General features: G+C 73.4%; 55 protein-coding genes, 1 tRNA gene and 1 pseudogene. 31 read left to right on the top strand and 26 right to left on the bottom strand.

The features are described 5' to 3' along the window. Positions 1–702: 702 nt before the first annotated feature. The 4 genes from OG335_RS34260 to OG335_RS34245 all read right to left on the bottom strand — a co-directional run bounded on the left by OG335_RS34260 (position 703) and on the right by OG335_RS34245 (position 3,809). Positions 703–1,122 (bottom strand): PPOX class F420-dependent oxidoreductase, encoded by a 420-nt coding sequence (locus OG335_RS34260; RefSeq protein WP_405015039.1) that lies wholly within the window; start codon positions 1,120–1,122, stop codon positions 703–705. 149 nt (positions 1,123–1,271) lie between these two features. Then, a complete protein-coding gene (locus tag OG335_RS34255) occupies positions 1,272–2,567 on the bottom strand; it encodes an MFS transporter (protein ID WP_405015038.1) in 1,296 nt (431 codons plus the stop codon). After that, positions 2,564–3,103 carry an ArsR/SmtB family transcription factor gene (locus OG335_RS34250; protein WP_405015037.1) on the bottom strand — a complete coding sequence of 180 codons (540 nt, stop codon included), beginning with the start codon at positions 3,101–3,103 and terminating at the stop codon, positions 2,564–2,566. Before OG335_RS34250 ends, OG335_RS34255 begins: the two co-directional genes overlap by 4 nt. 184 nt (positions 3,104–3,287) lie before the next feature. Then, entirely contained in the window at positions 3,288–3,809 is a 522-nt protein-coding gene (locus OG335_RS34245; protein WP_405015036.1) for a DUF2000 family protein, read from the bottom strand. On the opposite strand from OG335_RS34245, the gene OG335_RS34240 reads away from it, so the two are divergent. The 4 genes from OG335_RS34240 (at position 3,808) to OG335_RS34225 (ending at position 7,672) form a co-directional block, all read left to right on the top strand. Then, entirely contained in the window at positions 3,808–4,662 is an 855-nt protein-coding gene (locus OG335_RS34240) for a helix-turn-helix domain-containing protein (RefSeq protein WP_405015035.1), read from the top strand. The two genes, OG335_RS34245 and OG335_RS34240, sit on opposite strands and share 2 nt — an antisense overlap. A gap of 338 nt (positions 4,663–5,000) precedes the next feature. Continuing rightward, positions 5,001–5,234: a hypothetical protein gene (locus OG335_RS34235; RefSeq protein WP_405015034.1), complete on the top strand. Its 234-nt coding sequence runs from the start codon at positions 5,001–5,003 to the stop codon at positions 5,232–5,234. A 319-nt stretch (positions 5,235–5,553) separates the two neighbouring features. Next, positions 5,554–7,191, top strand: coding sequence for a hypothetical protein (locus OG335_RS34230; protein WP_405015033.1), 1,638 nt, complete (start codon positions 5,554–5,556; stop codon positions 7,189–7,191). A gap of 334 nt (positions 7,192–7,525) precedes the next feature. Continuing rightward, complete coding sequence (locus OG335_RS34225) at positions 7,526–7,672, top strand: hypothetical protein (RefSeq protein WP_405015032.1); 147 nt, start codon at positions 7,526–7,528, stop codon at positions 7,670–7,672. Between the two features lie 296 nt (positions 7,673–7,968). Here the strand turns inward: OG335_RS34225 and OG335_RS34220 are convergent, their stop codons facing one another. Both OG335_RS34220 and OG335_RS34215 read right to left on the bottom strand, forming a co-directional pair. After that, the gene (locus tag OG335_RS34220) at positions 7,969–8,409 is read right to left on the bottom strand and encodes a hypothetical protein (RefSeq protein ID WP_405015031.1); all 441 of its coding nucleotides are present in this window, start codon (positions 8,407–8,409) and stop codon (positions 7,969–7,971) included. 542 nt (positions 8,410–8,951) lie between these two features. Next, on the bottom strand, positions 8,952–9,881 hold the full coding sequence (locus OG335_RS34215) for an alpha/beta hydrolase (protein ID WP_405015030.1): 930 nt from the start codon (positions 9,879–9,881) through the stop codon (positions 8,952–8,954). A 107-nt stretch (positions 9,882–9,988) separates the two neighbouring features. Between OG335_RS34215 and OG335_RS34210 the strand changes: the two genes are divergently transcribed. The 3 genes from OG335_RS34210 (at position 9,989) to OG335_RS34200 (ending at position 11,151) form a co-directional block, all read left to right on the top strand. Continuing rightward, the gene (locus OG335_RS34210) at positions 9,989–10,435 is read left to right on the top strand and encodes a MarR family winged helix-turn-helix transcriptional regulator (RefSeq protein ID WP_405015029.1); all 447 of its coding nucleotides are present in this window, start codon (positions 9,989–9,991) and stop codon (positions 10,433–10,435) included. A 138-nt stretch (positions 10,436–10,573) separates the two neighbouring features. Next, a complete protein-coding gene (locus OG335_RS34205; RefSeq protein ID WP_405015028.1) occupies positions 10,574–10,822 on the top strand; it encodes a hypothetical protein in 249 nt (82 codons plus the stop codon). A gap of 8 nt (positions 10,823–10,830) precedes the next feature. Further along, a complete protein-coding gene (locus tag OG335_RS34200; RefSeq protein ID WP_405015027.1) occupies positions 10,831–11,151 on the top strand; it encodes a hypothetical protein in 321 nt (106 codons plus the stop codon). Between the two features lie 63 nt (positions 11,152–11,214). Here OG335_RS34200 and OG335_RS34195 read toward each other — a convergent pair whose 3' ends face one another. After that, entirely contained in the window at positions 11,215–11,805 is a 591-nt protein-coding gene (locus tag OG335_RS34195) for a DinB family protein (protein ID WP_405015026.1), read from the bottom strand. 369 nt (positions 11,806–12,174) lie between these two features. On the opposite strand from OG335_RS34195, the gene OG335_RS34190 reads away from it, so the two are divergent. Both OG335_RS34190 and OG335_RS34185 read left to right on the top strand, forming a co-directional pair. Next, positions 12,175–12,828, top strand: a complete 654-nt coding sequence (locus tag OG335_RS34190; RefSeq protein WP_405015025.1) for a GPP34 family phosphoprotein — start codon at positions 12,175–12,177, stop codon at positions 12,826–12,828. Between the two features lie 268 nt (positions 12,829–13,096). Then, positions 13,097–14,581 carry an RICIN domain-containing protein gene (locus OG335_RS34185; protein WP_405015024.1) on the top strand — a complete coding sequence of 495 codons (1,485 nt, stop codon included), beginning with the start codon at positions 13,097–13,099 and terminating at the stop codon, positions 14,579–14,581. 192 nt (positions 14,582–14,773) lie between these two features. On the opposite strand, the pseudogene OG335_RS34180 reads toward OG335_RS34185, so the two are convergent. From OG335_RS34180 to OG335_RS34170, 3 genes and pseudogenes are all read right to left on the bottom strand, one after another. Continuing rightward, a pseudogene (locus tag OG335_RS34180) lies at positions 14,774–14,884 on the bottom strand (GNAT family N-acetyltransferase); the annotation flags it as partial. Positions 14,885–15,007: 123 nt separating this feature from the next. Beyond that, positions 15,008–15,292 carry a GlsB/YeaQ/YmgE family stress response membrane protein gene (locus tag OG335_RS34175; protein WP_405015023.1) on the bottom strand — a complete coding sequence of 95 codons (285 nt, stop codon included), beginning with the start codon at positions 15,290–15,292 and terminating at the stop codon, positions 15,008–15,010. A 204-nt stretch (positions 15,293–15,496) separates the two neighbouring features. Further along, on the bottom strand, positions 15,497–16,297 hold the full coding sequence (locus tag OG335_RS34170; protein WP_405015022.1) for an IclR family transcriptional regulator: 801 nt from the start codon (positions 16,295–16,297) through the stop codon (positions 15,497–15,499). Between the two features lie 354 nt (positions 16,298–16,651). Here OG335_RS34170 and OG335_RS34165 point away from each other — a divergent pair, with 354 nt between their 5' ends. From OG335_RS34165 to OG335_RS34140, 6 genes are all read left to right on the top strand, one after another. Then, positions 16,652–17,647, top strand: a complete 996-nt coding sequence (locus tag OG335_RS34165) for an ABC transporter substrate-binding protein (protein WP_405015021.1) — start codon at positions 16,652–16,654, stop codon at positions 17,645–17,647. A gap of 21 nt (positions 17,648–17,668) precedes the next feature. Further along, the gene (locus tag OG335_RS34160; protein ID WP_405015020.1) at positions 17,669–18,751 is read left to right on the top strand and encodes an NrtA/SsuA/CpmA family ABC transporter substrate-binding protein; all 1,083 of its coding nucleotides are present in this window, start codon (positions 17,669–17,671) and stop codon (positions 18,749–18,751) included. Continuing rightward, positions 18,748–19,626, top strand: coding sequence for an ABC transporter permease (locus OG335_RS34155; protein WP_405015019.1), 879 nt, complete (start codon positions 18,748–18,750; stop codon positions 19,624–19,626). The genes OG335_RS34160 and OG335_RS34155 overlap by 4 nt, the downstream gene beginning before the upstream one ends. After that, positions 19,623–20,348: an ABC transporter ATP-binding protein gene (locus OG335_RS34150; RefSeq protein WP_405015018.1), complete on the top strand. Its 726-nt coding sequence runs from the start codon at positions 19,623–19,625 to the stop codon at positions 20,346–20,348. The genes OG335_RS34155 and OG335_RS34150 overlap by 4 nt, the downstream gene beginning before the upstream one ends. Before the next feature lie 100 nt (positions 20,349–20,448). Further along, positions 20,449–21,348: an ABC transporter substrate-binding protein gene (locus OG335_RS34145; protein WP_405015017.1), complete on the top strand. Its 900-nt coding sequence runs from the start codon at positions 20,449–20,451 to the stop codon at positions 21,346–21,348. A gap of 4 nt (positions 21,349–21,352) precedes the next feature. Next, positions 21,353–22,435 (top strand): LLM class flavin-dependent oxidoreductase, encoded by a 1,083-nt coding sequence (locus OG335_RS34140; protein ID WP_405015016.1) that lies wholly within the window; start codon positions 21,353–21,355, stop codon positions 22,433–22,435. A gap of 20 nt (positions 22,436–22,455) precedes the next feature. On the opposite strand, the gene OG335_RS34135 is transcribed toward OG335_RS34140, so the two are convergent. After that, positions 22,456–23,352, bottom strand: coding sequence for a LysR family transcriptional regulator (locus OG335_RS34135; protein WP_405015015.1), 897 nt, complete (start codon positions 23,350–23,352; stop codon positions 22,456–22,458). 134 nt (positions 23,353–23,486) lie between these two features. Here OG335_RS34135 and OG335_RS34130 point away from each other — a divergent pair, with 134 nt between their 5' ends. After that, entirely contained in the window at positions 23,487–23,960 is a 474-nt protein-coding gene (locus tag OG335_RS34130) for a cupin domain-containing protein (RefSeq protein WP_405015014.1), read from the top strand. Between the two features lie 162 nt (positions 23,961–24,122). Here OG335_RS34130 and OG335_RS34125 read toward each other — a convergent pair whose 3' ends face one another. Beyond that, positions 24,123–24,563 carry a hypothetical protein gene (locus OG335_RS34125; protein WP_405015013.1) on the bottom strand — a complete coding sequence of 147 codons (441 nt, stop codon included), beginning with the start codon at positions 24,561–24,563 and terminating at the stop codon, positions 24,123–24,125. 304 nt (positions 24,564–24,867) lie between these two features. On the opposite strand from OG335_RS34125, the gene OG335_RS34120 reads away from it, so the two are divergent. Next, a complete protein-coding gene (locus OG335_RS34120; RefSeq protein ID WP_405015012.1) occupies positions 24,868–25,230 on the top strand; it encodes a hypothetical protein in 363 nt (120 codons plus the stop codon). Here the strand turns inward: OG335_RS34120 and OG335_RS34115 are convergent. After that, a complete protein-coding gene (locus tag OG335_RS34115) occupies positions 25,179–25,610 on the bottom strand; it encodes a TetR/AcrR family transcriptional regulator (RefSeq protein ID WP_405015011.1) in 432 nt (143 codons plus the stop codon). The two genes, OG335_RS34120 and OG335_RS34115, sit on opposite strands and share 52 nt — an antisense overlap. A gap of 77 nt (positions 25,611–25,687) precedes the next feature. On the opposite strand from OG335_RS34115, the gene OG335_RS34110 reads away from it, so the two are divergent. Both OG335_RS34110 and OG335_RS34105 read left to right on the top strand, forming a co-directional pair. Next, positions 25,688–26,383: an alpha/beta hydrolase gene (locus tag OG335_RS34110; protein WP_405015010.1), complete on the top strand. Its 696-nt coding sequence runs from the start codon at positions 25,688–25,690 to the stop codon at positions 26,381–26,383. 331 nt (positions 26,384–26,714) lie between these two features. After that, positions 26,715–27,449: a hypothetical protein gene (locus tag OG335_RS34105; protein WP_405015009.1), complete on the top strand. Its 735-nt coding sequence runs from the start codon at positions 26,715–26,717 to the stop codon at positions 27,447–27,449. 122 nt (positions 27,450–27,571) lie between these two features. Here OG335_RS34105 and OG335_RS34100 read toward each other — a convergent pair whose 3' ends face one another. Further along, the gene (locus OG335_RS34100; protein WP_405015008.1) at positions 27,572–28,522 is read right to left on the bottom strand and encodes a LysR family transcriptional regulator; all 951 of its coding nucleotides are present in this window, start codon (positions 28,520–28,522) and stop codon (positions 27,572–27,574) included. Between the two features lie 107 nt (positions 28,523–28,629). Between OG335_RS34100 and OG335_RS34095 the strand changes: the two genes are divergently transcribed. Then, positions 28,630–29,523: an NAD(P)H-binding protein gene (locus OG335_RS34095; protein ID WP_405015007.1), complete on the top strand. Its 894-nt coding sequence runs from the start codon at positions 28,630–28,632 to the stop codon at positions 29,521–29,523. A gap of 73 nt (positions 29,524–29,596) precedes the next feature. Then, on the top strand, positions 29,597–29,962 hold the full coding sequence (locus OG335_RS34090; protein WP_405015006.1) for a darcynin family protein: 366 nt from the start codon (positions 29,597–29,599) through the stop codon (positions 29,960–29,962). A gap of 222 nt (positions 29,963–30,184) precedes the next feature. On the opposite strand, the gene OG335_RS34085 is transcribed toward OG335_RS34090, so the two are convergent. The 3 genes from OG335_RS34085 to OG335_RS34075 form a co-directional block, all read right to left on the bottom strand. Continuing rightward, positions 30,185–30,649: a VOC family protein gene (locus OG335_RS34085; RefSeq protein WP_405015005.1), complete on the bottom strand. Its 465-nt coding sequence runs from the start codon at positions 30,647–30,649 to the stop codon at positions 30,185–30,187. A gap of 323 nt (positions 30,650–30,972) precedes the next feature. Continuing rightward, positions 30,973–31,959 (bottom strand): aldo/keto reductase, encoded by a 987-nt coding sequence (locus OG335_RS34080; RefSeq protein ID WP_405015004.1) that lies wholly within the window; start codon positions 31,957–31,959, stop codon positions 30,973–30,975. A 206-nt stretch (positions 31,960–32,165) separates the two neighbouring features. Further along, complete coding sequence (locus OG335_RS34075) at positions 32,166–33,500, bottom strand: cytochrome P450 (protein ID WP_405015003.1); 1,335 nt, start codon at positions 33,498–33,500, stop codon at positions 32,166–32,168. A gap of 317 nt (positions 33,501–33,817) precedes the next feature. Here OG335_RS34075 and OG335_RS34070 point away from each other — a divergent pair, with 317 nt between their 5' ends. Next, positions 33,818–34,483, top strand: a complete 666-nt coding sequence (locus tag OG335_RS34070) for a DUF4097 family beta strand repeat-containing protein (RefSeq protein ID WP_405015002.1) — start codon at positions 33,818–33,820, stop codon at positions 34,481–34,483. A gap of 338 nt (positions 34,484–34,821) precedes the next feature. Here the strand turns inward: OG335_RS34070 and OG335_RS34065 are convergent, their stop codons facing one another. Beyond that, positions 34,822–36,345, bottom strand: coding sequence for a hypothetical protein (locus OG335_RS34065; RefSeq protein WP_405015001.1), 1,524 nt, complete (start codon positions 36,343–36,345; stop codon positions 34,822–34,824). Between the two features lie 363 nt (positions 36,346–36,708). On the opposite strand from OG335_RS34065, the gene OG335_RS34060 reads away from it, so the two are divergent. The 3 genes from OG335_RS34060 to OG335_RS34050 all read left to right on the top strand — a co-directional run bounded on the left by OG335_RS34060 (position 36,709) and on the right by OG335_RS34050 (position 39,767). After that, positions 36,709–37,392 (top strand): response regulator transcription factor, encoded by a 684-nt coding sequence (locus tag OG335_RS34060; RefSeq protein ID WP_405015000.1) that lies wholly within the window; start codon positions 36,709–36,711, stop codon positions 37,390–37,392. An 11-nt stretch (positions 37,393–37,403) separates the two neighbouring features. Beyond that, positions 37,404–38,492, top strand: coding sequence for a sensor histidine kinase (locus OG335_RS34055; RefSeq protein WP_405014999.1), 1,089 nt, complete (start codon positions 37,404–37,406; stop codon positions 38,490–38,492). Positions 38,493–38,777: 285 nt separating this feature from the next. Next, positions 38,778–39,767, top strand: coding sequence for an endonuclease/exonuclease/phosphatase family protein (locus OG335_RS34050; protein WP_405015620.1), 990 nt, complete (start codon positions 38,778–38,780; stop codon positions 39,765–39,767). Positions 39,768–40,171: 404 nt separating this feature from the next. Here OG335_RS34050 and OG335_RS34045 read toward each other — a convergent pair whose 3' ends face one another. The 3 genes from OG335_RS34045 to OG335_RS34035 all read right to left on the bottom strand — a co-directional run bounded on the left by OG335_RS34045 (position 40,172) and on the right by OG335_RS34035 (position 42,967). Further along, positions 40,172–41,191 carry a helix-turn-helix domain-containing protein gene (locus tag OG335_RS34045; RefSeq protein WP_405014998.1) on the bottom strand — a complete coding sequence of 340 codons (1,020 nt, stop codon included), beginning with the start codon at positions 41,189–41,191 and terminating at the stop codon, positions 40,172–40,174. A 352-nt stretch (positions 41,192–41,543) separates the two neighbouring features. After that, positions 41,544–42,260, bottom strand: a complete 717-nt coding sequence (locus tag OG335_RS34040; RefSeq protein WP_405014997.1) for a hypothetical protein — start codon at positions 42,258–42,260, stop codon at positions 41,544–41,546. Positions 42,261–42,388: 128 nt separating this feature from the next. Continuing rightward, the gene (locus OG335_RS34035; RefSeq protein WP_405014996.1) at positions 42,389–42,967 is read right to left on the bottom strand and encodes a TetR/AcrR family transcriptional regulator; all 579 of its coding nucleotides are present in this window, start codon (positions 42,965–42,967) and stop codon (positions 42,389–42,391) included. A 248-nt stretch (positions 42,968–43,215) separates the two neighbouring features. On the opposite strand from OG335_RS34035, the gene OG335_RS34030 reads away from it, so the two are divergent. Beyond that, positions 43,216–43,866, top strand: a complete 651-nt coding sequence (locus tag OG335_RS34030; protein ID WP_405014995.1) for a nucleotidyltransferase domain-containing protein — start codon at positions 43,216–43,218, stop codon at positions 43,864–43,866. A gap of 119 nt (positions 43,867–43,985) precedes the next feature. Here the strand turns inward: OG335_RS34030 and OG335_RS34025 are convergent. The 3 genes from OG335_RS34025 to OG335_RS34015 form a co-directional block, all read right to left on the bottom strand. After that, a tRNA-Met gene (locus OG335_RS34025) sits at positions 43,986–44,059 on the bottom strand. Between the two features lie 323 nt (positions 44,060–44,382). Next, positions 44,383–45,024 (bottom strand): TetR/AcrR family transcriptional regulator, encoded by a 642-nt coding sequence (locus OG335_RS34020; protein ID WP_405014994.1) that lies wholly within the window; start codon positions 45,022–45,024, stop codon positions 44,383–44,385. A 221-nt stretch (positions 45,025–45,245) separates the two neighbouring features. After that, positions 45,246–46,310, bottom strand: coding sequence for an aminotransferase class V-fold PLP-dependent enzyme (locus tag OG335_RS34015; RefSeq protein WP_405014993.1), 1,065 nt, complete (start codon positions 46,308–46,310; stop codon positions 45,246–45,248). A 461-nt stretch (positions 46,311–46,771) separates the two neighbouring features. Between OG335_RS34015 and OG335_RS34010 the strand changes: the two genes are divergently transcribed. From OG335_RS34010 to OG335_RS33990, 5 genes are all read left to right on the top strand, one after another. Beyond that, complete coding sequence (locus OG335_RS34010) at positions 46,772–47,878, top strand: AI-2E family transporter (RefSeq protein ID WP_405014992.1); 1,107 nt, start codon at positions 46,772–46,774, stop codon at positions 47,876–47,878. A gap of 324 nt (positions 47,879–48,202) precedes the next feature. Further along, a complete protein-coding gene (locus OG335_RS34005) occupies positions 48,203–51,007 on the top strand; it encodes an SCO7613 C-terminal domain-containing membrane protein (protein WP_405014991.1) in 2,805 nt (934 codons plus the stop codon). A 258-nt stretch (positions 51,008–51,265) separates the two neighbouring features. Beyond that, on the top strand, positions 51,266–52,687 hold the full coding sequence (locus OG335_RS34000; protein WP_405014990.1) for an MFS transporter: 1,422 nt from the start codon (positions 51,266–51,268) through the stop codon (positions 52,685–52,687). A 168-nt stretch (positions 52,688–52,855) separates the two neighbouring features. Further along, positions 52,856–53,710 (top strand): SCO6745 family protein, encoded by an 855-nt coding sequence (locus OG335_RS33995; RefSeq protein ID WP_405014989.1) that lies wholly within the window; start codon positions 52,856–52,858, stop codon positions 53,708–53,710. Positions 53,711–53,885: 175 nt separating this feature from the next. Beyond that, positions 53,886–54,035, top strand: coding sequence for a hypothetical protein (locus OG335_RS33990; protein ID WP_405014988.1), 150 nt, complete (start codon positions 53,886–53,888; stop codon positions 54,033–54,035). A 125-nt stretch (positions 54,036–54,160) separates the two neighbouring features. Here OG335_RS33990 and OG335_RS33985 read toward each other — a convergent pair whose 3' ends face one another. Next, positions 54,161–54,658, bottom strand: coding sequence for a DCC1-like thiol-disulfide oxidoreductase family protein (locus tag OG335_RS33985; RefSeq protein WP_405014987.1), 498 nt, complete (start codon positions 54,656–54,658; stop codon positions 54,161–54,163). 75 nt (positions 54,659–54,733) lie between these two features. Next, the gene (locus OG335_RS33980; protein ID WP_405014986.1) at positions 54,734–55,138 is read right to left on the bottom strand and encodes a hypothetical protein; all 405 of its coding nucleotides are present in this window, start codon (positions 55,136–55,138) and stop codon (positions 54,734–54,736) included. Positions 55,139–55,370: the final 232 nt, after the last annotated feature.

Here is a 55,370-nt window from a genome sequence, read left to right as displayed (position 1 = left end):
CTCCCCAGGGCTTGTTCTAGCTGCGCTAGATTCTGATGCGATACTAGACATGCCATTGCTCCTATGTCTAGCGACGCTAGAAGAAGGTGCGGCCGCACAGGACCGCACGGAACAGGAGGGGCCGATCGCCACCGGCCGACCGTCTGCGGGTGGCCCGAGTCGGATCCTCGGTGGCGCGTGTGCCGTGGTGGTGGTGTTGGTGACTGCGACTGCGACCGCGTGCGGGCCGGTCGACGGCAGGGGCCGGGGCGCCACCGCGGCGTCGGATGTGCCGACGACTTCCACGTCTTCGGCCCCGTGCACCAGCGGACGGTCACACCGGGTGGCGGCCGGGTCGCCACCCTCGTCGAGTACCCCGCTACGCGGTTCCCCATCAGGGCACCCGCCGGACCGGGGCCCGGAACTCCGCACCTCATCGGGTGCCGGATGCCGGAAGGCGTACCGAAACGCCGCCGACGGTGCGTCATGCAGCGTCCGGGAGCGCGCCGGTACGGACTGCCGCCGGCGGTAGAACGCGGAACGGAGGACGGGCAGGAGCCTGCGGAACCGCTTCGCGCCGTAGGCGTCGTGGCGGGTCGGCGGGTCGGCGGGTCGGCGACCACTGTGCGGCGGCTCACCGGTTCGTCCTGCCCGCAGCACACTTCGCTGCCCGGCGCGGGATCCCCCGCTCCGGCCCGAGCCCCTTCACCCGGCCCTACGGCCTCACCGGACGATGTCGCGCGCGGTGCTGCCCTTCTCCGCCAGGTTCCAGCTGATGATGCGGTCGGGGTGGACCCGGATGATCTCGTGGGAGAAGAACCCGGGGGCCACCGGCGGGACCTCGACGGTCAGGAGTTCCACGTGCCCGCGGATCTCGACCCCGCGCCCCCAGCCGGGTGCCACGGCATCGGGGTCGTCGGCCGACGTCATGTCGTCGACCAGGAACGAGACATGCGGGACACGGACCACGTTGCGGTATTTCCGGCTGGCGGTCATCTTGGGACCGCCGATGTCGACGGTGCCGTCCTCGTTCAACCGGAACCCGACCGGTCGCACCTGCGGTTCGCCGCCCGGCCCGACGGTGGCCAGCCGGCCGAGCCGCTGTCCGGCGAGGTAGTGGAGCTCCTCGGGGGTGAAAACCATGGCTCTGGTGCTCCGTCTCTGCGGGGACTGTCTACTCCCTGACGACGGTAGAAGCTGAAGCGCGCTTGAAGTCAAGAGAGCCGGGCGCCAGACGCTCCGAGAGCAGAGAAGAGGAGCGCCGAGCGGGGCCCGGCGCCGGCTCGACGACCTCATGGAGCCTGGATGGCACCCTCCCGGGCGGGATCCCGGGATTCGAGGTCGTCCGGCTCACCAACCGGGGCGGCGGCACGCAGCGCCGCCTCGACCCGGCGGTTGCCGGTCATGGCCGCCGTGACGGCGGTCATGGTGAGGAGGAGGCCGGCGGCGGTGTAGAGCGGGGTACGGACGTCGTAGGTCGTCGCCAGCCAGCCGCCGAGGAAGGCACCGAAGGGAGCGGCGCACATGGCGAGCATGCGGGAGGTGGAGGCGACCCGGCCCATCAGGTGGGCGGGGACGATCGCCTGCCGGAGGGAGGGGCCGAGCACCATCGTGGCGCCCATGCCCGCTCCGCAGACGGCGAGCGCGAGGCCGGCGACGTACGGGTTCGGGGCGGCGGCAAGGCCCAGGACGGCGAGGCCCTCGACCGCGGCCGTGCAGGTCAGGGCGGTTCCGGTGCCGAGCCGCCGGCCGAGGAAGGAGGCGATGCCCGCGCCGAGCAGACCGCCGGTGGCCTCCGCCGTGAGGAGAAGACCGAAGCCGAAGGTGCCGATGCCGAGACGGTCGTGCGCGAAGAGGGCGAGTACGGTCTCCACGGCGATGAAGGCGATGTTCCCGACCGCCGGACGCAGCGCCAGTCCGAGCAGCAACCGGTCCTGGAACACGTACGAGGCGCCGGCCCGCGCCTGCCGCAGCAGCGACTCACGGGCCTGCGGTACGGGCCTGGGTACGGCGGGCAGCGACCGTACGAGCAGTGCGGAGAGCGCGAACGACACCGCGTCGGAGAGCAGGGGGACCGCCCGCCCGAGCGTGAGCAGGGCACTGCCCGCAGGCGGCCCCGCGAAGCCGGACGCGGCGGTCTGGGCGCCGCGCAGGCGGGAGTTCGCGCGTTCCAGGAGCACGGGGTCACGGCCGAGCAGATCCGGCAGGTAGGCCGTGGCGGCCGTGTCGAAGAAGAGTCCGCCGAGGCCGAGCAGGAAGGCGACGGCACCGAGCAGCGGAATGCTCAGCACGTCGAGCGCGGCCGCCGCCGCCGGTATCGCGAGCAGCACCGCACGCGCCGCGTCCGCGACCCACATCGTGCGGCGACGGTCCCAGCGGTCCACCAGCGCGCCGCCGAGCACACCGAAGAGCAGCCACGGCAGCGTGCCCGCGGCCGTGACGACGGCGAGGGCCATCGGGTCCCGCGTCAACGTCAGCGCGAGCAGCGGCAGCGCGGCGTGCGTCACCCCGTCACCGAGCGAGGACACCGTCTGCGCGGTCCACAGCCGCCCGAACCCGGCTGGCAACTTCTTCGTTTCCGAGGTCACTTGGCGTCCCCTTCGGTCTGCCGGCGCGATGCGGGGTGGAACAGTGCGAAGACGAGGGACGCGTCCGGCAGCGACGGATCGGACAGCTCCCGGTACTCGTCCGCCAGTGCCTGCAGCCGCGCCGCCAGCTCCGCGAACTGCTCCTCGGTGAGCCGCAGATGCGCCATCCGTACGTGCCGCTCGCCGTCCACCGGCGACGCCTCCAGGTCCGCCACCGCATGCCGCATCAGCACGTCCGGCCCTCCCTCGCCCGGATCCGGCAGCACGATCGCCCGCGCGGCCATCGCGTAGTACCGCTCGGTGACCCCCCGGACCTTCCGCGTTCGCACCACCTTCACCAGGCCGGCCCGTTCGAGCAGCCGTACGTGGTAGCTGGAACTCCCCTTCGCAAGACCCACGCGTTCGGCGATCTGCGTGATCGTCGCGGGCTCGAAGCGGAGCACGGCCATGATCCGGTGGCGCGTGAGACTGGAAACGGCGCGCAACTGCTCGTCAGTGGTGACGTGGAACGCCTCGGGGACGTCGTCGGTGGGCATGCCCCCAATGGTCAACGTTTCTTGACCATTCGTCAAGAGAGTTTCGGGGGCCATCGGGGCAACCGGGCCGCGGACCCCACCGGGTGAGCGGAAGACCGCTCGCGCTTCTCACCGCCCGTGGCCGGCAGACGCGGTCGGCGCGGTCGGCGCGGTGCTCACGGTCACCGCAGCAAGGCCGCACCGCTCAGGGATGCATCCGCGCGCCCTTCAGCACCTTGTCCACCGCGTTGCGCGCCCCGTACACGGCCATCCCCACCAGATCGAGCCGGTCCCCGCCCACCGCTCGTACCGCCGCCCGGTTGTCCCGGTCATGGCCTGTGCCGAACAGGTCCGACGTGAACACGGCACTCGGCAGCGAGCGGGACCGCGCACGACCGTGCGCGGCGGAGAGCGCCTCCTTCGAACCCTGGAAGACCAGTACGGGCTGGCGGAACATCGGCAGGTACACGGTGCCGTCTGCGTCCTGGTACGGCTCGCCGACCACCTCGGGTGACGCCGTACCGAGCCCGCTGACCAGGAAGGCGGTGACGTTCAGCCGCTGCCAGGGCTCGAGGTCGCAACGCAGCAGAACGGCGATCTTGGTGTCGAAGCGGACAGGAGCGTTCTCGTCCACGGTCTCGGTCTCGGTCTCAGTCGCGGTCGCGGTCGCCGCTCCGGCTCCGGCTCCGGTCTCGGCTCCGGTCTCGGCTTCGTTCTCGGTTCTCATGCTTCGAGACTGGCCGGTGCACGCCTTCTCCGTCTTGTACGTTCTTTGCGTGACAGCCCGGCAGGAGATCTCCGCTTGGCGCCCGCCCGTAGCGGGTGTCGTCGAGGTGTTCCACGCCCACTTCACCGAGCACGCGTACCCCATGCACGTCCACGACGCCTGGACCCTGCTGATCGTCGACGACGGCGCGGTCCGCTACGACCTGGACCGTCACCAGCGCGGCACACCGAGCGACACCGTGAGCCTGCTCCCGCCACAGGTCCCCCACAACGGCTCACCTGCCACCCCGCGCGGCTTCCGCAAACGCGTGGTCTACCTCGACATGACGCACCTGGACGAGAGCTTCATCGGGCCGGCGGTGGACGGCCCGGACCTCATCGACCCCGTCCTGCGCGGACACGTCGGACACCTGCACACGGCCCTTTCGAACCGGGGCGACGAATTCGAGGCGGAAAGCCGTCTGGCCCTCATCGCCGAGCGCCTGCGCGAGCGCCTGCGCCCCGGGCCGGCCTCCGGCGGCGCGGCGCCCGACCACAGCATCGCCCAGAGCCTGCGCGACCTCCTCGACGAACGCCTGATCGAGGGCGTCCCCCTGGACGAGGCCGCGTCCCTGGTCCATGCCCACCCCGCCCATCTCGTGCGGGCTTTCAGCGGCACCTTCGGCATCGCTCCGCACCAGTACGTGGTGTCCCGTCGCATCGACCTGGCCCGCCGTCTGCTTCTCGACGGACAGCCCCCGCGCGAGGTCGCGACCGCCGCAGGCTTCTACGACCAGTCCCACCTCACCCGGCACTTCAAGCGGATCGTGGGCACCACTCCGGGCCGGTACACCAGGGCCACCGGCTCCGCATAGACCCGTCGGCCGCGCTTCCTCTCCAGCAGGAGAAGGCCGCTCACGGCCTGCCCGGCGACCACCGGCCGATGACGCGCTGCTGCTGCAATTCACCGGCGCCCTGGTCTCGGATGTCGAAGAGCTTCTGCGCGACGTCGCCGGGCAGCCACTGGCCGACGGCGCGCTCGCGGCCGTCGTCGGTGAAGTGAATGGATTTCCGCGCGGTCCCGCGAGCAGTGCGAGCAAGTGAACCGAGGTTTCACCAAGACCGGGTAGGCATAAGCGTGGTGAGTGATGCGGGAACCGGTCGGATACAGAAACGCGGAATCCCGCGCACTCCTCTTCCTGCTGTCTCCTTCGTGGTGATGTTCGGCGCCAGTTCCTGCAGTTGGGATCAGGAGGAGACCGGACCGGAGCACTTTCCGGGCGCCTTTCCCGGGTCTCACAGTGATGCCGGTTCCGAGCAGGCATTTCGTGGTTTCGGCATCTCCGCGCCCGAGCCGATGACGGACCTCGGGTACTACGCCAAGTCCAAGGATGACGCGTATCCCATGGCTGCGGTGTTCGCAACGAAAACGGGCCGGGGCGGGTGACGGGACCGGGCCCGTCGAGGGGCGGGCTGGAAAGTGCGCGGGGCGAAGGCGGGTAGAGGCCGGCGCGGTGTCCGCGCGTGGAGTACGGAATGGGCGGCCGGGGCGCTCTGCCGAGGATGAAGCCCGGGTTCGCCGCAGTACCGCGAACTCGTCGGCGCCTACCGGCAACGGCCGCGGGAGGAGGCCCCGAACAGGAGCTGTAATGGATCGAGCACCGTAGTTCGCCGCGGTCCCGTCAGCATTCGCTCCTCGTGGTATTCGCCGCTCACCGGCGGGACGGCGTGCGAGAATGCGGACGATCCGTCTGGAGGACCACCCGATGCCTGAATCCCTGTCCGTCGGCCGTGTCCTCGGAGGCGGCTCCTTCCCCGAGATCGGCGAGCCCCTGGTGGCCCTGCGCTGCGAAGCGCGGGGAGAGATCGCCGTCGGGGGTGATCTCGGGAACCTGTACTGGTCCGGCCGGTCCGTCAGCGGCTGGCGCGGCCACCGCGTCGGTGTCTACGGGCTCGACGGGCTGGACTGCCGACAGGTCGTCGGCACCCGGTGGCCGGTGAACTCGCTCGACTTCCATCCGAGCCTGCCGCTTCTGGCCGTCGGCACCGGCTCGTACGACGGCGGCTACTTGTTCGAGGGTGAACTGCTGCTCGTCCACCTGACGAACGGGACCGTGGTCTCTGCGCTCGAGCATCACCGCGAGGTCCGCCGGGTGCGGTGGCGGGAGGACGGCCTCGCCCTCGAACTGGTCGTGGCCCCGCCCGACGAGAACGCGGCGAAGAAGCCGTTCACACACGGTTCCGCCGTCGCCGTCGAACGGGAGGACTGGCTTGCCGTCGCCGACCGGAGCATCGCGGCCCATGAACTCATCGGGCCGCGGGTCGAAGCCGGGCGGCGGCCGGACGGCGCGGAGGAGGCCGCCCGGGACATGGTCGACGCGCTCGGTGACGCACGGGAGAAGCGGCGGTCGTCGCGGCGCCAGGTCTGGGCGGTGGAGGCACTGGCCGACGGCAGGGTGCTGGCCGCACTCGAAGGCACGAAGCTGGAGAGCTGGCTTCCTTCCGGCAGGTTTCAATGGTCGGTCCCCGACCCCGACGGTGCACGTCAGCTGTACGTCTGCCCCGATCAGGAGTCCGCCTGGGTGCACGTGGCCCACCCGGGTCGCTGGAGCGGCTCCGGTTGGAAGGACCGCAACAGCACGGTCGAGCGGCTCTCCCTCGCCGACGGCAGCACGCTGGATACGGCCGAGGTCGCCTTCCCCGCCGTCCTGACGGCCGACCTCGACGGCCGTATCGCGCTCCGCGACACCCGCCAGGACGAGCCGAAGTCCCCGATCGTGCTGCTCTCCCCGGAGCACCGGGAATCCGTCGGCGTGGCCATCGGCGGCTACGACTGCTTCAACAACTACTTCCCGGTCCGGTACAGCCCCGAACTGCTCTTTCTCCAGGGCAAGAAGAAGAAGTACTGGAAGGACAAGTGGATCGTCTCCGTCATCCCGCGCGCAGACGGTGGCGAGCCGGAGATCCGCCGGCTCTTCCCCCTCGAATGGGACACGGACCGCCACGGTCACCTGTGGGGCGGCCCAGCAGTTCGCCTCGCCGACGACAGCGGCGAGGGCGGTGCCCTGGTGCACGCCGGCGAGGTCCACGATTCGCAGGGGCCGCAGCCCGAGCGCGCCTTCATCGTCCGGCGTCGCTTCCCGGACGGTCTGCCGCAGTGGCTGTTCACCGCTGACCACCCCGCCACGGCGCTGGACACCGACGGTCAGATCATCTTCGCCGCCCTTTCCTCCGGTGAGGTCGTCGCGCTCGATGCAGCAGACGGCACCCTGCGCTGGCGCACCCGCCTCGGAGTCGACGGCATTCCGACCGTTCCGCTGTCCCTTGCGGTGGCGGGCCCCCGGCAGCTGCTCATCGGCACGGTGGACGGCCGGATTCTCGTGTGCGAGATCGCGGCCGACTGAGAGGGGGCCGAAGAGTCCCGGGTACCGGGTGAGGAGGCGTACGGACCGCGATGGACCGCGGTGGCCATATGGACCGCGGTGGCCATGGGTGATCGATCGGCGGTCGGATTCGCCTGCGGCGTGCGCTCGAGGTCACCGATCGCCGTTGACAGGGCCGTCTGCCGCACCGGGTAGGAGCCGGGGCGGTCTGCAAGCTGCGGCCGGCTCGTAAAGCCACGTGCGGAGACGTCCAGGCTCCGGGTGCTGAGCCCGGGATACCCGTTCTCGAGAGCCGTCTTCCGAATGCAGGTGCCCGGTCCCGCCCGCGGTCACTGCCTCGACCGACCGGAGAGACATGCCACTCGACTCCACCACGATCCGGATGAAGAACGGTGCGGTGACGACGATCACCTGGCGCGGCGTCGTCCTGGCCGCCGCCACCGGCCCGGACTTCCCCTCCGGGAACCGCTACGACCGGAGTTCCACTCCGGCAATGCCATGAGGGCCCTGCACGAGCTCGGTATCACCCTGCTCGAACGGGAAGAGGGCGGCAGCGACAGCATGGTGCCGATGGCCTTCGCTCCCGACGGCCTTCCACTCGGCAAGCACCGGGACGGAACACCCAAGGGTGAGCGGATCCGACGGCCCGACCGACGGAGGCCACCACCGCCGACACGCACCGGACCGTGGCCGCATCCGGGCCCGCCGACGGCCGCGCCCCGTCCACCCCGTCCCCTCCCCCGCCCTCCACCGGCGGGTTCGGGGGCCGAGCGCCGACGCTCCGGCCGGGGCGTCGCCTCAGCACAGGGCGGGATGGGCGAGGTCCAGCGTGAGCCGGTTGTGCCAGTCGTTGGTGCAGACGACGGTCATGCCCTCGAAACGGGCACCGATGAACGGGTTGGAGTGAAAGAGCGACATCACCCAGCGCAGCGAGCGGTCGGGGTCGAGGCGGGCGAGGTAGCCGATGTTGCCCATTCCGCTGCCGCCGCCGAGCAGCAGGCCCGATCCGTCGGGCAGTGGCTCCTCGAAGTAGGGGTCGACGGTGGTGGCGCCGCACTCGCGCAGCGCCTCCAGCGGGTCGAAGGGCTCGCCGAACCCGAACGGGATCGGCTGCCCGGCGTCGTGGTGGTAGGCGCCGGGGCCCGGCACGTCCACCTCCAGGGCGGTGTCGTCCGGCCTGTACAGGCCGTCGACGAACGGCATCTCCCCGTCCGCCCACAACTGCTCGATGATCCCCACGACTCCACCCGTCCGTACCGTCCGTACCGTTCGTGCCGGGGCCCGGTGGTGCCCGGCCTTCTCTTCGACCCGGCCGACCGTCAAGAGCCCGACACCGCATGATCGTTCATCCGCCGAAGGGTACCGATTCGAGTACCCCGACGACCTGCGGATGCCCGGCTCGGGCTGGAAGCCGCCCGGACCGCATGCTCGGCACTCCTCGCTGCGGCGCCCGGCCCGGGCCGGACCTGTTGCCGAGCGCACGGCACAGGAGCAGCATGCGGAGGACCGCTGTCCGCCGACCGCCGGGCAGGACGCCACGACCACCGTCCGGAGCACTGCTGGACGTACTCCTACCGAGCGGAGCGTCCGGCCGGCGGCCGGTCGTTGCCCGCAGGTGTCCTCGTCAGCCCGGACCGGCCCGGCGGTTGGCGGCAACGCGGTTTCCGCCGGCCGAGGCCGGCAGCAGCATCGCGCACCGGTAGGGCCGTTGGACACGGGATGTCGGCGACGGTGGTTCTGCGAGCGTCGCCGACATCGCGTGAAGGTGGCCCGGGCCGACGTCAGCGGACCGGTTCGAGGCGGTCGGCCCCCGGGTGTCCGGCGCCCAGGTGCGCGGTGAGGAAGCGGGCGGCGCGGTCGAGTGCGGCGTCGGCCTCGTCGAGGTGCCCGTAGTGGTGTTGGAAGACATGGGGAAGTCCGGCCCCGACTTCGAGCGTGACCTCGACGTCGTCGGCGCCCGCGCGGCCGGCCAGCCGGACCGCGTCGTCGAGCAGCAGCTCGTTCGCCCCGACCTGTACGAGCAGTGGCGGCAGCCCGGTGAGGTCGGCGAACACCGGACTGGCCAGAGGATGCGCCCTGTCGCCCGCCCCGACGTAGAGATCGGCGAAGGCGCGCACGTCGGCCTCGGTGAAGATGGGGTCGGTGCCCTCTTTGGAACGGATGCTCCCCCCCGCGAGGGTGAGGTCGGCCCAGGGCGAGAAGACGACCGCGGCGGCCGGTTGCGGCAGTCCGGCCTCCCGGGCCGCGAGCAGCGTGGCGATGGTCAGTCCGCCGCCGGCGGAGTCACCGGCCACGACGAGGTCCCGCGGGTCGGTACCCGCCGCCAGCAGCTCGCGATAGGCCGCGATCCCGTCGTCGACGGCCGCGGGGAAGGGGTGCTCGGGGGCCAGCCGGTAGTCCACCGACACCGCTCGCAGCCCGGCGCGGCGGGCCAGTTCACCGACCAGCCCTGCATGGGTTTCCGGTGAGCCGACGACGTAGCCGCCGCCGTGCAGGTAGAGCAGCCGGCCGCGGCCGGAGGCTTCGGCCGGCTCCAGCTCCAGGGCCGGCCGGCCGCCCAGGACGGTCCTGCGGGTGACCACGCCCTCCGGCGCGGGACGGGTGAGTGCTGCGGCGAAACCGCTGCGCTGTTCCTCGGCGGTGGGCCGCGTCTCGCTGCGAGGGGCGGAGCGGAGCACGGCGTCCAGGGCGTCACGTTGCTGTCGGGACATGTGGGGCCTCCATGGGTCGGGGTGCGAGAATGGATTCCCGGGAATCCATCTGCTGGGTCCAACTGGATTCCAAGGAAGATAATTCCTGAACATCCACTGGAGGCAATGTGAGCCACGTCACTCCGATCTTCACCGATCTCGTCCGCGTCGAGACCCGGCTCTACAACGCGACGAGCACCCGGCTGCGCGCCGAACAGGGTCTGGGGCTGGGGCAGTTCGAGTTTCTGGAGATCATCGACCGCGTACCGGGGTGCCGTGTGCTCGACCTCGTCGGCGAACTGGCGATCACCGTGGGGGCCGTCAGCAAGGCGGTCGACCGGCTGGTGGCCGCAGGCTGGTGCCTGCGGGTCGCGCACCCCCGGGACCGCCGCTCGTCCGTCCTGCGCCTCACACCCGAGGGCGAGAAGCGGTTGGCCGCTTCCCGCCTCGTCGTCGAAAGCGAGCTCGCCTCACTGACCGCGACGGTCTCCCCTGACGACCTGGCCCGCATCGCTTCAACCCTGGCCACCCTCCGCGCGACCCTTGAGGCGGGCTCCCACGGTCGGCCGGGCTGACTCGAACCCCTGGTCGCCTCCTTGCGTCAGACCCAGGGGTTACTAGCATGGAGGCATGACGCCTCATCAGGGTGGCACGCAGTAGGTACCGCCCTCGACGAGTCCGATGCCCGCACCCCACCGGGAACGAGGACCGCAGTGCCTGAACGCCTCGTCCCCAGCGGCTTCCGCCGGTGCGGCTGCGGACAGCAGGTCGGCCTGGGCGGATTCTCCGCCCCCGGCCACGACAAGGCCCCCGACACCTCCATCACCGCGGCCGCCGTCCGGAACGCCGTCCGGAACGCCGGCGGGGCGGAGTGCGAGCGCTGCGGCTACCGCGGCACCCCCGCCGGCATGCGCGACCACGAGAAGAAGCCCCACACGTCCGACCAGCCTGCCGAGCAGTGAGGACACCCGTGAACACAACTCCGACCGCCGCTCAGATCCATGAGGCCGTCGCCTACATCCAGCTCCGCGCCCAGGAAGACCGCGACCACCTCGTCGCCCTCGACACGGTCACCGGCACATACGCCGAGAGCGCCGGCAGGATCTCGACCGCCCTGTACACCGCCACCACCTACCTGGGCGGCATCCTCCTCCACCAGTTGACCAGGGCCACCGCGCCCGACCCCCGCACGATAGAGGTCTACTGGGAGGCCCTCGCGGGAACGGCCGGCCAGTGGGCCACCCGTCCCGACTGGCCGGCCTTCCTGCCCAAGCCCGAATGGGCCCAGTGAGGGGTCACCCCGCGACCACCGTCCACGGCTCCGGGTCCGAGGTCCGGTGAAGGACGAGCGGCGTCAGCCTCCGCCCGTGTGCGCGGCCTCCCACGGCTGGAACCAGGGATCGGGCCATTCCTCGGCCGCCGCGAGGAGCGGGTACTGCGTGGCGCCGTCTATGCACTCGCGGATGATGTCGGCGTGGCCTCCATGCCGCGAGATCTCCTCGATCAGGTGCAGGATGACCCAGCGGACCGACCACTCCTCGACCTCGGCGGGAATCCACGGGACGCCCTTCGGGACCGGAACGGGATGTCCGAGATCGGGGATCGCGGCGATCACGGCGTCGATCCGCGCGGCCGCCTCGGCGTGTTCGGCCAGCACGCCGGCCAGGGTCTCGTCAGGACCGAGCCGGAACTCCTCCGGGTCCGACTCGTCGGACGTGCGCTGCGGTCCCCCCTGCTCCCGCAGGATGAGGCCGGTCCAGAAGGCCTCGCACCGTGCGGCGTGCTTGATCAGCCCGCCGATGCTCAGCTCGCTCACGGACGGCGCCGAGCGGGCCTGCTCGTCGGTCAGACCGTGGGCGGCGACACGCAGCAGTCGCCGCTGGTGAGCCAGGTAGGTCGTCAGTGCCGTGCGCTCGTCGGCGACGGGTGGGGCGATGCCCGACATGGCCGGATCCTCTCCGATGAAAAACCTTGCAGAAACTTGCAAGCAGACCCTACTGGCCATCCGCCGCCGTGTGGACGAAACCCGGCGACTTCGGCAGGACCGGGCAGCATCCCGGCACCCCGCCTCCGCCACGTCGACCGGCTCCGCAACGGGGCGCACGGCCCCTCGGGGCCCCTGCCTCGCCCGTGCCGATCGGGGCGGCACCGGGCCCGGTGCGCTGCCGGGTCCGGCACGGACGACGGGAGGCTGTCGTTCCCCGGGCGCAGGACCGGAGGATGACGGGGGCCGGACGGAATACTCCTGCGGGCGGAGGGCGGCCGGTCCTGCGGGTCGATGGCAGGCGGACGGGCCCGCCGTATCGTCGGTGTCATGAGCCGAGGACTGCATCTGGCCGCCTACCTGCTGGCCTTCGACACCCGGGCCCACGCACTGCAGGACCGCACCCGCGCCGGGTTCCTGGTGCGCGCCGCCGCCCTGGCCGAACTCGCCCACCGGGGCGCAGCGGCCGAGGACGGGGCGGCCCGGGTGCAGGTCGTCTCCGCCGCCCCCACCGGAGACCGCGTCCTGGACGCGCTGCTCGCCGAACTGGCGGAACGGCCCCGCACCTGGAAGTCGTGGATCAAGCGCAGCCGTGACGACACCCTGGAAGCCGTCGAGGAGCAGCTCACGGTGCTCGGCGTGATGACGATGGCGGACCGCGCCCCCTACGGGCCCGTCACACCGCACCGGGCGGTGGCGATGAGCGATCCGCGGGAAGCCCTGGACCTCCAGCTGCGGGTGGCGGAGCTCGTCCGCGGCAGCGCGCCCGTCGCCCGGGCGCCGTTCGCCGATGCGGTGCTGGCGGCGCTGGCCGCCCACGGACACCTCCGGCTGGTGCTGTCACGCCACGACCGCAAGGCCCATGCCGGGCGGATCACCGCGCTCACCGACCGGCTCGCCGACCCGGCGCCGGGTCTGGCCCGGGCAGTGAGCGGCCTGAACCTGACCATGGTCGCCGGTCAGGGCGGGATGGGTGGCGGCTGACCACAGGGGCAGCGCGCGGGGTCTCGTGCGGTCAGGCGCGGGGTCTCGCGCGTGAGCCGGGCGCCGGGCCCCGGAAGCGGCGTGGCGCCGGAAGGGACGTGGCGCCGCAGCGGCGTGGCGCCGGCAGGGGCGTCCGGCTGTCCGGGTCATTTCGTTCAACGCGTTGACTCCGCCCGGCTCTCGCCCCCACTCTTCCGAATGACAACGATGTCCGACGGGCCCGAGGGGACTCCGTCGACCGTGCTGGAAGGGCAGGGGTAGGGAACTCATGGCGAAACACCTCGTTCGGCCGGTGGTGCCGCTGCTGTTACTGCGGTGGGCCTGCGCGGTCCTGCTGGCCCTCGCCGCCGTGGTCGCCCTGCCGCCGCCCGGCGCCCGGGCGGCGACGGTGAGCACGTTCACGCCCGGAACCGCGTGGACGGACCAGAACGGCAACGCCCTCCAGTTGCACGGCCTCGGCATCGTCCGGTCGGGCGACACCTGGTACGGATTCGGCGAGGACAAGAACGGCGAGAGCTCGGCCGACACGTCCTTCCGCTCCATCCCGTGCTTCACCTCCACCGACCTGCGCACCTGGACGTACCGCAGCAGCGCCCTGCCCCGGCAGGCCGGCGGCGACCTCGGGCCGAACCGCATCGTCGAACGGCCGAAGGTCCTGTACAACGCCTCGACCTCGACGTACGTGATGTACGCGCACATCGACAACCCCGCCTACACCGAGGCGAAGGTCGGTGTGGCCACCAGCCCGACCCCGTGCGGCCCGTACACCTACCGGGGCAGCTTCCAGCCGCTGGGGTTCCAGAGCCGCGACGAGAGCCTGTTCCAGGACTCCGACGGCTCCGCCTATCTGCTGACCGAGGACCGCGTCCACGGCCTGCGCATCGACCGGCTGTCCGCGGACTACCTCTCGGTGACCGGCAACGTCGCCACGCTGGCGGGCTACGAGTCGCCGGCGATGATGAAGGCCGGTGGCCGCTACTACCTGCTCGGCTCGCACCTCACCGGCTGGAACACCAACGACAACGTCTACGCCAGCGCCACCTCGTTGAGCGGGCCGTGGTCGTCGTTCAGCACGTTCGCCCCCGCCGGCACCTCGACCTACAACTCCCAGACCGCGAACATCATCCCCGTCAGCGGGTCGGCGGGAACCACCTACATCTACGCCGGCGACCGCTGGAACCCGTCCGACCTGGGTAACTCACAGCTCGTCTGGCTGCCCGTCACGGTCTCCGGCACGACCCTCAACGTGGGCTGGTTCAACTCCTGGTCGCTGAACCTGTCGGCCGGCACCTGGACGGCCAACGCCTCCGTGCCCGGCGCGACGAGCCATGTCGTCACGAGCGCGGGCAACTCGCTGGCGGTCGACGTGGGCAACGGATCGACCGCCGACGGCGCCGCCGTCATCCAGTGGACCGCGACCGGGGCCGCCAACCAGACCTGGGCGTTCCGGCAGGCGTACGGCAACGTCTACAGCCTGGTCGGCGCGCACAGCGGCAAGTGCCTCGACGTGTCGGGAGCGTCGACCGCCCCCGGCGCCGCGGTGGTCCAGTGGCCGTGCTCCGGGGCCGCCAACCAGCTCTGGGCCGTCGACGCCGTCGGTGACTACGCCTCGGCGGGCAACACGTCCTACGTCCTGAGGAGCCTGAACAGCGGGCTGGTCCTCGACGTCCCCGACCACTCCGCCACCCCGGGGACCGCACTGGACCAGTGGGGCGGCAACGGGGGTTCGAACCAGGTCTGGCGCGTCGCCTGACGATGCCGAACCGGCTGCTCGGCGGCGGCCGGTTCGTCTCCCGTGCACACCGGCACGTCAGGTGACCGACCACCGGTCGTCGACGCCTCGACCGAGCACGTGGCCCCCGTCCGCCGACCGGCCGGACGTATCCGGTCGGGGGCGCCGTCCGGGCAGTGCCCCCGACCGCACGTCCACCCTCCATCCGCCCCTCTACGCAAGGTCGATGCTCAGCTGGGCACTCAGTTCCCGGAAGCCCAGGGCCACCGCCACTCGCCGGGACGCGGGCACCGCGGCCCGCCACTGCGGCAGCAGCCCGACCGCAGCCGGCGGGGCGAGGGGGGTGAGCGGGCGGGCGAGGGCGGACCGGCGGTGGCGGACGCCGAAACGGCTCCGCCCTCACAGGGAGAGGGCGGAGCCGTTTCCGTCGGCCGGGGGCCGGAACGCTCAGGCGTGCCGGTGGTGATGGTGCCTGCTGCCGCCGGTCACCATCCGGTAGAGGGCGAGGAGGATGACCGAGCCGATGATGGCGGCGATCCAGGTGGAGAGGTCGAAGAAACCGTCGATGGAGTCGACGCCGAAGACGACCTTGCCGAGCCAGCCGCCCAGCAGGCCACCCCCGATACCGATGAGGATCGTGACGACGACGCCCCCAGGGTCCTTCCCCGGCATCAGCGCCTTCGCGATGACGCCCGCGAACAGTCCGATCAGGATCCAGGCAATGACGCCCATGTGCTCCTCCTACCTCGACGGGGTACAGCCGGTGTCAGCACTCGTCTTCACCGTCCCGGGAATCCCAAACGCCCGGATTTCCGTCCGCGTGGTCCCGACGGCCACCGGACCGCACACGGACACCCGTTGACCGGCCGCCGCCCGGACGATCGGCCCGAAGGCGTGCCGGTCGTCCGTACGTTGGCGCGGCACCGGGGCTCGGGGTCAGGCCGCCCGCTGGTCCGGCGGCAGGAGCAGCACAGTCAGAGCGGCCGCGCAGGTCTTCGCCTGGGCGAGTGCGCCCGGCAGCCGGTCGCTGGTCAGCCGGTCGGGGGTGGAGCGCACGGCGAGTGCGAAGCGGGCCTGGCCGGCGCAGTCCAGTACGGGGACGGCGAGAGTACGGACACCGGCTGCCGACTCACCGTCGTTCAGTGCGTGGCCGGCCGCCCGCACTCCGGCCAACTCCTCTTCAAGAGCGTGTAGTTCCGTGATGGTCCGATCGGTGAAAGCGGTCAGCGACCCCAGTGACGCCGGCTCCGGATCACCGGCACCGGGCCAGGCCAACAGCACCTTGCCGAGCGCCGTGGAGTGCAGCGGCCGTCGAAGGCCCAGGCCGTCGTCGGGACGGACGGAGCCGCCGACCAGGATCACCGCATGGGGGCCACTGCGGATCGCCAGGTCGGCGGTGGCGCCGGTGCGCCGCGCCAGCACGTCGAGTTCCGGGCCGGCCAGGTGCAGGCCGCGCTGGTGGAAGGTGAGCTGGCCGAGTTCGGCGACGGTCGGGCCGAGCCGGTAGCGGGCGGTGTGGGTGTCCTGCTCCAGGAAGCCGGTGGAGACCAGGGTCCGGGCCAGGCGGTGGGCCGTCGACACCGAGAGGCGCATCCGGCGGGCGAGGTCCGAAGCGCTCAGGTCGGGCCCGTTGTCGTGGAAGCAGTGCAGCAGGTTGAGCGCCCGGTGCACGGCCTGCGCGCCGGTGGGCGGGGACGGCGGCACCGGCGGGGCCGGGACCTTGTCGGCTTCGGGCATGGCACCTCGATCGGGGACAACTGCACTGGTGCTTCGAGGTTATGGCACGAGGCGGTGCCGCACTGTGGCGCCGACATTGCAAGAATGTGGCAAACATGAACATGCGATCCCATGATGTGGAAAGGCTTGCTTCCGGTTCTCCGTCCGTGGAACGCTCGGCGCAGTCGCCAGAACCGCCCAGGAGGGAGCAGCACCGTGAACGTCCACCCGTGCCGCACCTCCTGTTGTCGCTGACCACTCCGGCGCACCCGCCGCCCCCTCTCTCCACCCTGCCGCCGCAGCCTTCCCACCTGATGGGCAGTGAGCTGCCGCGGGTCCGTGCTTTCCCCCCTTGTCGCCAGGAGCCGACCTGCCATGCCCAGCCATGCCCCGGACACCCTCTGGTTCACCCGTTGCCCCGTGCCCACCGCCACCGGTATCGCCGCCGACCAGGGCTGGCTCGGCGCCGAGTTCGCGGCCGACGGCATCGCCGTGCGCTCCCTCCAGGACGCGGCACCGGAGGACGCCGCCGACCACCACTACACCCACGCACTCGGTGCTCTCTTCCGCGAGGGCGGCAACGTGCCTGCGCTGTGGGCCCGTTCACGCGGCGAACAGACTCGGCTGATCGGCCTGACCTGGATCGAGGAGCGCCAGGCGATCCTCGTCCGGGCAGGCAGCGGCATCAGCTCCGCCGAGGAACTCAAGGGGCTGCGGCTCGCGGTGCCGCGCCACACCATCGCCATCGACTTCTGGCGGGCGATGGCCCTGGCCGGACACACCGGTGCCCTCGCCCTGGCCGGACTCACCACCGCGGACACCGAGCTGACCGACGTGCCGGCCGACGGCCACCCCGGGCAGTGGACGGCCGAACTCGCCGCCCTGCGCGAGGGCCGGGTCGACGCGGTGTACGTCAAGGGCGCGCTCGCCGTCGAGGCGGCACGGCAGTACGGCGCGGAGGTCGCGGTCGAACTCGACGCCGTCGCCGACCGTCGCCGACGGGTGAACAACGGCACCCCGCGCCCGATCACCGTCCACCAACGGCTGCTGGACGAGCACCCCGAGCTCGTGGCCCGCTTCCTCGCCGTGCTGCTCCGCGCCGCCGACTGGGCGGCGGAACGGCCCGAGGAGGTCGCCCGGATCCTCAGTGCCGAGACCGGCGCCGGGGCCGAGGGCGTGGCCGGCGCGTACGCCGCCGGCAGCCACCGCACCCTGCACCTCGACCTCTCCGGAGACCGTCTGGACCTGCTCGCCCAGCAGGAGCACTTCCTGCACGCGCAGGGCTTCCTCCCCGACCGCGTCGACGTCCGTACGTGGGCCGACCCGGCCCCGCTGGCCGCCGCCCGCCGACTGGCCGCCGAACCCACCTGACCGTCCGACTGCCCCGACCACATGACCGTCCGACCGCCTGACCGTCGCCGAACCGCCGTTCCCAAGGAGCCCGTCACCGTGACCGCCACCCGCCGCCTCGTTCTCACCACCGCCCTCGCCACCGCCGCTCTGGCGCTGACCGCCTGCTCCTCCGCCGACGGCACGAACGCCACCGCCACCTCCGACGGCAGGAACGCCGAGGTGACCCTGCGGATCCCGGACCCGGGCAACTCCGGCTTCCTCGCGAAGGGCAAGAAGGACGGCTCACTGGAGAGAACCCTCGCCGCCGTCCACGCCAAGGTCGCGTGGACGGGCAGCGCCGGACCGTTCGCCCCGGCCGCCCAGGCTCTCAACGCCCAGCAACTCGACATCGCCCAGGGCTCGATCACCTCCGCCGTCGCGGCGCTCGCCCAGAAGCCCGGGTTCAAGCTCTTCGCCCAGACCGAGCCCGACCAGGCGGGTGAGGGCATCCTCGTGAAGAACGGCTCCCCCATCAAGACGGTAAGGGACCTGATCGGCAGAAAGGTCGCCTGCTCGCAGGGTGGCACCAGCGAGTACCTGCTGCTCAAGGCCCTCAAGCAGGAGGGGATCTCGCCGGACCAGGTGGAGCGGGTCTACCTGCGCGCCGACCAGACCTCCGGCGTCTTCAACTCCGGTCAGGTGGACGCCTGGGCGACCTGGGGCACCTTCGCCGTGCCCGCGATCGCCAACTCCGGGGCGCACTTCCTGGTCGACGGCAAGGCCGTCGGTTCCGACAACTACGCGGTGTGGGCGGTGCGTACGGGCTTCGCCGACCAGCACCCCGAGGTCGTCAAGGCGTTCTACGGCTACCTGCACGACAACGGCCAGAAGGAGAAGGCCGACCCCGGCGCGTACCTCAACGTCTTCACCGACGCCGGCCCGACCGCCGTCACCCCGGCCGAGAGGGACCTCGCCATCAGTGTCGGCCGCCAGCGCGCCGTCGAATCCCCGATCTCCGAGGCCGACATCACCCGCTTCGGCACGGTGGCGACGTTCTTCGCCGAGCAGAAGGTCACCAAGTCGCCGGTGGACGTGCGGCCGCACCTCATCGACGTCAACAGCCTCGCCGGGGCGGCGAAGTGAGCACCGCCACACTCGTCGACGAGGCGGCCCTGCGGGGTTCCGGCCTGGTCGAGCCGCGCCCGCACCTGCCCGCGCACCGGCCGCGGCTCCTCGCCCTCGGCCTGCGCGTGCTCGGACCGCTCGGCCTGCTCGCCGCCTGGCAGGTGGCCTCCGCCACCGGCGTGCTCACCCCCGACATCCTGGCCTCACCCGGGCAGGTCGTCCAGGCCGTCGGGGAGCTCTGGGGCAACGGCCAGTTGCCGGCCGCGCTCGCCACCTCGCTCACCCGGGCCGGCCTGGGCCTGCTGATCGGCGCGTCGGCCGGACTGGTCCTCGGTGTGGTCACCGGCTTCTTCCGGCTCGGCGAGGAACTGCTCGACTCCGCCGTCCAGGTGCTGCGCACGGTGCCCTTCCTCGCCCTGGTCCCGCTGTTCATGGTGTGGTTCGGCATCACCGAGACGGCCAAGGTCGCCCTGATCGGCGTGGCCACCAGCTTCCCGATGTACGTCTCCACCTCGGGCGGCGTGCGCAACACCGACCGCAAACTCGTCGAGGCCATGCGCAGTTTCGGCCTCGGCCGCTGGGCGGTGGTCCGCGAGGTGGTCCTCCCCGGCGCACTGCCGGCCCTGCTCTCCGGACTCCGGCTGTCGATGACGCTCAGCGTGATCGCGCTGATCGCCGCCGAGGAGATCAACTCGACCGAGGGGATCGGCTATCTGATGGCCCAGGCACAGAACTTCTCGCGCACCGACGTGCTCGCCGTGTGCATCCTCGTCTACGGCCTGCTCGGACTGCTCGCGGACGGCGTCGTCCGCGGCCTGGAGCGGCTGCTGATGCCCTGGCGCGCCCCGAGCACCGCCCGGGCGGGCGCGGCCGGAAAGGCGGTGGCCCGATGAGCACGCCCGGCACCCCCCCGCCCGCCGTCCACGTCCGCGGCCTGCGCCGCACCTTCGGCTCCCGCTCGGTGCTGGACGGGATCGACCTCGACATCGCCCGCGGCGAGTTCCTCGCCCTGCTCGGCGCGAGCGGCACCGGCAAGACCACGCTCCTGCGCATCCTCGCCGCGCTCGACCGGGCCGACGCCGGCACCGTACTGGTGCCGCCCGCACGGACCGTCGTCTTCCAGGAGCCCCGACTGGTGCCGTCCAAGCGCGTCCTCGGCAACGTCACGGTCGGCCTGCCGCGCGGCGCCCGGACGCGGGACACCGCGCAGCGGGCGCTCGCCGAGGTCGGGCTGGCCGACCACGCCGACGCCTGGCCCTCCACCCTGTCGGGCGGCGAGGCGCAGCGCGCCGCGCTGGCCCGGGCACTCGTACGGGAGCCCGAACTCCTGCTGCTGGACGAGCCGTTCGCGGCGCTCGACGCGCTCACCCGGCTGCGGATGCAGGACCTCGTCGGTGAGCTGTGCCGCGCACACCGCCCGGCCGTGCTGCTGGTCACCCACGACGTGGACGAGGCCATCCGGCTCGCCGACCGGGTGGCGGTGCTGCGCGACGGCGCTCTCGTACGCGACGAGACCGTCGACGTCACGCGGCCGCGCGACCCGGCCGACCCGGCCTTCACCACCCTGCGCCGCCGGCTCCTCGCCGACCTGGGCGTCCACGCCGAGGCCTCCTGACCGCCTGCCCCGCCCCATCCCCCGAACCGCCCCCACCCCACCCCTGCCCTGACCTGCCCTGCCATGCCCCCTGAACCACACTCCCCCGGAGCGAACTCCCATGACCGTCACCATCGGTGTCCACCGCAGCAACCCGTCCCTCTACCACCTGGCACGCCTGGACCTCCTGCAGGAGGAGCTCGCGCCGCTCGGCGAGAGCGCAGCCTTCCACCACTACACGGACGGCACCCGGACGGGCGAGCTCCTGGCCGACGGCACCATCGACTTCGGCGGCACCGGTTCCACCCCGCCGATCACCGCCCAGGCGGCCGGTCACGACCTGGTGTACGCCGCCGTCTCCGCGCCGCGCCCCGACCACGGCGCCCTCCTGGTACGGGCCGACGGTCCGATCACCGACGTCGCCGACCTCAGGGGCACGACCGTGGTGCTGGGCGTCGGCTCCTGGCAGACGCACCTGCTCGCCAAGGCCCTCGACCGGGCGAGCCTCTCGTACGGCGAGGACGTCACCCCCGAGCGGCCGCGCGGCGACGAGGCCGACCGCCTGCGAGCCGGTGCGATCGCCGGCTGGATCGCGCAGGGCGCCGAACTGGCCGCCGCCCACCGCAGCGGGGAGTTCCGCGAACTGGTCCGCACCGGCGACGTGATCACCGACCGCTCGGTCTTCTTCACCCGGCGGGACGTCGCCACCGATCGGCCCGAGATCGTCGCGGCGATCGTGACCGCCCTCCGGCGCGCCGACGCCTGGGCCGCCGGTCACCTCGCCGAGGCCGCGGAGATCGCCGCCGCGGACCAGGGAGGCAGCGCCGAGGACTGGCGGACCGCCCTGGCCGCGCTGCCGTGGGAACTTGAGCCCGCCACCGCCGGGTTCATCGCCGAGCAGCAGGAGGCGGCGGACATCTTCCAGCGTGTCGGCTTCCTCGACGGACCCGTCACCGTCGCCGACGCCCACCTGCCCGCGCTGGAGCAGACGGTCGCCGACGCCGTCCGCAAGGGAGCCTGAACCGATGGCCGCCCCCGAAGTCCTCTGGTACATCATCCCACGCGAGGGCCACTACCCGTGGGAGCCGGCCGGGCGCCGCCCGGCCGACCTCGGCTACCTCCAGCAACTCGCCTCCACCGTCGAACGCCTGGGCTACACCGGGGCCCTCCTCGCCACCGACCAGTACGACGTGTGGACGCTCGGCAGCGCGCTCGCGGCCGCCACGGGCCCCGGCTTCAAGCCGCTGCTCGCCGTCCATCCCGGCCTCGTCTCGCCGACCCTCCTCGCGAAGATGGCGCTCTCCTTCGAGCACCTGCACGGCGCCGGCCGCCTGCGGTTCAACGTCGTCAACGGCTCGACCACCCAACTGCGCGAGTACGGGCTGAACGTCGAGCACGACGACCGCTACCGGCTGTCCGCCGAGTACTGGAGCGTGGTCAAGCGCCTCACCTCGGGCGAGGTGTTCGACCACCGCGGCGAGTTCTTCCGCCTCGACAACGCGGGCGGGTCCCTCCGCGACCTGCCGCCGCTGCACGAGGGGCACATCCCGCTCTGGTTCGGCGGTTCCTCCGACCCGGGCATCGAGATGGCCGCCGAGCACGTCGACGTCTACCTCACCTGGGGGGAGGCCCCGCACCTGCTGAAGGAGAAACTGGAGCGGGTCCGCGAGCGGGCCGCCGCGTACGGCCGCACCCTGCGCCTCGGCCTGCGGCTGCACCTCATCGTCCGGGACACCGAGGAGCAGGCGTGGGCGGCGGCCGACCGGCTGCTGGACGTGACCAGCGAGCAGACGTACGCCCGGCAGCTGGGCGGGGCGCGCGGCGAGGACGGCGTCGGCTGGCAGCGGCAGTTCCGCCAGCACGGCGGCAGGGTGCCCGCCCACGCGCGCGAACTGGAGGTCCATCCCAACCTGTGGCCGGGGATGAGCCTCTTCCGTCCCGGGCCGGGCACCGCCCTGGTCGGCTCCACCCAGCAGGTGATCGAGCGGCTGAAGGAGTTCCAGGCACTCGGCGTGGACACCTTCATCCTCTCCGGCAACCCGCTGCTGGAGGAGGCCTACCGGGTGGCCGAGACGGTGCTGCCCGCACTCGGCGCCGGCAGCCGGTAGGCCCCACCGCGGCGGCCGCATCACCGGCCCGGGTGGGCGGCTTCCGCGAGCGCCGCGAGCAGGAGCGCCACCGCCGGTGTCGCCGGGCCCTCCCGCACCACCAGGGAGGTCGTCGACACCGGCCCGTCCAGCGGCCGGAACGCCACCCGGCCGGCCGGCGGCAGCGCGCCCACCGGGTCGAAGACCGTCCACGACGGGGCGCCGTCCGCCGCGTCCGCCGCCAGGGCGGTCAGGGTGTCCTGGAGGACCGTGAACGGCGGCCCCGCGACCGGCTCGACGCCCGCGTCCCGGAGTGCTCCGGTGACCAGGTCGTGGAAGGCCGGATTCCGACGGCGCGGGGCGAGCCGCACGGGGATCCCGGCCAGGTCCGCGGGGCGCAGCCGCTCCCGCTCGGCGAGGGGGTGCCCGGCGGGCAGGGCGACGACGAGGGGGTCCTCCCACACGGGAGCCGCCGCCAGCCCGGCGTACGGCCCCGGCCCCCGCACCAGCGCCGTGTCCGAATCACCGGCGCGTACCGCCTCGATGCGCTGCTCACGGTCGTGTTGACGGACCGTCACCCGGAGCCCCGGTGCCGTCCCGGCGAGCCTGTCGAGGGCGCGGTAGACGCGGTCGGCGAACATCCGGCCGGTGCTCAGCCGGAGCACGCCGTCGGCTCCGGCCGCGACCTCGGCCGCCACCCGTCCCACCCGGTCGACCGCCGCCAGCACCGCACGCGCCTCCGGCAGCAGGCGCCGCCCGGCCGCGGTGAGGCGGACCAGGCGGGTCGACCGGTCGAACAGCCGGACACCCAGTTCGCGTTCGAGGCGTGCGACCTGCCGGCTGACGGCGGACTGCACGACGTGCAGGCGGGCGGCCGCACGCCCGAACCCGCCCTCGTCGACGATCGCGACGACGTACTCCAACTGCCGGATCTCCACGGGCCTCCTCCCGTCGGGCACGTTCGCGGCCCATCACCGGAGGTGATGGGTGCCATCGTCAACTGCCGCTTGGCCGCGTCGTGTTCCCGGGGTGAACTGGACCCGGGAACACCCGACGACGTACGGAGCCAGACATGCCCGCGACGACCGAGCCGCTGATCGTGCACGAACACGACGTCGAGGCGGTGCCGCTGCCCGGCGGTGGCTCGTTCCTCCTGCTGGAGGACGGCCGGGGGACGGCCGGGCTCCTGGGCGTGAACCGCCTGGTCCTGCCGGCCGGCGCGGACGGCACCCGGCCGCACCACCACACGCTGTCGACGGAGGTGTTCCACGTCCTCGACGGCGTCATGGAGTTCCTGGTCGGCGGCACGGTGACGCGTGTCGGCAGGGGCGGGCTGGTCGTGGTGCCGCCCGGCGCGATCCACGCCTTCGGCGCGTCCGCGGAAGGCCCGGCCGGGTTCCTCGCGGTCCTCACACCGGGCGTCGAACGCTTCGCCTACTTCCGGCAGTTGGGCCGCATCGCGCGCGGCGAGGCCGGCTGGGAGAGCATGGACGGCCTGCACGACGAGTCCGACGTCCACTTCGACGGCGGCCCCGACTGGCGCTGACCGGACCGGCCCGACCGGGGCTCGGCGCGCCGCGCCCATGGCCCACCCGCACGGCTCACGGACGGAGGGCCGGTCCTACGACACGGGACGTCGCGGCGCAGGTCGGCGTCGCCGGCGGGCACGTGGACACGGTGCACCAACCCCGGAGGGAACCGGCCCGGGTCAGCGGCGGCCGGCGGTCAGGACGACGAGGAACTGGCCGCCGCCCGCCTCGATGCCGGCGGTCACCGGCAGCTCCGGCACCAGTCGGGAGAACCGGTCCACCAGCCAGTCCGCCGTGTCCAGGGCGTCCTGCCTGGTCGGGCAGCGTCCCACGATCTCGCGGCCGCCCTTGCGCTCCAGCCTCGCGGCGACGGTGATCAGCGGCGCCGGTTCCACCACGTACAGGCGGTCGGGCCAGGCGATGACCACCTTGACCGCGCCCTTGCGGGTGTTGCACCCGCGGTGCGCGAGCCGCTCGGCGACCTTGGCCTTCCGGTCGGCGGTCCGGCTGTCGACGCTGGGCCCCCTCGGGTCGTTCACCGACTTGTCGGGATCGACCGGTTCGTCGCACACCCAGCACAGCCAGCCGTCGCGCTCAGCTACATCATCGAGGAGACTCACCCGAGCAAACTAGCCTGTCCGGCCGCCACCCCGCGCACCAGGGCCTCGGCGAGCCGGGTGAGCCGTACACCGGTCCCCCGAGCGGGGCGGCCGTCGATGACCCGGCGACGGCGACCCGCACGGCCACCTCCTGACCGCCGCCACCGTCCGCCGCACCGCCCGGACGCCCACGAGAAGTCCCCCGGCAGCCGGAGCGGGCGGCGCGGCGACCGGTCGCAGCGGGGCCTCCCCCGGCGACCGGACCACGCCGTCCTCTCGTACAGTGGTTTCCCGAGCCGGGCGGGGGAGATCCATCGTGACCAGCGTGACCAGTAGTGCTCAGCAGACGGCCGCGGCGACGGTCGAGGCCCGCAACACGCCCGCCCGGGTCAGTGCCTGGGCGGCCGCCGTGGGTGTCGGCCTGATCGTGGCGATCTTCGCGACGCCGATGTTCTGGCTGCTGTACGGCGGTTACTACACGTTCGCGGTGTTCGTGTCCGGGGTGGTCGCTGTCCCGGCCGGGCATCTCGGCCGCCGCCGTGGCAGGCGTCCGGGCGGGCGTGACCGCGGACTGGCCCTGCTCTGCATCGTGGCCGGCTGGCTGCTGATCCTCTGCAGTGTGCTGCTGGTGCTGGTCTACGCCGGGGCGTTGGTCGGCTTCGCGCTCCTGGTCGACGCCGCGAGTTGAACCGCGTCTCCCGCTCGGCACCCGACGACCGGAGGGGTGGCCGCCGCCCGGCGTCGAGCGGACGGGAGCGGAACGCCGCGCCCGGAGCCTGAGTTGCCCCGGGACGGACGACGCCTGGCCGCGGGGTGCGCCGGGTAGGGCTCTTCGGGCCGGACGCGCAGGAGGTCGGTGAAGGCCTCGACCTGGCGCCGCCGGGCTTGTCCGAGCACGTCGCGGAGCAGGGCGTCACGGGTGCCGAAGTGGTAGATCAGCATGCGTTCGGAGGTGCCCGCGACGGTGGCGAGCGGCCTGAGCCGGTCGGGGAGCCCGTGTTCGAGCGCGTAGCCGGTGCACGCGTCGAGGAGCCGCTGCCTGATCTGCGGTTCGGGCCTTCTCCCCATGGCCGGCGCTTCTTCACGCAGCGACCGGTACGTCTACCGTTCTCGGTAGCCGATCGGACCGCACCCAGGAGGTCGTGATGAGAGTCGTTTTCGTGCACGGAGCATGCGTCGAGGACGGATCGTGGTGGTGGCACCGGACGGCCGAGCTGCTGACCGAGCGGGGCGTCGCCAGTGCGGCACCCGCCCTGCCGAGCTGCGGCGAGACGGGTGAGCCGACGGGCGCGCACGGCCCGGGGCTGGCGGAGGACGTCGCAGCGGTCCGGGGGGTGCTGACGGCGAGCGACGAGCCGACCGTCGTGGTCGCCCACAGCTACGGCGGCATCGTCACGGCGGAGGCGGCGGCGGGCGTCGAGGCCGTGCGCCATCTGCTGCTCGTGTCCAGCTACCTGCCCGTGATCGGCGAGAGCCTCTCCTCGTTCGGCGGCCGGGAGCCCGCCCCGTTCCTCGACGTCGATCCCGGGGGCGGTACCTTCACCGTCCGGCCGGACGCCCTGGCCGGGACGTTCCTCCAGGACTGTGGTCCGGAGATCCAGCGCCAGGCCATGGACAGGACGGCCCGGCAGAGCCTGGCGGTCCTCGGGCAGCCGGTGCGGGCCGCGGCGTGGCAGCACGTGGCCACCACGTACCTCGTCTGCGCGCAGGACCGGGGCACCCCCGCCGAGCTGCAACGCGAGTTCGCCCGCCGGGCCGACGGCGTCGTGGAACTGGACGCCGGCCACCACCCGTTCCTGTCCCGCCCGGCCGACGTCCGCGACCTCGTACTGAGCCTCTGACGGCGGGTCGGCGCGGAGACACGCCGGATCCGCACGGGAGACCCGTCTCGCCACCCGGGAGTTCGCGCGAAGCCGGATGGCGCGGTGGCCCCCACGGGTCGACGGCATCTCGGACGGACCCCCGGAACCGGGCCGGTCCGGGGGCGCCTCGGCCGTCCGGGGACGGCGGCTCCCCCTCCGACCGCGCCGGGTGCGGGCGTTGCCGTCGGTAGCGGCCGTGAAGTCACGGAGCCGGCGTGGTGCCGAGCGGGCACGGAAGCGTCGGGTCACGAAGACCGGGTGACGCCGGCCATGACACGCTGTGGGCCATCGGGGCAGCTGTGGGGCAGCTGTGGGACCACGGGACACGGGGGAACAACTCATCGCACACCACCGCATACACCGGGCTTTTCTGGCCGCGCTGCTGGGCGCGGCCGTCCTCTCCGGCTCCGGCTGTTCGATCGCGACCGGCGCCGACGGATCCGGCCCGGCCACCACGGCCACCGCAACCGAGCGCCCGCTGCCGGCCGACGCCATCGTCCCGGAGGCCGGCGCCGACCTCTGCACCCTCCTGGGGCCCGTCTTCCTCACCCGGTACGCACCCGGCTACACACTGGACGATCCGCGGCACAACCCGCTCATGAGCCCCGAGTACCGGCTCCTGCGCACCGAACACGGCGGCACCGGCCCGGAACTGACCGCCGGCGGATGCCAGGTCAGCACCGACGACGGCCTGGGCGGCCTCGGGGTCTCCTTCACCCGCGAGCTGCCGGGACCGAACACCGGCATGTCACCGGAGGAGCGCTGCACCCTCGTCGCCAGGACCCGGCACGACCGGGAGGCCGCCGAGGCCGCGTCCCTGGCCCCCGACTTCACCTTCGAGGACATGCCCGTCCTCGGCACCGGAGGCTTCCGCCAACTCGAAACCCGGAACGGGAGGATCACGATGGCCAGGACCCAGGGCTGCCGCGGCGCCGACTGGATCATGCTCTCGGTCGTCCCCGGCCCGCACGACGACACCGGCAAGGCCGCGAACGACGCCGTGGAGGCCCTTCAGGACATCACCCGTCGCCTGGGCGACGCCTGAGGCATGCCGCCGGGCGGGGCTCCGATCGGCGTACGGACACGACGAGCGGGCGCGACGAGCGGGCGCGCCGCAGGACGCTGCCCGGTCAGGAGCCGGAGGGGTGCCGGGCCGTCCCGAGGACCTCACACGGTCGGGCTCCCGGGTGTGCGAAGGGTCCGGCGGATCGCGCTGCGAAGCCAGCGGTGGCCTCGGTCGGCTGCGTGTCGTGGGTGCCAGGCCATGCCGATGGTCAGTGGTGGCAGTGCCAGGGGGATGTCCAGGAGGTGGAGTCCGAGGGCGGTGACGCCGTCGGAGAGGGGCGAGGGTCCGGCGCCGGGAGGTGCGGCGGGGACGAGGCAGACGACGTCGCTGCGGGCTGCGAGGGCCATGGCGGCCAGGTGACCGGGAAGGACGACGCTGACTCGTCGGTGAAGGTTCTGTTCGGCCAGGGCGGTGTCGAGGGGGCCGGTGAACCGGCCGCGGCGGCTGACCGCGACGTGTTCGGCGGCAGCGAGCCGGGCCGCGGTCAGGGGCCCCTCGGTGAGGGGGTGGCCGGGCCGGACGGCCACAACCATGCGCAGGCCGACCAGTTCCTCGACCTGGGTCTCGGGGTCCACGTGGTCGATGGATCCGATCTCCAGGTCGATCCGGCCGTCGCGGAGGGCAGGGCCCGCTTCCAGCTCTTCGGCCCGGATCCGGAACGAGATCCCCGGCGCCTCCTGCCGGGCCAGGTGCAGCAGTCCGGGGGCCAGTGCCGCGCCGACCAGGTCGGCGGCCTGGAGGGTGAAGGTGCCGCGCAGGGTGGCGGGGTCGACGCCGGTGTCGGGGCTGAGGAGTGCCCCGAGGCGGTCCACCACCGCGGCGGCCTCCTCGCGCAGTGCCTGGGCGCGCGGGGTGGGGACCATCGCCTGGCCGGCGCGGACCAGGAGGGGGTCCTGGAGGATGCGGCGCAGTCGGGCGAGGTTGCGGCTCATGGCGGCGGGCGAGGTGTGCAGGCGGGCGGCGGCGCGGGTGACGCTGTGCTCGGCCAGCAGGGCGTTCAGCGCGAGGGCGAGATTGGCGTCGATGACCGGATCCGGGCTGTTCACCAGCATTGTTCCATTTCAGTCAATGATTCCGTGCCGAAGTTCCCATTGTGGCAGCACTGTCGGCCTCAGCAGGATGAGAAGCGTTCCGATCCGGCACCACCTGCGAGGTTTTCATGATCGTCATTACCGGTCCCACCGGGAACATCGGCCGTCACCTGCTCTCCCGGCTCCTGGAGTCCGCCCCCGCCGCGGGCGAGGAACTGCGCGTGATCGTGCGCGATCCGGCCCGGCTTCCGGACGCGGCGCGCGGACGCGTCGAGGTGATCACCGGTTCGCACGGGGACGCCGACGTCGTCGACCGCGCCTTCGAGGGGGCGGACGCCGTCTTCTGGCTCGTCCCCCCGGACGCCTCCCTGACCCCGCACGACGCCTACACCGGTTTCACCCGCCCCGCCGTGAAGGCGCTCGCCGCCCACGGCGTCGGCCACGTCGTCGGCGTCTCCGCGCTCGGCCGCGGCACCCCGATGGCCGACCGTGCCGGCCTCGTCACGGCCTCCCTCGCCATGGACGACCTCATCGCCGACGCCGGTGTCGCGTACCGGGCCCTGGCCAACCCGTCCTTCTTCGAGAACCTCCTGGAGGAGTGCGATTCGATCCGCGAGAACGGCGTCTTCACGGACGTGCTCGACCCCCACCGCAAGGCCCCCTTCGTCGCCGTCGCCGACATCGCGGCCGTCGCCGCCGGTCTGCTGCTGGACCGCTCGTGGACAGGCACCGACGGCGTCCCGGTCCTCGGGCCCGAGGACCTGTCCCCCGACGACCTCGCCCGCATCATGACCGAGCAGCTCGGCCACCCCGTCCGCTACGAACGCCGGCCGCTCGACGAGCTGTACACCACCCTCGTCGGCCACGGCCTCAACGAGGCGTTCGTCCAGGCGATCGTCGACATGAAGCGGGCCAAGGACGAGGGCCTCGACGCCGGCATCACCCGCACCCCGGAGACCGCGTCGCCCACCGGCTTCGAGCACTGGTGCGCCCGGACCCTCGGGCCCGCCGTCCGCTCCTGACAGCCCACCACCCCTCGCCGGACGACCGGATGCCCGGCGCACCAGGACCCACCTACCGTCTTCGGAGACCCCGATGCCCGCTGAGACGACCGAACCGCCGGTCACGGCGTTCATGCTCGTCAAGACCACACCCGAGTGGCTCGCCCTGACCCCCCGGGAACGCGTGGAGGCCTTCACCACCCGGGTCCTCCCCGCGATCAAGGCCGGAACCACCGGCGTCCGCTCGCGCTTCTACGACACGGAGTTCTACTCCGCGCGCGTCACCGACGTCTGGGTGTGGGAGGCGGAAGACCACCGCGCCTACCGGCTCCTCGTCGACGCGCTGCGCGAAACCCCCTTCTGGGACCGCTACTTCGAGGTCGTCGACCTCCTCGTCGGCACCGAGAACGGCTACGCCCGTACCTACGGGCTCGAACCCGTCGCCACCGTCACCACCTGACGCACCGCCCGCCCCGCGCGCGCCCGGCCCGATGTCCCCCGGTCGCAACCGGCCGCTCCGGTCGCCGACGCGTCGTCGACCGGGCTGAAGGGGAGGGGGTTTCACGGCGGGAGGTGACCGGGCGCTTCGGTTCGCGAGTCGAGCGCCGGCCGGCCGCGGAACCGTTCTCGGGCGCCCGTTCTCGGCACCCGTTTTCGGGCCCGCTGCCTCCCGCCGGCCGTCCTACGCGTCGGCCCGGCCCGGCGTGCTGGGAGCGGCGATCTCCCAGATGTGGCCGCCCGGATCCCGGAAGCTCGCCGTGCGAACGCCCCAGGGCCGGTCCACGGGTCCGTTGAGCAGGCCGACGCCCCGCTCGGCCAGGTGTCCGCACACCTCGTCCACGTCCGCGACCCCCAGGGTGAACTGCGCGCGCACGCCCTGGTCCGGGGAGGCCACGGGGGCGGGAGCCACGAGCCCGGGGGCGGAGGTGACCGTCAACAGGTTGACCATGGTCCCGCCGAACAGGAAGACGGCCGAGTTCTCGTCCTCGAAGTGAACCGGGAGTTCGAAGACCTCCCGGTAGAACTCCTTCGCCTTCGCGAGATCCTCCACGAACAGGGTGACGGCTTGGATGGCTCCGGGCCAAGCAACCATGGCGGTGCTTCCTTCCACGACGAGGACGACGGCTTCGGTCTCGCAGATGCTCACACGGACGACTGACATCTCCAGTCGCCAACTCGACCGTTCGCGGCAAGTGTTGACCTCGCCCGCGCCGTGCCGTGCCGTGCCGTGCCGTCCAGCGGCCGCACCGCCGGACGCTCCCGGCGACCGGGCCGCGGGGCCGGGCATGCCGGTGCCCTCGCCTCGTCGGTGCACGCGCCCCTGCTGCCAGGTCCGGGCCAGTCGGCGCCGCGGCAGGACACCGGGCCCGCGGATCGCAAGGTCGCCCCACGGTGCCACGGGCTCCGGGTGCACGCCCGCCGGGAGGCGCGGTGCGGCGGCCCGGCCCGCAGCACCGCTCCCGTGTGGCGTCAGTGCGCGCCGTCGAGCCGGTGGCGCTGTTCCTCCGTCAGTTCCAGGTCGACCGCGGCCAGGCTCTCGTCGAGCTGCGCCACCGAGGACGCTCCGACCAGCGGGACGATCGGCAGCGGGCCGTGCATCTGCCAGGCCAGGACGACCTGGTTCACGGTGGCGTCGGCCTCCCGGGCGACCTCCCGCAGCACGGCGAGCCGGGCGGGGGTGCCGGGGTGGTCGTAGTCCGGCGGGATCGGCTTGTCCGACCGGGTGTAGGCGCCACCGAGGAGCGGCGAGTACGCGACCAGGGTCAGCCCGGGCTCGGCCCGCAGGTAGCCGAGGAGGTCGCCGTTGGCATGGCCGAGGCTGCCCTCGGGGAAGAGCGGCTGCGGGATGTCCGTGCGCGGGCGCAGCAGGCTGTGCTGGTACTGCAGCACCTCGTACCCGGGCAGTCCGGCCGCCGCCGCGACGGCACGCGCCCGTTCGACCCGCCAGGTGGCGTGGTTGCTCGTGCCGAGCAGTCCGACGCTGCCCTCCGCCACCAGTGCCGCGAGGCCCTCGACGGTCTCCTGCACGGGCACGGTCCGGTCCTCGATGTGCGTGTACAGCAGGTCGATCCTGTCCACGCCGAGGCGCTCCCGGCTCTGCTCCGCCGCCGCGCGTATCGCTCGGGCGGACAGGCCCTCGGGGTTGTCGACGTAGCCGGTGCCGGGTGCGAGCGGCCGCGCCCCGAGCTTGGTGGCGATCACGATCTCGTCGCCGATGCCGCGACTGCGCCGCCAGTGGCCGAGCAGTGTCTCGCTCTGCCCGCCCAGTCCGCCGTCGGTCCAGTAGGCGTAGTTGTTCGACGTGTCGATGAACGTGCCGCCGGCCTCGACGTAGCGGTCGAGGACGGCGAAGGAGGTCTTCTCGTCGGTGAGCGTCCCGAACAGCATCGCGCCGAGCGAGAGGACGCTGACCTCACGGCGGGTCGCCGGATCGCTGCCGATGGTGCGGTACTTCACGGTGCTGTGCCTCCGATCTCCGACCCGTGCGGTACGGGCCGAAGTGGATTCTTCGTCCTGGAGTCCACTCCAGGTCAAGCCCCTTTCCGTCCCGCAGGCCGTTCGGGCGGGCCTGCACCACTGCGGCCGGGCCGGTTCGGCGTCAGACCGGTTCGGCGCCAGACTGGCTCGACGTCAGACCGGTTCGGTGTCAGAGCGATTCGGCGTCAGACCGGTTCGGGTGCAGCGGTGATCGTGGCGGGCGTCGGTCCGTCCGGGCGGAGGGTGAAGCCGAACACCGGAGCGGCGGTGCTCCCGTGCAACCGGGGGACGAAGGCGGGCAGCAGGCGGTCGAGGAGGATGCCGGCCTCGCGCTGGGCGAACTGCGCGCCGAGGCAGGCCCGCGGGCCGAGGCCGAGCGGGAAGTACGCGCCCGGGCCGGCCGGGCGTTCTCCGGAGGGAAGGAACCTGCCGGGCCTGAACGCGTCCGGATCCGGCCACAGACCGGGATCCCGGTGGGTCAGGTAGGGGCAGGTCAGGACGGTGCTGCCGGCGGTGATCAGGTGGCCTGCGACGACGTCGTCCTCGGTGGCGTACCTGGGGAGCAGCCACGCGACGGGGTGGAGGCGCATGGTCTCGCCGACCAGTGCCCGGACGGCGGCCGCGCGGTCCGGCGAGTCGGCGGGGCCCGCGTCGAGCGCCCGGGTCCGCTCCCCGGGGTGCCGGTCGAGGAGGCGGTACAGCCAGGTCAGTGTCGTGGCCGTGGTCTCGTACCCGGCGACGAGCAGGGTGACGAGTTCGTCGCGGATCAACCGGTCGGTGTAGGCGGGGTGTTCACGGCCGGCGTCCAGGAGGGTGTGCAGGAGGCCGGGCCCGTCCTCCCCCGGCGGGGTGTGCCGGGCGCGGGCGATGGCGGCGTGGGCGACGTCGTCGATCCGGGCGAGGTCCGCGGTGGCCGCCGGGTCCATCTCCTGACCGGGCAGGGTGGGCAGCGCGGTCAGGATCGACTCACCGGCCTGGAGGGCGCGGTAGGACGTGTCGTCGATCCGGTGCCCGGTCAGGACGCGCCAGATGACGTCCATGGCGTAGCGGCGCATGTCCTCGGCGAGGTCGCGGGGTTCGCCGCTGCGCGCGGCCACCGCCCATGCGTCCGCGACGGCCTGTGCGGCCGCCTCCATGTGGTGTTCGAGGCGGCGGACGCCCTGTCCGGTGAAGTAGGGCTGGAGAAAACGGCGTTGGGCTTTCCACGGCTCGCCGGCGGCCGAGAGCACGCCGTCGCCGAGCAGCGCGCGGGCGCGGTGGGAGCGCTTGACGTACCTGTCCGCGTGCAGGGCGAGGACGTGGTGCACGCCCTCGGGCGCCGTGACCAGCACCGTCGGTACGCCGCCGAGGACGAACCGGCTGACGGGGCCGAGGGTGCGGGCCAGGGTCAGCAGCTCGATCATGTTCCCGCCGCTCGCCTGCCACGTCCGGACGGCGGCCGGGTCCAGTTCGGGCGGTGGGGCGGCGGCACGCGGTCCGCGGGGGACGGGTGCGGTGGAGTCGGGGGCGGCCGTGGCCATGTCGGGTCTCCTGCTCGTCGCGGTCCGGTGCGCTTCGCGGTCACACGCTAGCGGAAGGTGACGGGGCGTCGGATCACGAACGGTCGAGGCCGCCGGGCAGGGGTGCGGTGTTCGGCAGCGGGTGGGGCATAGCGTTCACTCTCAGATCATTGCAACGATCGAACGCCCGACGTTGCATTGAAGTCAAGCTCATTGCAACGAAATTTCGCCGCCCACCTGCACATATACACCACAGGTGCAACGATGACGTTGCCAACATCTTGAATGCAACGTAGCGTTTCTCATGTCAGAAACAGTGAGCGCACAAGGAGAGCACGATGCAGAAGTTCGACACCCCCGCCCCCGTCTCCGCCGTCCTGAACATCCCCGCCGGACGCATCCAGGTCATCGCCGCCGACCGCACGGACACCACCGTCGAGGTCCTCCCCACCAACCCTTCCAAGAACCGCGACGTCCGGGCCGCGGCGCAGACCACCGTCACCTACGCCGACGGCGTCCTGCGCATCCACGCCCCCGAGCCCGGGAACCAGCTCCTCGGCCCCTCCGGATCCCTGGAGGTCACCATCCAGGTGCCCACCGGCTCCCGCGTCGAGGCCACGTCCGCCGCCTCCGAACTCCGCGGCGTCGGCCGCCTCGGTGACATCGCCTTCGAGGGCGCGTACCGCCGGATCAAGATCGACGAAGCCGCGAGCGTCCGCCTCACCGCGATCGACGGCGACGTCGAGATCGGCCGGCTGGGCGGCCCCGCGGAGATCAGCACCACACGCGGCGACATCCGGATCGCCGAAGCCGTGCGCGGCACGGTCGCACTCCGCACCCAGTCCGGAGACATCACCGTCACCGCCGCCACCGGCGTCTCCGCCTCCCTGGACGCCGGCACCGGCCACGGCCGCATCGACAACGCCCTGAAGAACAACGGCACCACCGACCTCGTCATCCGCGCCACCACCTCCCACGGCGACATCACCGCCCGCAGCCTCTGAAAGCGGCGGAACCCGGACCGGCAGGCCGCCCGGTCCCGCCGCGACCGGGCGGGTAGGGGCGGACCGGCGGGGTGTGGAGAGCGTCCTCACGGCGACGCCCGCGGTCGCATGCTCAGGTGCGCGAGGAGTTGCGACGCCCGCCGTCGTCACCGTCCAGCGGGCGGCTCCGGTCGTACGGGCCGTCCCCGTCGGTGCGCCCGCCGACGGGGACGGCCCGGCCTCGTTACGCAGCACGGAAACACCGGGGGACGATCACGGGACGTGGTGATCGATCGGTGCCGGTTTCCCCTGTTTCGCCTGGTCGGGACGGCCGGCTCCGGGACCCGGCCGTCCGGCGGTCAGCGGGAGCCGGGCTTGAACGGCTCCAGGCGTTTGCGCAGCTCGGCGTAGTGCGGTGCCCGGGCCGGGAAGGGATCGGTCGCCGCAGCGCCGATGGTGGTCAGCGCGAGCAGCATCTTCCGGAACTCCTGCTCGGATCCGGGTAGTTGCTTGCCGACCGCGACGGCCGTCTCCACGTCCTTGGCCAGGTACTCGTCGATGGTCTCCAGCGCGGCGCGTTCGGCCACCGGTCCGGCGAGGATGTCCTCGGTGTGAGTGGCCATCTCGGCCCAGCGACCGCTGACGTCGGTCAGCGTCGCGATGAGCAGTTCGGTTGCCAGCTCCGCCCACTGGGCCGGGCTCGCGGCGGTGGCCGGTGCGGCTGCGAAGTGGGCCCGGACCGGGCCGAGAGCCGCCTTCTCCCCCGGGCGGTCGCTGGACACCAGCATGTCGATGATCGTCCTGCGGTTGTCGGTGAACGCCTTGAGCGCCGGGCCGGCGGCCGTCGCCCCCTGGATCAGGGCGTCGACGACGAGGTCGGCCAGCGCCACCACGCCGACGCCCGCAACGGCGTACGGGATCTCCAGCCGACCGGTCGCAGCGTGGTAGACCACCGTCGGCCCGGCGGCGACCGGGACCGGCTCGGCCTCGGCCAGTGCGTTCTTCAGACCGGTCACGTAGGTGTGGATCGCCGTGACCGTGGCCTTGTCGGCGCTGCTCAGACCGGTGAGGAGGACACCGGCGGTCCGGGCGCCGATGACGCCCAGGTGCTGCAGCCCGGCCTCGATCCTCAGCAGCAGGGCGTAGTCCGGCTCGGCCCGCCACGCGGGCTCGGTCGTCGCCCACGTGCTGTGGCGGTAGTCGGCCAGCGCCACGCCCATGCTGTCGTTGCTGCGCAGCCAGGCCCGGTTGAGGAGGATGTCGGCGTGGGCCAACGCCGGCCCCAGGTCGGACACGCCCGCCGCCTTCCACAGGGCCCAGCGCTGGGAGGGGACCCGACCCTGCTTCTGGTAGCGCGCCCATCGCCCCTGGGTCCGCTCCGCGAGGAGGGCGAAGGCCTCGGCGAAGGTGTCGGCGTTGCTCTCCATGAGCGTGGCCGGCAGGTATCCCCAGGCCCAGCCGTCGCGGTAGGCGTAGTCCTTGACCGGGTGGACCGAGACCTCGAACAGGGCGTGGGACAGCTCGTGCACCAGGGTGATCGCGCGGGTGGTGAGCGATCTGCCGCCCGGGCCGACCAGGCTCGGCCGCAACTCCAGGTGCTGCACCGTGGGGTTCGCGCCCCGGGTGACGACGGTGTTCGCGGCCATGGCCGCGGGCAGGTCCTCGTTCACCACCACGAGCTCGGCCTTCACCAGCTCGTCCAGGCGGGCACCGAGCCGCTGGAAGCGCGCGTGGAAGAGCGTGTAGTCCGGGGGCGCGCCCGGACCGCTCAGAACGGTCGTCGACTCCAGCTCGGCCTTGGTGCCCCGGGCGAGGATCACCTCGATCTCGCTCCTCAGCTGCGCCAGGATCCCGTACTCGGCGGGGGTGAGTTCTCGGCTCAAGGTGGTACCTCTGCAATCGGTGCGTCGACATCGTCCGGGGGGAGCGTGGCGTACGCCGATGCACAGCGGATAAACGGGGAGGCACCGCCGGTGCCGCCTGGTCCGGGTGGGGTCCGCGCACGGCGACGGCCGGCGGCGTTCCCGAGAAGGCGGTCTGGATCCTGGTGCGGGAGGGACGGGCACGGGAGGGACGGGCACGGGAGGGACGGGCGCGGGACGGACGGATGCGGGACGGACGGGTGCCGGTGACCCGTGACGGAGGCCGGGACCTGGCCCGCGATGTCGACAGGACGGCGGGCGGCGGACCGGTCGGGTCGGAGTTTCGATACGCCGACGATAGGTGCCGACTCGTAGCCTCGGAGCATGCGCGTGCTGATCGTCGAGGACGAACCCTTCATGGCGGAAGCCATCCGCGACGGCCTGCGACGGGAAGCGATCGCCGCCGACATCGCGGGTGACGGCCATGCCGCGCTGGAGCTGCTGAGCGTCAACGCCTACGACATCGCCGTCCTCGACCGGGACATCCCCGGACCCACCGGCGACGAGATCGCCGGAAGCATCGTCGCCTCCGGCAGCGGGCTGCCGATCCTCATGCTCACCGCTGCCGACCGCCTCGACGACAAGGCCACCGGGTTCGGACTCGGCGCGGACGACTACCTCACGAAGCCGTTCGACCTCCGGGAGCTCGTGCTCAGACTCAGGGCACTCGACCGCAGGCGCGCGCACCACAGGCCTCCCGTGCGGGAGATCGCGGGTCTGCGGCTGGACCCGTTCCGCCGGGAGGTCCACCGCGACGGCCACCCCGTCGCGCTGACCAGGAAGCAGTTCGCCGTGCTCGACGTCCTCGTCGCCGCCGAAGGCGGTGTCGTCAGCGCCGAGGAACTCCTGGAGCGCGTATGGGACGAGAACGCCGACCCGTTCACCAACGCCGTGCGCATCACGGTCTCGGCGCTGCGCAGACGGCTCGGCGAACCCTGGATCATCGCCACCGTGCCCGGCGCCGGGTACCGCATCGACACCCGACCGGACACCGGACGGCAAGCGTGAGGGACGAGGGTGTGGAGAGGGCGCCGGGGCTGAGCGTTCGCATCAAGCTCACCCTCAGTTACGCCGGATTCCTCGTGCTGGCCGGTGTGCTGCTGCTCGCGGCGGGCTGGGTGTCCGTGCTGCGTTTCATGCCCGAGGTGGGAAGCAGCCCCGCGGGGACGCTGGACCGCTCCGACTTCCTGCGCATCTTCACGTCGGCCGCAAGCGCGGTGCTGGTCTTCCTGCTGCTCTTCGGGCTCCTGGGCGGATGGATTCTCGCCGGCCGCATGCTCGCCCCGCTGACCCGCATCACGGAGGCCACTCGTGTGGCCGCGGACGGATCGCTCTCCCACCGGATCCGGCTGCCGGGTCGAAGGGACGAGTTCCGCGAACTCGCCGACGCCTTCGACGTCATGCTCGACCGGTTCGAAGCGCACGTCGCCGAGCAGCGGAGATTCGCAGCCAACGCCTCGCACGAACTGCGCACCCCGCTGGCGATCTCGAAGGCGCTGCTCGACGTCGCCCGCAGCGATCCGTCACGGGACCTCGGCGAAACCATCGACCGCCTGCACACCGTCAACGCCCGGGCGATCGACCTCACCGAGGCGCTGCTCGTGCTCGGCCGCGCCGGCCGGAGGTCCTTCACCCGGGAGCCTGTCGACCTGTCCCTGCTGGTGGACGAGGCCGTCGAGACACTGCTCCCGCTCGCCGAACAGCGCGGTGTCGCCATCGAGACCTCCGGTGACATCGCCCCGGCCTTCGGGTCGCAGGCGCTCCTGCTGCAGATGACGACGAACCTGGTGCACAACGCCATCGTGCACAACCTGCCCGGCGGGGGCACCGTCTGGATCGACACCGGCCCCCACGCCGGGACGGTGGTGCTCACGGTCGAGAACAGCGGCGAGAAGCTGTCCCCGTCCCTGGTCACGACACTCACCGAACCGTTTCGGCGCGGCACCGAACGCATCCGCACCGACCACCCGGGCGTCGGTCTCGGCCTGGCCATCGTCAAGAGCATCACCCAGGTGCACGACGGATCCCTCACCATCACCCCGCGCCCCGCGGGCGGACTCCGCGTCTCCGTTCACCTGCCCACCCCACCGGCGCCGACCGTGACCTAGCCGGGTCCGCATGCCGGATGTCACCGACGTCGTGTGCGGCCGCACGACCGGATCGGCCGAGCCCCTCCCACGCCGCCGCACAGCCCACGAAGACGAGCCCTACCAAGGCTCCACAGTTCAGGAATTCGATCAGTGAGTGAAACACGACAGACCGTTGCGGATGCGCGACAGCAGACCGAAGCCGGGGAGCACGCCGGCACCACGGACACGGCGGAGACCGGACAGGGCGGCGCCGGCCGCCGGAACAACGGCTCCGGTGCCTGGCGCGCGAGCCTCCGGCGGACGATCCGCACCGGCTCCCGGCCGGAACCCTGGAAGCGCGGCCCGGTGCTCGCGGTGCTGGCCCTGCTGCCGGGCCTGCTCATGCTGCTGCACGCGCAGATCCCGGACATCGGGGGCCTCGGCAGTCTCGTGGAGACCTTCCTGCCGTGGTTCGGCCTGCCCGTCCCGGTGCTCGCGGCGCTGGCTCTGCGGCGCCGCTCCGCCTCCGCGGTGGTCGCGCTGCTGCTGCCGGTCACGACGTGGCTGACGCTCTTCGGAGGCGTGCTCGGCGACAAGTCCCACCCGGGCGGCGACCTCACCGTGGTCAGCCACAACGTCGGCGCGGACAACTCCGACCCGGCGGGCACCGCCCGCGACCTCGCCGCGTCCGGGGCGGACGTGCTGGCCCTGGAGGAGATCACTCCGCAGGCCGGGACCACCTACGAGAAGGAGCTGGCGACGGCGTACCCGTACCACACGGCGCGGGGCACGGTCGGGCTGTGGAGCAAGCTGCCGCTGTCGGACACCCGCACGGTCGACGTCGCGATGCAGGGCATGGCCGGGCCGCTGGCCGAGCACATGTCGGCCGAGGAGAAGGCGCCCACGCCCCGCGCGCTGCGCGCCACGGTGGCCACGGACCAGGGGCCGCTGGCGGTGTACGTGGCCCACCTGGGCTCCGTGCGGGTGATGCCCAGGGGAGGCTTCTCGACCGACCAGCGCGACCGGGGCGCGCAGGCACTCGGCAGGGCCCTCGCCGCCGAGCGGAGCGAGCGGGTGGTCCTGCTCGGCGACCTGAACGGCACGTTGGACGACCGCGCGTTCGCCGACGTCACCTCGCAGCTGCACTCGGCCCAGGACACCGCCGGGAGCGGCTTCGGCTTCAGCTGGCCGGCGACGTTCCCGGTGGCACGGATCGACCAGGTCCTCGTCCGCGGTGTGAAGGCGGAGAGCTCGTGGGTGCTGCCCGCCACCGGCAGCGACCACCTGCCGGTGGCGGCCGGAATCAGCTGGTGACCACCGGGCAAGGACTCCCCCGGTGCCGGTCACGGGCTGTCGGCACCCGTCACCACAGCCCGCAGCCCTCAGCGCCCAGCCCTCAGCGCCCAGCAGCGGACGACGGCACCGCGCGCGCCCACCCGATGTCCCTCATCAGACCGGCGGTCGGGTGTGCCGCGAGCGCCGTGCGCCTCGCGACCCACCCCCATCGGCCCTGGTCACCGACAACCGACCCCATGACTGACACGTGCTCACTCCCGACGATTCGACTGTGCGGCATCCACCGGGGCAGGACGGCCCGCCCGGTCCGGTCCGAGGCGGAGGCGGAGGACGGTGTGCCGCCCGCGGTGGCTCCTCGTCGAGGGTGTCAGGACATCGCCGGTCCGTGTTCGCTCTGCGTCGACGGTGACTTGGCATTGCGTCTACTCACCGGAGCCCCCGGACAGCGCCCGGCGCCGGTACTCCCTGGGCGAGAGTCCGTACGCGGCCTGGAAGGCCCGGCTGAAGTCGGAGGCGCGGGGAATGCCCCAGCGGGCGGCCACGGTGTGGATCGGCACGGCGCGCAGCGCGGGGTCCGCCAGGTCGCGGCATGCCTTCTCCAGCCGCCGGCCGCGGATCCAGGCAGCGACCGTCTCGCCCTGGGAGTGCTGGGTGAACAGGCGGTGGAGGTAGCTGAGGGAGATGTGGTGCACGGTGGCGATGACGGGCGGGGACAGTTCGGGGTCGTGGAGGTTGCGCTGGATGAAGGTCCGGATGCTCTCCACCATGGCGCGCCGGCGGACGTCGTCCGGGACGGCGGCCCGGGCGTCGAGTTCGCGGGCGAGCCAGGTGGTCACCAGGTCGACGACGACCGTTCCCAGCCGGTGCGCCTCGGCGGGTCCCAGGGCGGTGGCCTGCCGGTCCAGTCCGAGGAGGAAGTCCGGGAGGAGCGCGCCCGCGCCCTCCCGCGTCGGCAGGCCGCGGCGCAGCAGGTCGCGCACCTGGTGCGGCGGGAGCGGCAGCAGTGCGGCGGGGAAGTCGACGCCCAGTGCTTCGATCCGGCCCTCTCCCGGGTCGGAGGTGCGGGTGTCGAAGCCCTGCAGGTCGAAGGGGTGGGAGCTGTGGACCATGTGCAGGTCGCCCCGCCCGAAGGTCTCCTCGTGACGGGCGGCACCGCGGGTCAGCGCCAGGCCTCCGTCGAGCAGCAGCGTCAGGTGGCACATCTCTGCGTCCGATCGCCGCACCATGCGCTCGGTCCGCCAGAACCGCGCCGGGGAGAACGACGACCTGAGCAGGCTCACCGGTCCCAGGTCGAGGCGCCGCATGTCCGCCTCGAAGTGGTCGGGGTGGGTGCTGGCGACCTCGCTCGCCCGCGTCTGCCCGATCACCTCCCGCCAGCAGTCGAACCGCTCCTTCACGGGAAGGCTCCCGGTTCGGAACACGCCCACCGTCCCCGCGTCCATGCGCCGCCCCTTCCGGGTCCTTCACCGTGCCGGACGGACCCTGTCTTCCGGACCTGACATCTGTGCTCCGCGGTCCGCCGCAGCGGCCGTGGTCCCCCACGACCGCCCTCGTGACGGGTGCTCGGCCGCACCCGACGGCCCGACGGCCCGACCGCGGAGACTGCGGAGACTGCGGCGGACCGTTCGAACCGTCCACGACAAAATAGCCTCCGGCCAGGGGCTCTTGACGGACCGTAACCAGACGGATGCGACCAAGGGGGACCAAACGGGACCGGGCGAGCGGCGGAATGTGCCGCACCTCACACACCCGACGGTGCGCACCGCCACACCCGCGGCGCAGGGCCGGGCGGGGTCAGCTCCAGTCGAAGGTCAGCAGGGCCACTCGTTCGACGGGCTCGAAGAAGAGCAGGATCCAGCCGGCACCGCTGCGGCGGTAGTGGCAGCCCGGCACCGCCGCCACGAAGCGGAACGGGTGTCCGGCCGGGCTGATCGGCCGGGCCTCGTCGTCGGCGTACTCCAGCGGGAAGAACCCGGTCTCGGACCAGTTGCCGCCCTCGGCGCCGCCGCCGAGCTGTTCGAGCAGCGCCACCGGGTCGGTGGCCCCGGGGAGCGGGGCGCCGTCGGCGTCGAGCATGAGCAGCCTGCCTTCGCGGCGGAACGAGTCCCGGTGCAGGCGGTAACTGCGCTCTTCGCCGCGACAGTGCTCCTCCAGCTGGGCACGGAAGCCCTTGTACGGCTCCGGCAGCTCGTCGGGGGTCGTCGCCCGGGCGAAGTAGCGCACGTCGCCGAGCAGGCGGTAACGGTCGCCCTCCAGCGCGAATCCGAGCCAGTTGGTGGTCTGCAACGGCGAGTGGAAGGCCTCGGTGTGGTCGCCGAGGTAGCCCTCCGCCGGTTCCAGCGGGCTGAGCAGGTGGATCCACCCGTGCCAGGCCGGGTCGACCCGGGCGAGTTCGATCGAGATCAACGGGTGCAGGTGCTCGGCCAGTTCGGCCTGGTCGGCGACGAACACCTCCGCAGGCGCGGGGTAGGCCCGCAGGCCCGGCCCGGCCGTCATCACGTCTTCCAGCATGCCCGGAGCCTCCCATGTCGGTGCGACAGCAGGCGGGCCGCCCCCGCGGGTGCCCGGGCGGATCGGCACGGCGGGCCGCCGCGCCGGGCCGGGAACGACGGCTTCAGGTGGTGGGTGCGCCGGCGGCGTCAGCTCGGGGCGATCCCCTCGATGAGCAGGTCCAGCCGCGTCTTCTCGCCGTGCGCCGGAATGCGGCCGGTCGCGGACAGGGCGGAGATCCCGTGCAGGGCGGCCCACAGCAGCTCGGCACGTGCCTCGCGGCCCGTGGTCTCCTCGGGCAGCGCCTCCACGAAGGCCTCGAAGGCGGCACGCAGCGCCACGGGTGTCTCCTCGTCGGCGAACTTCAGCTGCGTGGGCATCACGAACATCGCCTGGTAGAGGGCCGGGTGCTCGACGGCGAAGCGCAGATAGGCCTGACACACCGCCCGCAGGCCGCTCTCCGGCTCCCGCCCTCCGGCGGCCGCCCGCGCATCGCGCAGCAGCTGGGCCAGTTCGGCGAAGGCCTCCTCGGCGACGGCCGCGACGATGGCGTCCTTGCCCTTGAAGTGGCTGTAGAGCACCGGCTGGCTGTACTCCACGCGCTCGGCGAGGCGGCGGGTGGTGACCGCCTCCCAGCCCTCGGCCTCGGCCAACTCGCGCGCCATGGCGAGGATCAGGCCGTGGCGCTGGGCACGCTCCCGCTCGCGGCGACTCCGGGTGACTGACATGAGCGGAATTCTATCACTGCTAGACAGTGGGCCAATGCTATGTCGGGCATCGCCGGAAGACCGGGCCGCGCTCGGAGCCGTCCCGACCTCGGAGCCGTCCCGACCTCGGCCACCGGCCCGCTCCGCGAGGGCCGCTGCCGGCGGATCGCACCACGCGCAGGGGGGCGTGCCGCGCACGAACGCGCTCACCGCGCGGCGTTCACCACGGAATTCGGCCCGGCGAGCGGTGCTGCCCGTAGGCTGGCCGGATGAGCGATGCACTCCCAGCGGGCGGCGTCGAGCTCACCGAGGCCGAGGCCGAGGCCAGGTGGGGCAATGCCTGGTCCCCCGCGCAGGTCGCCGACCGGCTGGCCGGGGTGTCCGCTCCCTGGTACATCGCCGGCGGCTGGGCCGTCGACCTGTTCAAGGGCGGGCAGAGCCGCCACCACAGCGATCTGGAGATCGCCGTACCGGCCGCACACTTCCCGGAGATCCGGGCGCGGTTTCCCGAGTTCGCCTTCGACGTCGTGGCCTCCGGGCACCTGTGGCGGACACCGGCGCCGGAGGCGTGGGAGCTGACCCACCAGACGTGGTTGCGCGATCCGGCGACCGGCGACTTCCTGCTGGACGTGTTCCGCGAGCCGCACGACGGCCCGGTGTGGATCTGCCGACGCGACCCGTCGATCCGCCTGCCGTACAGCGCGGTCGTCCGCCGCACGCCGGAGGGGATCCCCTACCTCGCACCGGAGTTGGCCCTGCTGTTCAAGGCCAAGGCCGTCCGCCCCAAGGACCAGGAGGACTTCAGCACCACCGTCGAGCTGCTGGACGACGCCCAGCGGCGGACCCTGGCCGCCCTCCTCACCCGGGTACACCCGGGACACGGCTGGCTGGCGGATCTGCGTCCGGCCGGGACCAGGTGACCGTGACCGCGACCGTGGCAGCACGACGATCGACACCTGAGGCACCGGCCGCTTCCGCACGCGTCCCGGCATCGACGAGAAACGGCCCGGAACAGTGTGTTCCGGGCCGTTCTCCTTTGTAGCGGGGACAGGATTTGAACCTGCGACCTCTGGGTTATGAGCCCAGCGAGCTACCGAGCTGCTCCACCCCGCGTCGGTAGGGACGACACTACAGGCCGACAGGCACAACGACGAAATCCGCGGCCGTGGCGGAGGTCGGCCGGCGTCCCCACGCGCAGCGCCGTCCGGACGCGAGGGGACGAAAGCACCACGAACGATCGCCGATCGGCACTGCCTGCGGCGGCTGCTCGACGGGCGCCCTTGACAGGGAACGAGCTCCCTGCCGACGGCGGGCTCACCAGGATGCAGGAAGGACCCTGCTCGGGTCACGGGCCCGAAGGGTGCGGGACGGCGTCGGCGGTCGGCGAACGCCACCCGGCCAACCTCACCCGGCGACGCGGCTCGGGCGGGGGCGGCTCAGGTGCGGCGGTGGTCGGGGGTGAGGAGGTAGGCGATCGCCATGTCGCTCAGCTCGTCGGCGTAGCGGCGCCGGGCCGCCGCGCCGGTGGCGGGGTCGGGGCGCAGGGAGTTGTGGAAGCAGGCGCCGAGGACGGCGCGGGCCGCGGTGTCCAGGGCCGCCTGCGGGTCGGAGCGGCGGATCAGGTCGGTGTAGGGGGCCGCGGCGTCCAGCAGGAGGCGGTGGATCGTGGTGATGGTGGCGGCGCCGCGGTCCAGGGACGTGGCCCCGCGTACGCGCAGCAGTTCGGGGAAGAGGTTGCTGCCGTCGGCGAAGGACTCCAGCAGGGCGTGCGCGTAGGCGTCCATCACGCCGGGGAGCGACGGCTCGGCCGCGCGCAGCCGGTCGGCCACGTACTCCTCACGTCGCTCCAGCATCCGCTCGACCAGGGCGGTGATCAGCTGTTCCTTGTCCTCGAAGCGCCGGTAGATCGTGCCGACCGAGACGCCCGCACGCTCGGCGACACCGACGATCGTCATCTCGTCCAGCCCGGCCGAGGACGCGATCTCCTCGGCCGCCCGCAGCACGCGGGCCAGCGTCGCGACACTGCGCGCCTGCCGGGGTTCCCGGTGGCGCGGCGGGCGGTCCGGCGCGTCAGTCATGTCACGCATGGTAGCGGCGACCGTCCCGGCAGGTTCTCTTGACGAGCGGCGCGCTCCTGCGGGCAACCCTTCCACGCCCGCCGCACCCTGGACCGCTTCAGGAAGCGCCTGGGCCGCCGGGGACTGCTCGACCTCCTGGCCGCGGACATCGAGAGGGCAACGCCTTCCTGCTCTCCCGGGCGCGGGACCGGACGCGGCCCGCCGGGTGGGAGCGACGGTCGTCAACCCCGCCCGAGGAGGTCCAGCGCCCGGTCGACGTCGTCCGGGGTGGTGGACAGGTGGAAGGCGAAGCGGACGTGACCGGCGCGCAGGGAGGCGACGACGTTTCCCGCCGCGAGGCGCTCGGCCGTTCCCTCGGGAAGCGGCACGGAGACGATGGCCGAGTTGCCGGGGGGCAGGTGCAGGCCCGCGCGGAAGCGGTTGGCGAGGCCGGTGTTGTGGGCGCGGACGGCCTCGGTGGGGAAGGTGTTGAGGAACTCCAGGGCGGCTGCCTGCCCGACCCAGCTGGTCCAGGCCGGGGAGAGGTCGAGGCGGCGGGCGTCGCCGGCCAGGCGCAGGGGGGTGCCGTAGACGGAGTCCCAGATCGCCTCTCCGGCGTACCACCCCGCGGCGAGGGCCGGCAGTTCGTCGAGGGCTTCTTCGGTCCCGGCGAGGAAGCAGGTGCCGCGCGGCCCGAGGAGCCACTTGTAGCCGCCGCAGACCATGAGGTCGATTCCGGCGGCGGGCAGGGGAAACCAGCCGGCCGCCTGGGTGACGTCCAGGAGGAGGCGCGTCCGGCCCGCGGTGGCGGTGACGAGGTCGTCGACGGGGGCGAGGCGTCCGTCGGACGACTGGACGGCGGAGACGGCGACGAGGTCGACCGATGCGTCGACGGAGTCGGCGATCCTCTCCAGCGGGACCGAACGCACGTGCAGGCCCTGAGGGGCGGCCAGGAACGGGAAGAGCAGGGAGGTGAAGTCGCCGTCCGCGACCAGGACCGTCGCCCCGGCCGGCAGGGACGCCGCGACCACACCGACGAACTGCGAGACCTGCGAGCCGACGGCCACACGGTGCGCGGGCACGCCGAGGAGGTCTGCGAACGCCGCTCTGGAACGGGTCACGGCGTCGTCCAGCGGTCCCATGGCCATGCGGCCGGCGGACCGGTCCTTCTCCACGGCCAGGATCGCCTGTTGGGAGGACCGGGGCGGCAGTCCGTAGCCTGCGGTGTTCAAGTAGGCCACGTCGCAGGTGAACTGCCGGTGAGCATCGGAGACCTGCGTGGAGGGACGGGCGCTGTCCGGGTTCATGGTGCAAGCATCCGCGACGCCGGGTCGAAACTCCAACGAGGTTTCCGCGGGGCCGCGATGGGCTGCCGGGCCGGGTTCAGGGGAGCACGGCGCCCGACTGCCGGGGGTGTCCGAGGCGCAGGAGCCGTCGCCGTCCCGGGAGTGCCGGAGGCCGGGGACGGGCCCGATGCGGGACAGCAGGTGGAACCGGGCAGGGGACACCGGCGGTCGGCCCGGGTACGGGCGGGGTGGCTCGGGCGCGGACGCGGTGGCCCGGGCGCGGGCGCGGGCGCGGTGGCCCGGCGCGCAGGCGGCCCGCCGGGTGAAGGAGCGGGCCGGGGCGGGCCGCCGTCGGCGCGGGAACATCCCGCGCGGCGCTCCAGCCGCTATCCAGGGTTCATGCCTCTTTCGCACCCCACCACTCCCCGGCCGCGCGGCCGGATCCCGGCACAGCGGGTACCGGCGGGGGACGGCGGTGCGGCATGCCGGTGAGGCGGCCGGGGCGCGCCCGGCCCGAACGCCCGGGGGCGAACGGCACCGTGGCGCCGGCGGGGCTGCGGCGCCTCTCCGACTACGCCTGGCGGCTGCTCGTCGTCGCGGGGGCGGCCTATCTGGTGCTGGTCGTCGTGGGGAAGTTCCACCTGATCACGCTGGCGGCCTTCCTCGCGATGGTGATCACCTCGGTGATCAGGCCGCTGGTCGACCGGGGCGCCCGGGTCCTCCCCCGCCCGCTCGCGGTACTGATCGGCCTGGCCGTCGCCCTGCTGGTGCCGGCCGGGCTGCTCGCACTGGTCGGCGAGACCGTGGCGAACGAACTGTCCGGCCTGACCAAGGAGTTCCAGGGCGGCCTGGACCGGTTGGAGACGGCGCTGGAGGGGGCTCCGCTGCACGTCGCCCGCGGCACCTTCGACGACCTCCAGCGCAAGGTCTCCGACTTCGTCTCCGAGCACCGCTCCACCCTGATCAGCACCGCCGTCAGCGGCGCCGGCCGGGTGGTCGAGGTGGCGACCGGCGCCGCGCTCGCCCTCTTCATGTCGGTGTTCTTCCTGCATTCCGGCGAGCGGATGTGGCGCTGGACGGCCGGCCAGCTGCCCGCCGCGGCCGGCGACCACCTCGACCGGGGTGGCCGCGCGGCCTGGCGGACCTTCTCCGGCTACACCCGGGGCATCTTCATCGTCGCGGTCAGCAACGCGATCATGGTCGGCATCGCCCTTCTCCTGCTTCGGGTCCCGCTGGCCCTGCCGCTGACCGTGCTGGAGTTCTTCGCCTCCTTCGTCCCGCTGGTCGGCTCGCCGATCGCGATGCTCGTCGCCTCGCTGGTGGCACTGGCCGCCCGCGGGCCGGTGATCGCGATCGTCGTCCTCGCGCTGATCGTGGTGATCGGCCAGATCGAGGGTCACCTGCTGCACCCGCTGGTGATGAGCTGGGCGGTCAGCCTGCACCCGGTGGTGGTCGCGGTCGCGGTGCTGGCCGGCAGCATCTCGGCCGGGGTGATCGGCGCGGTCGTCGCCGTCCCGGCGGTGTCGGTGGTCTGGTCGGTGTACGCCGAACTACGGGGCCCACGGCAGCCGGGAGTACCGCCGCCCTGACCCTCTCCGCGTACGGGGTGCGATCCCGATCCGCGCCGTGGGACTCCGGCTGGACTCCGACTGGACTCCGGCACCCACGGAGGGCTCCTCACCGAACCGCCCGGGCACCGGCAGGCCGTCGCCGTCCACGACGCCATGACCCGGCCGGAGCGGGGGCGTTCGCACCACACGTGGGAGCCGGCGTCCGGCGGCGATCGCGTCACCGGCGCCCGGAGGCCCGACTGCTCCCCGCACCCGGCAGGGTCACCCTGCACGGCGCGCCCCTCCCGGAAGTGAGTCGTCGTACTCATGTGCGCGGGGCGGCACACGCTGCACACTCTGCGCATGACGACCCCGTACTCCGCCCCCTGCCCCGACTGCGGCGCCGATCTCGGCCCCGGCCGGCACAGCCGGTGCCCGCACTGCCGGCTGCCGCTGACCGGCGCGGACGCCGGCGCGCTCTGGCAGGTCGTCATGGCCCTGCACGGGCTGGACGAGCAGCGCGGGGCGATGCTGCGGCACCGGGACCACCTGCTCGCCGGGCTGCGCGCCCGCCGGGACGCTCCCGACACCGCCCCGGTGTGGGCGGCACCGCCCGGCGCTCCCCCGGTCGTGCCGCCGCCTCGTGCGATGCCGTCGGCCGCCGGCGCCGACGGGTCGGGCGAGGTCTCCGGCCGCTCCGCGCAGACCGTGCTGCTGGTGCTCGGCGGGCTGCTGGTGAGCCTCGCCGCCCTGGTGTTCACCGTGGTCAGTTGGGGGCGGCTGGGCATCGGCGGCCGTGGCGCCGTCCTGTTCGGCCTCACGGCCGTCGCCCTGGCCGTCGCGTCCCCGCTGCGCCGCCGCCGGCTCACCGCGACCGCGGAGGCGGCGGCCGCCGTCGGGCTCGGGTTCCTGGTGCTCGACTGCTACGCGGTCAGGGCCGCCGGTCTCGCCGGGCTCGACGGCGTCGACGGGCTCGGCTACTGGGCCGGTGCCACCGCGCTGCTCGCCGCCGGTTCCCTGGCCTACGGCCGGGCGCAGCGGCTGCGGATCCCGCGTGCGGCGGGCCACGTGCTGACGCGGGTGCCCGTGCTGCTGGCCCTGGCCGCCGCCGGGGTGGAGCAGGTGGAGGCGTACGCGGCGGCAATGGTCGCGGCGACCGTGCTGGACACGACGCTTCTGGTGCGTGCGGATGGACGTACGGCGGGACGTGCGGCGGAGCGTACGGATGGACGTACGGCGGGGTGGACCGCCGACGCGGTGGCTCCGGAACGGCACGCCGAGGCGACGTTCCGGCGGGTCGGGGCGGGGTTCGCGGCGGTGTGGGCGCTGCTCGGCGGCGGCGTCGCGGTGCTCGGGTCGGTGCTGTCGGACGGACTCGCGGAGGCCGTCCTGGCCTGGGGGCCGCTGGGCGTGCTGGCCGCCCTGGGCATGGGGTCGGCGCTCCGGTCGTCCGGCCTGCCGCACGGGGCGCGGCAGGCGGTGGCGGCCGGCGCGGCCGTGGCGGCACTCGCCGCGGCCGGCGGGACGCTGCGCCCGCTGCTGCCGTGGGAGTGGACGGCGGTGGCCTACGGACTGCCCGCCGTGCTGCTCGTCGTCGGCGCGGGCATGCTGCTGCGGCACCGGCCGCAGACCGGGGCCGCGGCAGCGCGTGGTGCGGACTCGGTCGTGCGGACCGCCTGGACCGGAGTCCTCTGCGCGGCGGCCGCCGTGCTCGGGGCGGCCTCGCTGGGAACGGTGCCGCGGGCGCTGGCCGCCGCGCTCGTGCCGCTCGGTCACGCTCCTGCCGCCTGGGGAGGGGCAGACGGGTCCGGGTGGGACCGGCAGACGCCGTGGCAGGTGCCGGGCTCCGCGCTGGTCGGGCTCGCGCTGGTCGCCGTCGCGCTGGGTGCCGTCGCCGCGCTGGGTGCCGTCCGGCTGCCTGCCCGGGTGCCGGCGACCGGGGCCGTGGTGACGGGTCTCCCGGTGGTGGCCCTGGCGGCACCGGCCGCCGGGCTGCCCTACGGGGTGTCGGTGGGCTGGGCCCTGTTGCTCGCCGCGGCGGCGGCCGCGGCGGTCGCGGTGCGGCCGGGGCGGCCGGCCTGGGCCGGACTCGCGGTTGCGGGCGGGCTGGCGTCGCTGTGGGCGTCGGCGGACCGGACGGCCACGATCGTCGCCCTCGGTGCCTGCGCGGCGCTCGCGGCGGCGACCGCCTGGCGGGCCGTCACCCGTGGTGGCTCCACCGGGCGGGCGGCTGCCACGGCGGCGGCCGGTGCGGTGCTCGCCCTCGGTGTCGAGGCCGCGGCGATCGGCGACACGGCCGGTCTGGCGCAGCCGTCCGTCGCGCTCGCGATCCTGGGCGTCGCCGCGGCCACCGCGCCGGTGGCGGCCGTGATCGCCCGCCGGACGCGAGACGGCGGCGGCGCGGCGGGCGGGACCGCCCCCGGCGCGGCGTCCACGGCCGGTGCGGCGTCCGTCCCCGGTGCGGCGGAGGAGGTGGCCGGTGCCACAACGGGCGGCGCGGCGGTGCTCCGGCGCGTGGCCGGGGCGGTGGAGGGCACCGGCTACGCGCTGGCCGTGGTGGCGCTCGGGCTGATGGTCACCCACCCGGGGGTGCTGGCGTTCGGACTGGCGGCGGCCGGTGTGGTGGCCGCGGCGGTCGCGCTGCGCGCCGACCGGCGGGCGGCGGCAGGGATCGCGGCGACCGTCCTGCTGCTGGCCTCGACGTGGGTGCGGCTGGCGCTGTGGGGCGTGGTCACGCCGGAGGCGTACACCGCGGGCCTGGCCGGTGCGGCGCTCACGGTCGGGCACCTGCGGTACCGCCGGGACGCTGCGGCGTCCTCCTGGGCGGCGTACGGGCCGGGGCTCGGTCTCGGCCTCGCGCCGAGCGTCCTGGCGCTGGGGGCGGACGGCCACTGGCTCCGTCCGCTGCTGCTCGGCGGCGCCGCGCTCGGGGTGACCCTGCTCGGTGTGCGGTTCCGGTTGCAGGCACCGCTGGTGCTGGGCGGGGGCACGCTGCTGGTGACGGCGGCACACGAACTCGCGCCGACGGTGGTGCAGGTGCTCGGGCTGCTGCCGCGCTGGGCTCCTCCGGCGGCGGCTGGCCTGCTCCTGCTGGCCCTCGGCGCGGGCTACGAGCAACGCCTCCGCGACGCGCGCCGGCTCCGCGACGGCCTTCGGCGCCTGCGGTAGCGGCCGGTCGACCCGGTGTCCCGGCCGGCCCGGCCGACTCGGTGTCCCGCCCGACCCGGTGTCCCGCCCGACCCGGTGTCGGAGCGGCACGGGATCGCTGCCGGCCTCTGGTCACCGTCCGAACGATCGCCTACGATCACCGGCATGGACATCTCCGGGCCGCACTGACGGATCGCCCCCGCCACCGCCCCTCGCCGACGCGAGGCGGGCGGGGCGCCGCCGATCCGTCAACCGCCCTTCTTCCTGCCGGAGATCCTCATGTCCCGCCCCGTCAGGGGCAGCGCGACCTATCGCGCTGTCCTCTCGCTCCCCCGTGCCCGCACGCCGTTCGCCGCGGCCCTGCTGGCGCGGCTCTGCTACGGCGTGCTGCCTCTGCCCCTCCTTCTCTCGCTCAGGGACGCCACCGGCTCGTACACGGCGGCAGGCACCGCCGTGGGCCTGTTCGGCCTGATCTGTGCGCTGCTGGGGCCGCTGCGCGCCCGGCTGGTCGAGCGCCGTCCGGTCGCGCTGCCCGTCCTGGCGGGCGCCCACGCCGCGCTGCTGGCCGTGGTGGCGGTCGGCGCTGCGGCCTCGCTGCCCGCCTGGGCCTCGCTCGCCCCGGCGGTGCTCGCCGGGTTGTTCCCGCCCCCGGTCGGACCGCTGATGCGGACGCTGTGGGGCGAACTGGCCGCGGACGAGGAGCAGCGCCAGCGGGCGCTGAGCCTCGACACGGTCGCCGAGTCGACGGTGTTCGCCCTCGGTCCGGTGCTGGCCGGGCTGCTGGTCTCGGCCTGGTCCGCCCCCGTCGCGCTGGCGGCGTGTGCGGCGCTGTTCGTGGTGGCGTTCGCGGTGTTCGCGCACGCGCTGCGCGGCCGCCCCTCGGCGGCGCGGCCGTCGTCCGCGGGGGTGGTGACCGGTCCGCTGCGGGCGCCGGGCGTCGCCCCGCTGCTGCTGGTGGTGCTGGCGGTCGCGGCGGCGGTGGCTCTGGCCGACATCGCGATCGTCGCCGCCTGGGGCGCGGGGACGGCAGGTCCGCTGCTCGCGCTGTTCTCCGTCGGCGGCGCGGTGGGCGGGCTGGCCTACGGCCGGCGCACCTGGCGGTCGGGCCCGGGGCCGCGCCTGCTGGTGCTGGCCGCGGCGGCGACCGGCTGCTACGCGCTTCCGGTGCTGGTGCCGTCGCCGGGCGGTGCTGCCGTCGGCCTGCTGCTGGCGGGCGCGTGCACGGACGCCCTGCTGGTGACCGGATACCTGCTGGTCGACGTCCTGGTGCCGTCCGGGTCGCGGACGGAGGCCGGTGCCTGGGTGAACACGGCCTGGAACCTGGGGGGTGCGTTCGGGTCGTCGGCGGCGGGCCTGACGGTGGACCGGGCGGGCGCGGCTGCCGGGTTCACGGCGGCCGCCGTGGTGCTCGGCGCGGCCGCGGTCCTCGGCGCCCTGTGGCGCTCGCCGCTGCGCGGCCGGGGCCTGCGCTCGCCGCTGCGCGGCCGGGCCCTGCCGGCACCGCAGGAACCCGTCGAGCCGGACGAGCAAGCCCGCGGCGGCCGGGCCGGAGTGGGCACGATGCTCGGCGACGGGGACGGCGAAGTGCCCGGGGACGCAGCCGTGCAGCCGCTGCTCCTCATGGGGCGGGCAGGGCACACGGGGCACGTGGGGCATGCAGGGCACGCGGAGGTCGAGGCGGTCGCGGACGCGGTGCGGTAGCCGGCAGCCCTCGCTGCTCCGGATGCGACGATCCTCCGCCGCAGCGAGGACGGACGGCAGCGGAGTGCCCGGCCGACGTGCGTCGGCCGGGCACCACGGCCCAGCCCTCCGCCTGCGCCCCGGCCTCGCCTTCCGGCCCGTACGGCTGCCCGGGTACAGTCACCCACCATGGAGCTACTCGCCGGTAGGAAGTGTCACGACGCCCTCAACCCGCTGCACTCCCTGATCTACTTCGCCCCCGAGGCGGAGGAGGAGTTCACGGCCGCCGGCCTGGACCAGGGCCGGATGTGCTACTTCGCGGGGCGGTCGGCCGCCATGGGCGCGGTCGGCGCCGGGCCGGTCGCTGCCGCCTTCTTCAACTTCAGCCCCGCGCTGGTGGCCCGCCACATCCCGCGGGCCTGGACGCTCGCGAGCCCGGACGCCGTACTCGAAGCCCGACAGCGCGCCGTCGACCGGACGCTGCGCCGGCTCCTCGGCGACGGCATCGCCGCCGACCCCGAGGTCGCCGAGGCAGCGACCCTCGCCCTCCGCGCGGTCGAGGCATGCGCACCGGCCGGCCGCACCCTGTACGCCGCGCACGCCGGGCTCCCGACGCCCGACGAACCCCACCTCGCGCTGTGGCACGCCGTCACCCTGCTGCGGGAGTACCGCGGCGACGGCCACCTCGCCGCACTCACCGAGGCCGAACTGGACGGCCCGCAGGCCCTCGTCACCCACACCGCCACGGGCCGGGGGTTCACCACCGCGTTCGCCCGCGCCAGCCGCGGCTGGACCGACACCGAATGGGCACAGGCCGCCGACCGGCTGGCCGGGCGCGGACTCCTCGACACCACCGGGGCCCTCACCGAGGCCGGCCACACGCTCCGCCGGGGCATCGAGGACACCACCGACCGGCTCGCCCACCCGCCCTTCGCCCACCTGGGGCAGGCCGGCGTCGAACGGCTCACCGCCATCGGACGCGGGCTCACCGCCACGGCGACGAGCAACGGCGCCTTCCCCAGGGGCATCTTCAGCCGCACCTGACCCGACAGTCCCCGACGCACGGGAGCACTGGCCACGGGCACCCTCAGGCCGTTCGATCACCTGTACGGCCAAGGAACTTGGCGCGACGCGGTCGAACCGGGCAGCGGGCCCCGGCCGGGACCCGGACGAACGGGCGCGCCCCGGCTGCCGGTTCGACGGGACGTAGGGGGAGTCGGTGCTGAACGTGTTGCTCGCCGTTCTCATCCCGCTCGCGGCACTGGCCGTCGCCGGCTGCGGGTACTGGCTGTGGGCACGCCTCGGCACGGAGGACCCGGTGGAGCACCACAGCTCCATGCCGCACGAGTACACCCCACCCGACGGCTGACCTGAGCCGGGACGGCAGCCACGGACACAGCACCGGACGACTGCCGACGCCTGCGGGTGGACGGTTTCGGAAGGGCGGGAAGAGTGGTGGCCGGAGGCCACCGGCCGGCCCGGCGGACGCACCGGCTACGGCGCCGGGCAGGAGCCGCCCTCCCCGCAGGGGATCGCGGTCGCCGGCCCGCCGGCGCCGGGTGCCGCCCCGCCCACCGGGCCGCGAGCCGGGTCGACCGGCGCGGCGGCCGCCGGGCCGGCGGCGAGGCCGGGCACTCCCTCCCCGTCCGGTTCGACCCGGCCGGCCCCCGTGGCGGAGCGGTACTTGCTGGCGGCGAACGCCGCCGCGCGGGCCAGCGGGAGCCCGGCGGGGGTCGACAGCCGTACGGCGAGCGACCGGTACTCGGCGAGCGCCCACAGGCAGGCCACGAAGGCGGGCGCCCCGCGCCAGACCTCGCCGGTGTCGGCGACGATCGTGATCTCGCCGAGCGAGGCGTCGTGGTCGAGCCCGGGGAACCGCTCCCGGGCCGCGGCCGAAGCCGCCGTGACGAACTCCAGCGGCACCAGTTGCGACTGCCCTCGCAGCCAGGCGGTCAGGTGTCGGCAGAGCAGGCAGCCGGGATCGTGGAGCACGGTGATCCGACGGACCGGCGGCGGGGTTCCGGCTCCGGCTCCGGCTCCGGGGCGGGTGATCGCGTGCACGGCGGGTCAGCCCTGGTTCGGCCGGACCCACGCCTGCGGCGCGACCGGCGGCCGGTGCTGCTTGTCCAGCGCGCTCCGGCGGCGGATCCGGTTGAGCACGTACACGTTGCCCAGGTGCATCACGCCGAGCAGCAGCAGCACGGTGCCGAGCTTGTACGAGAGCGCGTCGAACACGCCGCGCACGTCGTCCACCTGCTCGTCGGTGCGCATCCAGAGCGCCACGAACCCGAGGTTGATCAGGTAGAAGCCGACCACCAGCAGGTGGTTGACCGCGTCGGCGAGCCGCTCGTCGCCGGCGAACACGTCGGCCAGGAAGATCCGGCCGTTCCTGCTCAGCGTCCGCGCCACCCACACGGTCACACCGGTGGCGATCGGCAGGTAGGCGGCATAGCTGATGACTGTGTAGTCCATCGGGACTCCGTTTCGAACGTGTTCAAAACCTTGCGGGCACGACTGTAGGGCACTGATTTGAACGCGTTCAAGTCAGTGCGTTGGGACGCTCGTCACATGTGGGCCCGGCAGCCGTCCGTCCTGCGCCCCGAGCCGGCGGGCCCGCCCGCGTCCCGGCACCCGCGGCGAGCGCGTCGGATAATGGCCGAGGCCACCGGCCGGCTGCGCCGGCGGCTGCAGCTGCAGCTGCGCA

The sequence above is a fragment of the Kitasatospora sp. NBC_01539 genome (genome assembly GCF_045040525.1).
In the GTDB taxonomy this organism is placed as follows: domain Bacteria; phylum Actinomycetota; class Actinomycetes; order Streptomycetales; family Streptomycetaceae; genus Kitasatospora.
Note: the sequence above shows the minus strand (reverse complement) of the source record. Positions and strands in the feature narration are given on the sequence as shown.

Coding starts and splice junctions, on each gene's coding strand:
- OG335_RS34260 (WP_405015039.1), bottom strand. CDS start 1,122: ATGGTTTTCACCCCCGAGGAGCTCCACTACCTCGCCGGACAGCGGCTC.
- OG335_RS34250 (WP_405015037.1), bottom strand. CDS start 3,103: ATGCCCACCGACGACGTCCCCGAGGCGTTCCACGTCACCACTGACGAG.
- OG335_RS34240 (WP_405015035.1), top strand. CDS start 3,808: ATGCTTCGAGACTGGCCGGTGCACGCCTTCTCCGTCTTGTACGTTCTT.
- OG335_RS34245 (WP_405015036.1), bottom strand. CDS start 3,809: ATGAGAACCGAGAACGAAGCCGAGACCGGAGCCGAGACCGGAGCCGGA.
- OG335_RS34230 (WP_405015033.1), top strand. CDS start 5,554: ATGCCTGAATCCCTGTCCGTCGGCCGTGTCCTCGGAGGCGGCTCCTTC.
- OG335_RS34225 (WP_405015032.1), top strand. CDS start 7,526: ATGCCACTCGACTCCACCACGATCCGGATGAAGAACGGTGCGGTGACG.
- OG335_RS34215 (WP_405015030.1), bottom strand. CDS start 9,881: ATGTCCCGACAGCAACGTGACGCCCTGGACGCCGTGCTCCGCTCCGCC.
- OG335_RS34195 (WP_405015026.1), bottom strand. CDS start 11,805: ATGTCGGGCATCGCCCCACCCGTCGCCGACGAGCGCACGGCACTGACG.
- OG335_RS34190 (WP_405015025.1), top strand. CDS start 12,175: ATGAGCCGAGGACTGCATCTGGCCGCCTACCTGCTGGCCTTCGACACC.
- OG335_RS34185 (WP_405015024.1), top strand. CDS start 13,097: ATGGCGAAACACCTCGTTCGGCCGGTGGTGCCGCTGCTGTTACTGCGG.
- OG335_RS34175 (WP_405015023.1), bottom strand. CDS start 15,292: ATGGGCGTCATTGCCTGGATCCTGATCGGACTGTTCGCGGGCGTCATC.
- OG335_RS34170 (WP_405015022.1), bottom strand. CDS start 16,297: ATGCCCGAAGCCGACAAGGTCCCGGCCCCGCCGGTGCCGCCGTCCCCG.
- OG335_RS34165 (WP_405015021.1), top strand. CDS start 16,652: ATGCCCAGCCATGCCCCGGACACCCTCTGGTTCACCCGTTGCCCCGTG.
- OG335_RS34160 (WP_405015020.1), top strand. CDS start 17,669: ATGACCGTCCGACCGCCTGACCGTCGCCGAACCGCCGTTCCCAAGGAG.
- OG335_RS34150 (WP_405015018.1), top strand. CDS start 19,623: ATGAGCACGCCCGGCACCCCCCCGCCCGCCGTCCACGTCCGCGGCCTG.
- OG335_RS34145 (WP_405015017.1), top strand. CDS start 20,449: ATGACCGTCACCATCGGTGTCCACCGCAGCAACCCGTCCCTCTACCAC.
- OG335_RS34140 (WP_405015016.1), top strand. CDS start 21,353: ATGGCCGCCCCCGAAGTCCTCTGGTACATCATCCCACGCGAGGGCCAC.
- OG335_RS34130 (WP_405015014.1), top strand. CDS start 23,487: ATGCCCGCGACGACCGAGCCGCTGATCGTGCACGAACACGACGTCGAG.
- OG335_RS34115 (WP_405015011.1), bottom strand. CDS start 25,610: ATGGGGAGAAGGCCCGAACCGCAGATCAGGCAGCGGCTCCTCGACGCG.
- OG335_RS34110 (WP_405015010.1), top strand. CDS start 25,688: ATGAGAGTCGTTTTCGTGCACGGAGCATGCGTCGAGGACGGATCGTGG.
- OG335_RS34100 (WP_405015008.1), bottom strand. CDS start 28,522: ATGCTGGTGAACAGCCCGGATCCGGTCATCGACGCCAATCTCGCCCTC.
- OG335_RS34095 (WP_405015007.1), top strand. CDS start 28,630: ATGATCGTCATTACCGGTCCCACCGGGAACATCGGCCGTCACCTGCTC.
- OG335_RS34090 (WP_405015006.1), top strand. CDS start 29,597: ATGCCCGCTGAGACGACCGAACCGCCGGTCACGGCGTTCATGCTCGTC.
- OG335_RS34075 (WP_405015003.1), bottom strand. CDS start 33,500: ATGGCCACGGCCGCCCCCGACTCCACCGCACCCGTCCCCCGCGGACCG.
- OG335_RS34070 (WP_405015002.1), top strand. CDS start 33,818: ATGCAGAAGTTCGACACCCCCGCCCCCGTCTCCGCCGTCCTGAACATC.
- OG335_RS34060 (WP_405015000.1), top strand. CDS start 36,709: ATGCGCGTGCTGATCGTCGAGGACGAACCCTTCATGGCGGAAGCCATC.
- OG335_RS34045 (WP_405014998.1), bottom strand. CDS start 41,191: ATGGACGCGGGGACGGTGGGCGTGTTCCGAACCGGGAGCCTTCCCGTG.
- OG335_RS34040 (WP_405014997.1), bottom strand. CDS start 42,260: ATGCTGGAAGACGTGATGACGGCCGGGCCGGGCCTGCGGGCCTACCCC.
- OG335_RS34035 (WP_405014996.1), bottom strand. CDS start 42,967: ATGTCAGTCACCCGGAGTCGCCGCGAGCGGGAGCGTGCCCAGCGCCAC.
- OG335_RS34030 (WP_405014995.1), top strand. CDS start 43,216: ATGAGCGATGCACTCCCAGCGGGCGGCGTCGAGCTCACCGAGGCCGAG.
- OG335_RS34020 (WP_405014994.1), bottom strand. CDS start 45,024: ATGACTGACGCGCCGGACCGCCCGCCGCGCCACCGGGAACCCCGGCAG.
- OG335_RS34015 (WP_405014993.1), bottom strand. CDS start 46,310: ATGAACCCGGACAGCGCCCGTCCCTCCACGCAGGTCTCCGATGCTCAC.
- OG335_RS34010 (WP_405014992.1), top strand. CDS start 46,772: ATGCCGGTGAGGCGGCCGGGGCGCGCCCGGCCCGAACGCCCGGGGGCG.
- OG335_RS34005 (WP_405014991.1), top strand. CDS start 48,203: ATGACGACCCCGTACTCCGCCCCCTGCCCCGACTGCGGCGCCGATCTC.
- OG335_RS34000 (WP_405014990.1), top strand. CDS start 51,266: ATGTCCCGCCCCGTCAGGGGCAGCGCGACCTATCGCGCTGTCCTCTCG.
- OG335_RS33995 (WP_405014989.1), top strand. CDS start 52,856: ATGGAGCTACTCGCCGGTAGGAAGTGTCACGACGCCCTCAACCCGCTG.
- OG335_RS33980 (WP_405014986.1), bottom strand. CDS start 55,138: ATGGACTACACAGTCATCAGCTATGCCGCCTACCTGCCGATCGCCACC.